This is a genomic window from Salisediminibacterium halotolerans, from assembly GCF_003814815.1.
Classification (GTDB): Bacteria; Bacillota; Bacilli; order Bacillales; family Salisediminibacteriaceae; genus Salisediminibacterium; species Salisediminibacterium halotolerans.
The window spans coordinates 1-57671 of record NZ_RKQQ01000006.1 but is presented as its reverse complement, the minus strand read 5'-3'; the positions used below and the strand labels follow the sequence as shown (position 1 = coordinate 57671).

Sequence of the window (57671 nt, the reverse complement as noted above, 5' to 3'; positions counted from 1 at the left end):
AAAGGACAGATGCTTGCTGATGATCCGTCCGATACGTTCATCAGTAAAGGTGTAACGTTAACCGGAGATGCTGATACAGTCGATGCTTTTATTTCCGAGCGAGATGTGCTGCAGACCAAAACACTCGGCAACACGAAACAAGCTTTAGTCGCTGGTCCGCTCAAGGATGGCGACGAAGAGGCAGCTAAAAAATCCGGCCTAGAAATTGGAACAGTGACGATGCAAGACTTATTTATTCACTTAACATCGAAAGAAGGTGAAGATAATGCGTAAAAATGTCTCGCGGCGCCGATTACTGATCGAAGACGCCACGCGAATTCAACTGCGCTGGTCCTTTTGGTTTGTCTTAATCATTGTTCCGATCATAGCGTTGTTAACATCAGAAGTCTTATTTCCGGCAGATTTACCGGACGAGATGTCCTTTCGTTCATTCCTTGTCGAACCCGGGAAAGTTTACATGCTGATTATCGGCATCATTTTTCCGTTGGCGTATTTTCGCTTTTTCATTGCCCAAGGGGTGACGAGGCGGATCTTTTACCAAGCAAACTTGACGGCAGCTTTATTAGTCAGCGCCGGTTTAATAGTCACGCTGTTTATGCTTACTTGGCTGATCCAGTTCTTATTTGGCTGGACAGACGCGGAATTTACCGCCGGTGCCGCGCCATTTGCTGCGCTTCCCGATCTGATCCCGTTACAAATTGGCGCTGCCGTTGTGCTGTTTCTGCAATTTTATCTCATCGGCTGGCTGATTCAGACCAGCTTTATCCAAGGAGGCGGCTGGGGCGGCGCCGCGTCGATTGTCGCCAGTTTGCTTATCTTAAGTATATCAGACAGCCTCTGGCAAGAAGCAACGATCGAACCTGCTGTCATTCTCTTGCCGACGTTTGATATCACACTGTTTCCCGCATTGGAGTTTTCGCCTTCTGCGCTGACTGTGGTGATCCTTCAGCTGTTTCTGACGGGACTCATCGGTTTTGTCATCTGGCTTTTGCTCCGGCAGATCAAACTGAAAACCGATTAACGACCACGCCGAAAATTCAAGCCGGACGATCCAGATAAAAGAGACGAGCATAGGACTAAACGTTTTTTATAGAAAAAAAGCTTCCGATGATTAATTATGATCGTCGGAAGCTCATAGACGTTTTTCGATATCGATCTATTGTTGGCACTCGTCATGGAAAGCCATAATAAAGCGTTTAATGTTTAACCGAGGAGAATGTGTTTTTGCTTCGCGGTCCTCGTTGGCATCAAGTTCGCGGATTCTTTGTTGAACCCCGTCCATCTCAAAAAAACGCATCGCATAGTACTCAAATTTCGGATGCGTTATATCCATAGCACCTAAAGAAGAAATGTGGTTAAACGCTTGCAAAACCGCTCTTCGCACCCTCTGTTCCGTTGCTTTAATATTTTTTTGAGATATTTCATAATCATTAACTTGAAGGCTAACTTCCCAAAGGTCTTTCAAAGAGCAATAGGGAGACAATTGATCAGATTCAAAAGCTTGAAGAATGCCGAAGAGATCTTCTGCCCCTTTTTCATACCGGATCCCTAAATCTGATAATACACTCTCGGCCCGTTCAACAGCAGTTGTTACTTTAACTGATTCGCCGTTTGAACCATCTTTGCCCACTTCATCTGCTAATTGCAAGGAATGCTTAATTTGATCCATCGACCTTTCAAGCCTTAGATTTTTCGAGACTTTCTCCAGTACAGATAACACTTCTAAACGGTTTATCGGTTTTGTGATATAGGCTTCAACATTATTTTGATAAGCTTCTGCAATCATTTCTTTCATCTCTACTTGAGATATCATGACTATCTTTCCATTAAACCCTTGATTTATCCTTCTAACCGTATCAATTCCGTCTTCTTCAGGCATCAAAAGATCAATAATCACAATATCTGTATCTGTTTGCAGAAGGGTTTCAACAAAGACTTGACTTCCATCTGCCTCCTCCCCGACAACGCAGTCATTGTCACTTTCAATCAAGTTTTTCAGTATTCCCCTGACCGCCGAATCGTCATCAACAATGAAGTAATTCACAGAAAAACCTCCTTCTAATTAAGCTGAATATCTCTTGGAATTTCGACAGAAAAACAGGTGCGAATATTTGGTGTGGATTCTATAAGTGAAATTCCCCCGTTGAATTTCTCTAATGAATACTTGATATACGATAAACCAATCCCGTTGGAAGGAATGCCCTCATCATTAAATTTAGTCGTAAAACCGGCTGAAAAAATTAAGGACTTGTTATTGTCTTTAACACCTGGTCCATTGTCGGTAACTTTTATATTAATAAAATCTGTGTTTTCTGGATTGTCGATCTTAATGTTGATGTGACCTTCATGTTCGATTGCTTCTATCGAGTTGCTGATTAAGTTATTCAGGACAGATATTGTTAAAAATGAATGAATAACATCTTCTTTGTTATGAATCGACACAGAGATGACAATATTCTTTTCTAAATAAGCTGCATACGACTCGTTCGATTTAATTAATATCTCCAATAATTGACATACATTTAATTTTTCCGTCTTTTTTTGATCTTTAATAATTTGTGACAAGGCAGCGTGAGTTCTTTGATATTCTTTCTTTAAATCATGGACCTCCCCCGCCGCTTCAAGACTTTTTTTAGCTAACACCGGAGAGGCGTCCTGCTTTAATTCTTTAGACAAGTAGTACAAGTTCGAAGTGATTTTTTCTGATCTGGCCATTGAATATCTCAATTGTGCGCTTTCTGCGAATAAATCCGATATCAATAAAAACATGTGATCACTTTGTTTTTTTTGCTCTTCATATTTGGTTTGCTCTTTGTTGTAGAGTATCAGCATGAAAAAACCCATAACAAAAAAATTCCTCAATACGGCCAAGAGTATAACCGTTGTCATAAGGGAAAGCGAGGGGTCGGTTAGAGCCAATTCATTTCTTATCGCCAATTCTGCAAACGCTGATGCAGTATCCAGAATAATTGCATATACACCGATAAAACCGGGATTACTATAAAACCTTTGCAAATAAAACAGCCAAAATAATATGCCGTAGATCACAAAAAAAACCACAACAGGAGCATGGAGTAATAACGCTTCTGATAGTGGCACTTCCTCAATAACTGACAAAGTCGTCCGGAAGCCAAAAACAGACAGACCGACGATCAGTCCTGAGCGAACCGGAGAAAGAAAATGAAAATAGAGCAGAAATAATAAAAACACGGGCACACTTAATGTTATGAAAAACGATGTTTCCATCTCAATAAGATGAAATAAATCCGAAACAAGAATTAATCCAATCATAGCGATGTATACACAAACAACATTGAAGTTTTTCCTATTCAACATCATCACCACAATCTGACTAAAGATAATTACACTATTATTTTATCAGTGAAATACTGAGCAAGATTTCGTGATTATGTCGAAATAATGACAGTTAAAAACTTCTATGTCGAACTTTGTAGTTTATTGAAGGTCATCGCGTATATTCATGATGTCAGAAAAAAGAAAGGAGGAAGTTTATGAAAAAGATTGCTTTAATTACGACAGGCGGCACGATCGCAAGTAAAAAAAATGAGCAAGGAAGATTAGTCTCAGGCGCTTTAGATTCCGAAGATTATTGCGATCTAGACGAAATTTCAGCAGAAACCGAGGTCTCTATTTTTCCGCTAATAAATAAGCCGAGTATGCACGTGTCATTGAATGACTTAAATCAAATCGCCGAAAAAATTCAAATGTTATTTAATCAAGGTTTTGATGGAGCCGTGGTGACTCATGGAACAGATTCATTAGAGGAGTCAGCTTATTATTTAGACTTAACGGTTGACCATCAGAATCCTGTTATCGTTACGGGTTCCCAACGGTCTTCATCTGCTTCAGGGAGTGATACCGATACGAATTTGGTCCAATCAATAGCTGCGGCATCATCTGATAAACTAAAAGGTATTGGAACGATGGTTGTATTTAACGAACGAATTTTTTCCGCAAAATATGTCAAAAAAGAACACTCATATAATTTACAAGGATTCGAGTCTTTTGGTTATGGTCATTTAGGAACAATTGACGGCCAAAGAGTTATACTTTATCAAAAACCGGCAGAAAGACAAGTTTATCCTTCGGCAGATAGCCATATGCCTAAAGTAGAAATAATTAAATGCTATCTTGATGCTGACAGAACTCTCATCGACGCATGCATAGACAATCAAGCTGACGGTATAATACTAGAAGGGAACGGGAGAGGTCAAATAGCCCCCGCTCAAATGGAAGCTGTTTTAAGAGGGTTGAAGGAAGGTGTTACTTTCGTCCTCACAACGTCTAGTGAGCAAGGACGCGTCGACATCTCTTATGACTATTATGCCAGCGCGCATCATTTATTTGAGAACGGTGTTATCATGGGAAGTGATTTAAACTCAAAGAAAGCAAGGTTAAAATTGATCGCGTTGCTGCGTTCAGAAACAAGTGTTCAAGAAGGTTTTAGGGAATAATTTTTTATACTTTCATGTGAAATAATTCACTAAAGGAGATGTAGCTTATGATGCTGATAGCTCAGTTAATAATGTTAGCAACACTGATACTAATGATTACCGGAAAAACCCCCCTTTATATGACGGCGATCATCGGATCAACTTTGGCAGCCATTACAGCGGGTTTCCCATTGAGCGGCGAAGAAGACGTAACAGTATTAAATTTAGTAAATGAAAGTCTTCACCCTGTCATTGCCGATATGGCCGGTGTGCTCTTATTCATCGGTGTTATGGAGAAAACAGGGTTTCTCGATGCAATCATCAGAAAAATTATCTTGATAGGAAGCAAGATCGGCGGAGGTCCCGGCATTGCTAGTGCAGGGAGTACGGCTGCTGGTGTAATCGGCGGACTCACTGGTTTTACACAACCGGCAATTACAGCCGTCATCACCGGTCCAGCTGCTATCAAATTAGGTGTTAATCCAAATAAAGTGGCTGGTATCCAAGCCCATGCTGGACATTTAGGCAACTTTGGCGGTTTTACACACCCTACTTTGTTAGCAGTCATTGCCACTGCGGGGATTACTTTTGGCTGGATTAATTTGATTGGTGCTTTTGTGGCTATGTCGATTATCGGAATCAGCTATCTTCGACTTAAGCGCGATGAGAAAAGTAATGATATCAAACTGACAGACCAAGAAGTAAATGATATTTTGAATGATCTTCAAGACGCCGATAACGAACGAAGTTTCATTTTAGCCATTATCCCGTTCATTGTCTTAGTGGCAGGATTCTCAGTTGGCTATCCCGTATTCATTGTCGGTGTCGCTGCCTCGATTCTTGTTGCTATTTTTGCAAAAGTTTCTTTGAAAAAAGCTGAAGAAATGATGCTTGAGGGAGTAAAAAGGGTGGCCGTTCCATTGATCGCAACATTAGGATTTTTATTTATGTCCTCTGTCATTCAAAATATCGGCATTGTAGACATTATGGCAAGTTGGTTTGATCCGCTTCTCGCGTTTTCACCTGTATTAGTTATGCTCGCTGTATCAGCGTTGGCCGGATTGGTCACACAATCAAACGCTGCATCTGCTGCGATTGTTATTCCGTTTCTAACCATTGTTCTTGAATACGATGTTACACCGTTAGCCGCAGCCGCTGCTGGAGCCGGAGGTTGTGCGATTATGCAGTACTACTTGACCGGCGGTCCGGTAGCTGCCTTGGCAACAACCATTCCAGTCGTTCCGAATTCAGAACTTAAATTAGCGAATAAATTTCAACGGCCGTCGATTCTCGGCGGGCTCGCGGTACTCTTCTTTGTCGTCTTATTCATAAGCTGATTATAAGCCTAAAAAACGTTGACTGAGCACACATACGGCCAAAAGGTTCATTGTGTGCTCTTCAATATGAGAATATCCGGAACGGAGTGAATGACAGATGAATAACGAAAAAACGCATCGAGTGGAAGAAGATTTTCTCGGCACGATGAATATTAACAACGAAAACTATTACGGTATTCAAACGCTTAGAGCTGTGGAAAATTTCCCGATAACCGGTCAGCAGATTGATGAAGAACTTATTCGCGGTTTGGGCATGGTGAAATTTGCAGCTGCACGCGCGAATCATCGTACAGGGCAGCTCACATCGCATTTGGCCGATGCGATCGAACAAGCTTCCCGTGAAGTGATCGATCGGAAGTGGCATGACCAATTTATTGTAGACCCGATTCAAGGCGGAGCCGGGACGTCGATAAATATGAACGCTAATGAGGTCATTGCTAACCGTGCTTTAGAGCTTTTAGGAGAAGAAAAAGGCAACAACATGGTCCTGAGCGTCAATTCTCATGTCAATATGTCGCAATCGACAAACGATGCTTTTCCGACAGCGTTCAAGATCGCGCTCCTTAATCGGCTTAATCAATTGTTGGACGTTATGGAATCAATGCACCTTTCTTTACTTGAGAAAACGTATGAATTTGAAAACTGTTTAAAAATGGGCCGGACACATCTTCAAGATGCTGTTCCAATCCGCTTAGGTCAAGAATTCAGTTCGTACGCCGCCGTAATTAAGCGCGACATTAACAGAATCAAAACCGTTAAAGAAACGCTTTATGAGACGAATATGGGAGCTACTGCCGTGGGAACAGGATTGAATGCCGATCCGGATTACATTACATATGTAATTGAAGAACTCGCTTTGATCAGCGGATATCCCATGACCACTTCACCGAATCTTGTGGATGGAACACAAAACACTGACGTTTACGTTACCGTTTCTGGTGCATTGAAAACCTGCATGTCCAGTTTGTCAAAAATTTCAAATGATTTACGGTTAATGGCATCAGGACCGCGCACAGGGTTAAATGAAATCCTGTTACCGCCGCGCCAGCCCGGTTCGTCCATTATGCCCGGAAAAGTAAATCCGGTTATGGCCGAAGCAGTAAACCAAGTTGCATTCAAAGTTATTGGTAACGATGTAACAGTGACGCTTGCGTCTGAAGCCGGTCAATTCGAATTAAATGTTATGGAACCAGTTCTAGTCTCAAGCTTACTCGATTCAATCAAGATGATGACAAACGTTATCGATGTTTTTAATAATTATTGCATTCAAGATATAAAAGCAAACACGGATCGAATGGAACAATACGTGAATCAAAGTGTCGGGATCATTACAGCAATTAATCCGCATATCGGTTATGAACCAGCGTCATCGATAGCAAAAGAAGCTATTTCATCAGGCAGACCTGTTCGTGAGATTTGTATAGAACGCGGTGTTCTGTCTGAGGAGGAGCTAGATCTGATTCTTGATCCTTACAAGATGACAACACCGGGAATATCCGAAAGATCCATTGAACAAATAAAGGGGTGACACTCGTGAACAACGACCGTACATTTTTTTGGAGGAAGCTTCATTCAATATCAGGACTGATACCGATAGGTGTCTTTTTGTTCGTCCATTTTGGAATTAACTATACAGCTTTTTACGGTGAAGAAGCCTTTAACAATGCAGCTGCATTTATGGGGAATTTACCCTTTCGCTACGCAATGGAATTGTTCATCATCTTCATTCCGCTGCTTTTTCACGGTATATACGGCATTGTTATCGCTCGAGATGCCAAGAATAACTTAACAACCTATCGCTATGAAAAGAATTTATATTTTTATTTTCAACGCCTATCAGGGATCGTCGTCTTTTTGTTCTTGATTTGGCATGTAGGGACCACGAGAGTTCCGGCGGCCTTTGGGGCTGAAGTGAACTTCGACATGGTCGCAAACCTTGTTGAAAATCCTCTATACCTTATTTTTTACATCGTCGGAATACTGATGACAACTTTTCATTTCAGCAACGGATTTAGAACAATGCTAATAACTTGGGGCATTACCGCTAATCAAAAAAGTCAGCAATTCGGTAAAATGCTTGGAATACTATTATTTTTGGTACTTTCAGGTATCGGATTGACTGCCATTTTTGCATTTGTGTGACGCTTAACTCAGGAGGAAGATATCGATGAAAAGACAAAAGATTGCTGTAGTCGGCGGTGGGCTTGCCGGTCTTATGGCAACACAAAAAATTGTTGAGATGGGTATGGACGTTGACCTTATCTCCATTGTAAAAGTGAAACGCTCGCACTCCGTTTGTGCTCAAGGAGGGATCAATGGCGCTTGCAATACGAAAGGTGAAGACGATTCTCCTTGGGAACACTTTGATGACACGCTTTACGGCGGTGATTTTCTGGCTAACCAAAAGCAAGTTTGGGGCATGTGTGAAAAAGCACCTGAAATTCTCCATCTGTTCGACCGAATGGGAGTCATGTTTAACCGCACACCGGAAGGACATCTTGATTTCCGCCGCTTTGGCGGAACTAAACATCGTCGGACAGCATTCGCAGGTGCAACAACCGGACAGCAGTTACTATATGCACTGGATGAACAAGTGAGAAAGTTCGAAGCTGAAGGGCGTGTACGAAAATTTGAGGGATGGGATTTCGTCTCAGCAATAATCGATGACGAGGGAATATGCCGCGGCATCACCGCTCAAGAGATGATCTCGATGAAGATTCATTCCTTTAAAGCAGATGCTGTCATCATGGCCAGCGGAGGCCCCGGAATGATTTTCGGCAGGTCGACGAATTCGTTAATAAATACCGGTGCGGCAGCAGGGAAACTATATCAACAAGGGGCTATTTACGCGAACGGGGAATTTATTCAAATCCATCCAACAGCAATCCCCGGCGATGATAAACTGAGACTGATGAGTGAATCGGCTCGCGGTGAAGGGGCTCGGGTCTGGACTTACAAAGACGGGAAGCCTTGGTACTTTCTCGAAGAAAAGTATCCATCCTACGGCAACCTTGTCCCGAGGGATATTGCCACACGCGAAATTTTCGATGTGTGTGTGAATCAAAAGCTTGGTATAGACGGTGAAAATAAAGTGTTTCTCGATGTATCACATATTGACTCGGAAAAGTTAAATGTCCGCCTCGGGGGGATTTTGGAGATTTATGAAAAGTTTATGGGAGATGATCCGCGTAAACTTCCTATGAAGATCTTCCCTGGCGTGCACTATTCCATGGGCGGTTTGTGGGTTGATGACCGTCAACAGACTAATATTCCAGGGCTATTCGCTGCAGGTGAATGTGATTATTCTCAGCACGGCGCAAACCGTCTCGGCGCTAATTCTCTCTTGTCAGCTGTTTACGGCGGAATGGTTGCAGGCCCGAAAGCTGTCGAGTATGTGCAAAATAATCTTAAGTCAACAGATAGTATCGATGAACGTGTCTTTTCCTCACAATTAGCAGCTGATGAAGCGGAATTGACATCTATTCTCTCAATGAATAAAGGTGAAAATGTTTACAATCTTCATCAGGAAATGGGAGAACTTATGACAGAAAATGTAACGGTTGTCCGTGAAAATAAACATTTAGCCGAAACTGATAAAAAACTGACGGAATTGATGGAGCGTTATAAAAACTTAAATGTTCAAGATACTGTAAAGTATCATAATCATGCTGTTTCATTTATTCGAGGGTTAAGCGGGATGATGGATCTTGCCAAAGTCATTACGCAAGGAGCAGAGCGCAGAAATGAAAGCCGCGGTGCTCACTACAAACCTGATTACCCGGAACGTAACGACGAGGAATGGTTAAAAACGACAATGGCCTCTTATAATACCAAAACCCGCGAGCCTGATTTCAGCTATGCCGATGTTGACACCTCTTTGATTAAGCCGCGTAAACGGGATTACACCCAAAGTAAAAAGGCAGGTGTTAAATCATGAGCGAAAAAACTGTCCACATGAAAATAACTCGTCAGGATGGACCGTTCTCGGATCCTTATGTAGAAGAATTCCGTGTCCCTTGGCGGCCGAGTATGAACATTATTTCCGCGTTAATGGAAATCAGACGTAACCCGATAAACATAAACGGTGAAGAAACATCGCCTGTTCAGTGGGAGTCCATTTGCCTTGAAGAAGTTTGCGGTGCATGTTCGATGCTGATCAACGGTAAGCCACGTCAAGCATGCTCGACACTGATTGATTCTTTAGCGCAGCCTATCACAGTTGAACCATTAACCTCTTTCCCCTGTGAAAGAGATCTGATAGTTAATCGGGAAAGAATGTTTGATGCACTGAAAAAAGTCAAAGGTTGGATCGAAATTGACGGAACTCAAGACATGGGCCCTGGCCCGAAAATAGCGGAAAACGAACGGCAAAAGGCTTATGAATTGAGCAAATGCATGACTTGCGGCCTTTGCTTCGAAGCGTGCCCAAATATCAATCAACGATCATCATTTGTCGGTCCCGCTCCATTGGCACAAGTACGATTATTCAATACTCATCCAACCGGACAGATGCAAGCTGAAGAACGACTCGAGCAGATTATGGGCGAAGGAGGATTAACCTCTTGCGGAAATGCAGCAAACTGCGTTGAAGTTTGTCCAAAAGAAATTCCTTTAACCCAATCAATAGCTTTATTAAACAAGGAAACAACGATTTATTCATTTAAACGCTTTTTTCACAAATAAACTGCTGATTGAGCGATCAGCTTAAACTAAAAGCCGTATCTAAAAAAGATACGGCTTAGAGTGTAGACAAAGTCATGACATCGATCGATGTCATATTAAAAGGAACGGATGACGACGCATCGTCCGGCTTCTTTCCGCGGGCGAGCGCCGAGCCGCTTCGGGCTTATGCCCTGCAGGGTCTCGCCTGTCTCGCTATCCCGCAGGAGAAAGCCGGGATGCTGGGTCATCCTCTTTTTTGAAGCGAGTGTATTCATAAAAAAAAGCCACGCATCCACTCCTCCGACGCCTCCGGGAAAGCAAGCGACGAAGATCCGGATTCGGCGGTATCAGGCCGCCGAATACTAGCTGAGTCCTTGCCCGGGGCAAGCGGAGGTTAGTGGCTGCGTGGCTTACGTCAAAATAATAATTTGTCTACAATCTGAGCCGTATCTAAAAAAGATGCGGCTTTTTTCAAATAATTAAATTTCCGGTATGTCTGGCATTCAACCTGAAACCTGTTCGTTTTTTTGCAAGTATACCGCTCTATTTACTGCACGACAAACCGCGTGCGGCTGAAGCCTTCCGGCGTTTTGTTTACTTCCAAAATCGCCGGAAAGACATTTTTCATTTCCTGCACGTGCGAGATCACACCGATCGTCCGGCCGGAGCGCTGCAGATCGATCAACGTATCGATGACTTTTTGCAGCGATTCATCATCTAACGAGCCGAAACCTTCATCAATAAACATCGTATCGATCGTCACCCCGCCTTGATGACTCTGAATCACATCGGACATCCCGAGCGCCAAGCTGAGGGATGCGTTGAATTTTTCTCCACCTGACAGGGTTTTGACATCGCGGTTTTGCCCGGTATAGGCGTCGTACACATCGAGGCTCAGCCCGCTTTGTTTGCCGCGGCTTTCCTGACGGGCGCTGCGGACGAGATGAAACTGGCCGTTGGAAATCCGCTGCAGACGTTCATTCGCGGCAACGATAATATGTTCGAGAAATTCGATTTGCACGTAGCGTTCAAACGATATTTTGCTGCTGTTTTGTCCGCGGACCATATCGTGCAGATCCGCAATTGTTTGAACATTCGTCTCCTTTGTTTTCAACTCCGCTATCGTCTCTTTGATCGCCGCCGCGGCTTCAGTGATCTGCTTGAGATAGTTTTCCGCTTGCGTTTGCCGTTGATAAGCTTGATCGCGTTTCTGTTGAAGCGTTGCTAACTCGTTTGTCAGCGCGTCAAGATCGGCGCGCGTATGATGAGCGAGCGTATTGTTCAAAGCGATAATCTGCTTTTGTAAACTGTCGACTGTCGACGAATAATCCTCGATCTCCCGTTTCAGCTCCGTGCGCATCTCTTCCGGCATGACGGCTGCGCGATACGATTCTTCCGAGTTAAATCCGGCCTCTTTTAACACCGCTGCAAACCGCTCCTCCGTTTCTTTTCGGTTCGACCGGCTTTCTTTTACTTGTTGTTGCGCCGCTTGCTCTTCAGCTTGCACACTCGCTTCGTATTGTTTCGCATTCGTTAATTCCGTTTGCGCTTCTTCCCAAGCTTTCTCGAGCTGTTTCTTTTTCGCCCGCCGCTCTTCAACAGCCGGTTGCAGCTCCGCCAACGTCCGGAGCTGTTCAGGAACGCGGCTGATTTTTTCGTCATACGTTGACTGAGCCGAAGCATAAGTCAGCTCATGCTGCTGCAGTTCGTTCGCCAGTTTCTCAAGTTCTGCCGTCCAATTGGTCAGTTCTTGCTCCTTCGTATCTTTGTCTTTGCGTTTTTTCTTAACCTCCTCAACGGATTGATCCAACCCTTTAACCTCAGATTCCAAGGCCTTCGCTTCCTCGACATAGCGATTAAATATCGTCTGCGCCTCCGCGTACGAGGAGAAATCAAACGACGTCAGCTGCTCGGCCAGCGCCTTGACTTCACGCTGTTTTGCCTTCATATCCGCCTCCGCCTGGAGATAACGCTGCTGGACACGCTCGAACTTCTCACGCGCCTGCTCGAATTCCTCCTGCGTCGGCACCTCCCCTTCATGAAGAGCCTTCGCCGGATGTTCTCGGCTGCCGCACACCGGACACGCCTCGCCGTCCTCTAAGCGGCGCGCAAGCACTGTCGCCTGCCCTTTCACCCAAGACCGCTCCAGCATCTGAAACTGCTGCTTTTCCTTTTCAAACGCCGCCTTATCTTCCTGCAGCTGTCTTTGTAATTCTTCTTCTTTTTGACCATGATTGATATAGTCGCGAAAAATCTTGCCGGTCTCTTTCATCTCGTTTAACCGTTCGCGTTTTTCAGGCAAAACCTCGACGGCTTGTTCCAACTGTTGAATCGCTTCGCGCAGCCCGGCAATTTCCTGTTTGACGCTTTCGATCTGCTGTTGCAGTTTTTCCCGCTTTTGTTTCATCTCAGCAATATCTTTTTTCATATTGGCCAATGACTGCTGTTCTTTCTCAGCTTCTTGCACGATCGGTACAAGTTCTTCGTAGCGGGACAGCTCCTGCGCGGTTTGCTCACGTTCCGTTTGTTTCGCTTGTTCTGCCCGGTACGTTTGATCGGCGGCTTCGCGGCGACGCGCCGCCTCTTGCACCTTTCGTGCTGCGTCGTTTTGCTGCTGTTCTTTCAATTGTTCATCAGCCCGGGCTTTTTGGCGATAATCTTCATACACAGCAATTCCGGCCGCGTTTTCCGCCTCGGCAAGTTCCGTTTTCTTCTTTGTCATCACGTCTTTTTTCTTTTCCAGTTCGGCCAGTTCCGCTTCTTTTTCCGCCAGCTGCTCAAACTGCTGATTGATTTGCTTGGCTTCATGGTATTCGCCAAGTTTTTTCTCGTAATCGTTCTTCGCTTGTTCCGCTTTTGTTTTGCTGTCCTTGAGTTCGTGCTGATAATACGTTTCTTCTTCTGCCAATGCGGCGAGAACTTGATCGGCGAGCCAGTGTTCCTGCTCGAATACGTTCGCAAGCTGCGAATCGTCCCGGGCGGGAACCGCTTCGCGCACGTGACTGATCTGCTGGTCGAGCTGATTTTTCACGACTTCATGATCTTTCTCTGCTTGCTGGCGTTTTGTCTTCAGGCGCTCAGCAAACCATTGATAAGGCTCGGTTTTGAATATCTTTCGCAAGATCGATTCTTTGTTGTCTGTTTCAGAGGTGAGCAGTTTGCGGAATTCGCCTTGCGGGAGCATCACGATCTGCTTGAACTGATCTTCTGTCAGCCCGACGAGATCCTTAACTTTTTGGTTGATTTCGCTGACCATTTGCCGGTCGACGCACGGGATTTCTTTATCGTCTTTTTGCTCAAAAAACTCGTATTTTTCCCCGGTCGCGCTTTTATTGCCCGTTTTCACGTGCGGCATTTGCCGAAGAATCCGGTAGCGGCGGTTTTGCAGTTCAAAGATAAATTCGACTGATGTATGGACGTCATCAGCAGCGAAATGACTCCGCATCATCCGCGGTTCGCCGCGGTCCTCGCCGCTCGCTGTGCCGTAAAGGGCAAAACAAATCCCGTCAAACAGCGTCGTCTTGCCCGCCCCGGTTTTGCCGGAGACGACAAATAATTTATGTTCATTCAAGTCCGAAAATTGAATGACTTCTTGATCTTTGTACGGACCGAACGCCGTCATCGTCAGTTGGATCGGTTTCATTCGCCTCGCTCCTCTGCCGTAAAATCTTCAAGCACCTCTTTGAACATCGCTTCCGCTTCGCCGGTTAATTCCGATCCTTTCACTTCTTTGTAAAACGCTTTAAACAGCGAAAAGTGATCCATCTTGTGCCGCTCTGTCGCAGCTTTCGGGCTCATCTGCGCCGAGCCGGCAAACGAGACATCCCGCTGGACATGCATTGCATTCGGAAAAACAGCGCGGATTTTTTCCATCGGCGAAAGCACCGGGGTCTCATCTTCTAAAAAGACAAACACGTAGTCATCGCTTTTCGGCTCAGCAAGCAGGTCGTCGATTTTGCCGCGGATCACCCGCATGTCGCGTTTCGGTGTTAACAGTTTCTTCTCGACTTTAACGTCACCTTTTTGATCGAGTTCAACGGTATAATAGCCTTTGTTATGGTTTTCTTCTGAAGAGGAATATTTAAGCGGCGAGCCGGCATAGCGGATCGTTTGATTTTTCACGTAATGCGCCTGATGCAAATGCCCTAATGCCGTGTAATGGAATGGATGGAAATGCTCGGCCGATACATGATCGGCGCCGCCGATCGACAGCGGCCGCTCCGAATCGCTTGTGTTCTCTTCCGCTTCGCCGTGCGGCGTGACAAATAAATGGCCGACAAAGACATGGCGCGCGCCAGGATCCATATTTGCTTTAATCCGCTCTGTCAGCTTTCGGATTGCATCATCATGCGTCCGGATATCGTCATCATCTAAGAGCACACGCACTTGGCTCGGATCGGCGTACGGAATTGCATGAAAATGAACCTCGCCGTGTTCGTCTTCAAGTTTCACCGGTTCGAGCTCTGCTGTCAGTTCTCCCGTCACGTGATAACCGTTTGCCTGCATAATCCCGCTGGCAAAGTGAAGCCGGCTCGGGCTGTCATGGTTTCCGGCAATCGCAACTACCGGCGTATGTAAATCGAGAACCAGGCGTTCGAGCACCCGGTCTAAAAGCGTCACCGCTTCGGTCGGCGGCACGGCCCGGTCGTAAAGGTCACCGGCGATCACGACCGCATCCGGTTTTTCCGTTTCCACCGCAGCGATCAGCTCTTCCAAGATATAGGCTTGGTCTTCGGTCATATGAACTCCCTGGACGAGCTTGCCTAGGTGCCAATCTGCCGTATGCAGTATTTTCATCTTATCCCACTCCTTCAGACTTTAGCGACCTTCCGTTTTTACATACGGCTGATTTACTGCCAAAAGGTCGTCTGCCCTTGTTTTTTCTCAATCGCCTCATCAACAATCTTTTTCAGCAGATCGTAATCTACGTCTTCACCACAGCGGATTCGAAACATACGCTCGGTTTGGCTGTAGCCGGCTTGTTCGATCGCCTCCTCAAACTGAGCGATCACATCTTTTTCCAGCGCGATACTGATGTGGCCTTTCGCGGTTGAAATACCGATAATAAACGAACCGCTGTCAGTGAACATCGGCGTGTTCCATTTCATCTGCGCGTCGAGCTGCGGATACTCGGCTTTTAGCCATTGCAAAATATCCGCGACTTTTTCCCGGTGATGTTCGTTATCAATATGCTGTAAATACTCGTAAAATTCGATCATGCTTCATTCTCCTTTTTTGACATCTTTAATTCCGTATTCTAAAGCCTCAATACAGTGATACATTGCCTCGCGAACGTTTTTCTCGCGCGGATCGTTCACCCCGTAATAGCCCATTTTTCTCGTTAAATACGCATAGCCAACCTCTCTTACCGGATCGGCAAACGCAAAGGAACCGGTCACGCCGAGAAAACCCGCGGCGGTCGGCTCGGGAGAATAACTGAACGTCGGATCGGGTTTCATAAAACCGAGACCGTAACGCGTATCAATATTCATCACCTGATCCAAATAGCCAAAGACCGGACGTTCCGGATAACTGAATATCGCACGTACCGTTTCTTCCGTCAAATTCAGCATTTCCCCGCCGCAGGCAAGATCGCTGTAGAGACAGGCTAACGACCTCGCCGTGCCGATCCCGTTTCCGGAGGGATGTTCGGCCCGCCACGTGACTGGGTCGTTCGGATCGAAGTCTTTTACAACCGTTATCGACTTGACAAAAAGCGATGTCGGGTTAAGAGCAACTTTGCGGATTCCTTCGGGCATCTTCTGGATGTTTAGCAGCCCGCGTACCGAATCCAAAAGCTTGATTTCGCTAATCTCATCCGCGGAGATGGTTTCCGGCAGCCCGATGTGGAAATCAAGCGCTAGCGGCTCAGCAATTTCTTCACGGAAATATTGCCCTAACCTGCGTCCCTTCGGATCAGTCCGCCGGACAAGTTCAGACATAAACAGCCCGATCGTCGACGCGTGATAGCCTTGATATCTGCCCGGCTTCCACAGCGGTTTTGCCCGCTCCAGTTCTTTGGCGACTGTTTCGGGATGATACAGATCTTCAACGGACAACTTGTCCTCAAGCAAGACGAGCCCGGCTTGATGGGTGATCAATTCGCGAACGGTGATCGTTTCTTTACCATTTTGCGAAAATGCCGGCCAATACGAAGCCACCTTTTCAGCTAAATCGATTCGCCCTTCGGAATAAAGTTTCAACAGCGCAATCGCGGCAGCGCCTTTCGTCGCTGAAAATGCCGGCACCTTCGTGTTCTCAAGCCACGGCTCGTGATCTTTTCGGTACCCGCCCCAGAGATCGACAACTTTTTCACCGCGATAGTAAATTGTACACGCTGCGCCAAGCTCCGCTCTCTCTGTGAAGTTGCGGGCAAACTCTGCTTCGACCTCGGCAAACCCGTCGGCTGTTGCGCCTTTCACTATGTATGGCTCTGCCATTGCGCGCCTCCTTTGTTGTCTTTCGCCAAGTTAACTCTCGTTCCATTATACTACATTTGAAACATGTACCAAGAGGACGGATACTCTTTTGTATTATTTCTCTGATACGTGTTTAAGCGTTTAAAACATCTAAAAAGCGGAGAAAGAGTGGATAAAGGCAAAAGCTTGAAACGATTGATAAATGAGAGGGCTGATTCGATGGCAAACGAGCATGAGGTTTTCATGAAAAGAGCGATTGATCTTGCAATAGAAGCGCGGCGGGAAGGGAACAGTCCGTTCGGTTCGGTGTTAGTAAAAAACGGCGAAATTGTTGCAGAGGGGAAAAATGAAATCCATACACGCTGCGACCCGACACATCATGCGGAAATTGGCTTGATCCGCGATTACTGTTCGGCACATCACGTCTCCGATTTAAGCAGCTATACCTTGTACACGAGCTGCGAACCTTGTGTAATGTGCGCCGGGGCGATGGTTTGGGCTCGGCTCGGGACAATGGTTTACAGCATTTCAAATCAGCAGCTGAGCGAGATCGAAGGGGGCAAAATCATGATCCCTAGCGCTGATGTATTCGAAAAAAGCCATTGGCAGCCGGAAGTGACGGCAAAGATCTTAAACGTAGACGGTTTGCGTGTATTTGAGGGCTTTTCCAAGTAAACATGTAAACGATCAGCTCAAGCAGTGCTGTATTTTTTATTCTGTTCAAGGAGAGTGGTCTTGTGCAAGGTATTGAATGGGGATTTGCGATGTTGCTCGTGATCGCAATAGTCAGCGGGTTCGTCAGGCTGCTGCGGATCATTGTCCGTTAAGATTTTTCCGTCAAGCGTCTGAAACAAACTAGATAATAAACGTTATTCAGCGTTTTCTTTATTATAAAAATAGTATGTAATTATTAACTTCGTAACATAGTATGCTCCCGCTATGACACCTGTTGCAAAAGCTAAAAAACTGAAGGTATACATCCAAGCTCCAACTGAAGTTTCTAAAACATCATGAAAAATAAAAGTTAACGTGCCATAAACGATCGCTAAAATTAAAATATGTATTTTTTTCATCTTCATCTCCTAATAAATGCTGTGGTAAGTGCGTAATACCTCTGAATTCTCTCTTTAATTTAGAGCGCCTATTTAACTTACAATGCGTCACCGATTTTTTAAACAAAAGAAAGTTTACGATAACAGCCTTAAGATAAAAAAAAGGCATCGATCCCCAGCTGCGTAAGAATTCCAATCAGCACCCCATAAACAGCGATACTTATTGCTGAAGATAAATAAAGTTTATCTCTTCGCATGCCAATAATTCTTCCTGCAGCTGCAACAGCCCATGAACCGAATATCGGCGTTCCAACAAGTACCATTATAAATCCACCTTTGCGTAATTTTTTACTGGTCGTGGAGTACTCCAATTTGGTAAAGTATGTTTGGATTTTGTTGAATTTCGTGAGCCATTTATAAAAGTAAACAATAAATGGAATGACAATAAAATTTCCTAACCAAGACCAAAACACGGCAGAAACGATATCCAATCCCAACCCCATAGCAGTCGGGATTGCCAGATAGATCTCAAACAAAGGAAAAAAGCCCATAAACCAAGCAATAGCTGCTAACCAAATATAATCAAACATCATGTAATCCCCTTCACTATACGCTAGACTTACTATCAAGACTCTGCAAAACATGATAATAAATTGCCTGGTTGTCTTCTAGTCAAGACTAAGAGATCGAGGAATAGAATGCAATGAAGCATCTTTATGCTGCTCGAGAAGGTGCTATTCCTTCGAATATTTATTAACCGTTACAGAATAATGATAAATCTCAATGTCTTGATCAATAAACCCTCTGCGTTGAGCTCCTTTTAACGTTTGGAACATGTTTTCTCGACCAACTCCATTGTCGGTATGAAGATAAATTTGTTCAGCTCGATAGCCTTTTTCACAAAAAATCTTAACCAAGTCGTAACCGGTTGGTAAAAGATTCCCCTCATCATCTTCACCTAAGTCGTGATCCAATGATAGTATGCCGACCTTGTAATTTTCTAAATAATAAATCGCCTCTTGCGTATTTCTTGCAATGACAAATCCTTTTGGACAATCTCTTAAATCATCTACATATAAATTTATTTTCGATTCGATTATAAACACTCCCATTTTCTTAAAATTGGACAATCAAGACATTTGGTTCACCTGCAGGGTTAAAGATTCGTTTTCTTATACAGTTTCAGTTATAAGAGCCGTACCGAAAAATGCTATAGCCCCTCCATGAACAAGTGGAAAAGCTCTTTTTAGCTTATCATGGGTTACCGAAAAACATGCCGAATAGATTGTCATTATAATACGCGTTTTAGTTGCTTTTGGAACAGGAATGATGCGACTGTCTGTCAGTTTATGTTTTCCAGCCATTCGGCGATGAGAGCTTGTGAATTCGGATCAGTCAAAGTCGAAAAGTGTGTCATCCCTTCTTTATTGATCACATCAGCTTGTGAGTGCTCTTCGAAAAGCGGTTTATATTCCTCGGCTTGAAAGGACTCATCGGAACTGCCGACCAGAAGAAGGGTGTTTTCAGGCAAGGATTGCAACTCCTGTTCATAGTTGTCTCTCGGGTGCATGGATATTTGTAAATTGTAATCGTACGTCAATGTTTCCGTGCCATCACGCATACTGAAGGTGACGCACCTTACGGATAGACAGCCGTGGGAATATTTATTTGTTTTCTGTTTTATTCAAATTAACTGATAGGAATATATTTAGCAACAATTGTATCTGCTAGACTAATGTAGATATTTTCTGAATGTGTAAAGTTTGTGTAAAGTCGTATCGTTTTCTATCGTTTTCTATCGCATTCTCAAAAAAGAGCAAAAAAAAGAAACACTGTCATGACAGTGTTTCAAAGGTATAACACGTTTTTTATCTTAACGTATCTTAAGGTAATGGTACCGGTGGTCGGGGTCAAAATAAGCATTCAAAGCCTGTTATGACAGGCTTTTTTTCTTGCTTGTGTAATTTTTGTGTAAAGGTGAATGATCACTGAAATAAGCGGTGTCGCCGCTGAACTAAAGCGAATATTTTTCGATTAAATAGAATAATAAAACTTATGTATATAAAAACGCCTCTGATCAGTGTGAGTGCTAAACTAAAGTGAACAGTTTTTGATAAATAAAATGGAACACTTATTTATCCAAAAGCCTACAAATACGCATTGGGTTGTATTTAGCAAGAGAAAAATGTGTTAAAATCCCTGTCCGACCAATTACCTTTTTGTTTATAATTATTTTTTCTTCAATTTTTCAAATATATTTCGTAATTTAAATATTAATATTTTAGTACGAAAGAACATACTAGAATAAATACTATTCATAATTCCTTTGAACACATCTCTGAAAACCCATGAAATAACAATTAAAAAAAACAAGTTAAATACAACATATGCAAAAAAAACGTTTCCATCAAGATCAAGCAACTTAAAAATTTCATTGAGGGTCTCTAACGAAAATATCAGTGAAAAAGTTATCGTAAACAAAATACCTAGGATAGAAAATGCAGTCAGATGCTTATCTTTTTTATCTTCTATCAAATTCTCAATGCGTTGCCTTCTTTCTTGAACTAATTTAGATTGAATGTGATTTTCACATGCGTTGTTTAGAAAATCTATCAATTCAATAACAGACTTGTATCGGTAAAAAAATTTTGAAAACTCAAATGTATAATCCTTGTTTTCTTCTGTTTTAATCTCCAACAATTCTTTTAAAGAACTATGAGGCTTTACTTTAAATAAAGACAATTTATTTGAGGATAATTTTTTTAGCATTAATATTTCTATTGCATTTACATTCCCGCCTAAAATACTCTTATGAATAATTCCCCCAATAATATTATCTATTTTTTCTTTACTGACTTCTGAGGAATATAATGATTTTTTCATAGTTTCTTTATACTTATCATCCACAACATTTAGGATTCTATTTGAGTTCGCATAAAGCCGACTCCCCTTTGAAAAGATAAATACATTTCGATTTAGCATTTCTTCAATTTGTACTTGTGGTCTAATTGTAAACTTTGTCACTGGAGAATTTAATAATATAAAAATTAGATAATTAAAATTATCAGTTTGTATTTTTTTATCTTCAAAAAATTCTTTTGGTTTGTATGAATAATTAATCATTGTTAAAGAATTAAATTCTGTACTCCAGTTATCTTCACCATTTTGAAAAAAAGATCTGATCAAATCCTTATATTGGACAAGTATTTTATTGGCTGAAGATATTCTAGCTTTTTTCTTATACCTCCATTCGGGAACTTCTTGTGTATTAACCAAATTATTAACCAAGAATATTTTTTCGAATTCAATATTCCACATATTCATGTTAATTTTATTCAAATCATACTTTTCTAAATCAATAGACATATGTAATATGGCATATCCATGTTTAAATACCGTTAAAAAAACGCCAGGGAACATATAATTTTCTCCATCGAATGAAACTTTAGGTGGTATTAATAGAAATCTGTTCTTAGTATCTCTCACATCTATCCCTGCGTGTTCCTCATCTAAACTATTAATCGCTATTAGTTTTTCAAGATATTTTGTTTGACTAACTTTCATCTCATCCGTTAACTCTTTATTATATTTAATAGAGGAAGAATACAAATCTATATCAACATGATAATACCCCGAATCTAAATTTTGCGATTCAAAATCCCCACGTATATCAATTGGAGGAATATTTCCATTACCTATATTATTAAAATTCTTCTCCCTTTGACTTAGATATTCTTCAAATGAGTTGTTGAATAAAATCTCTTTATCCCCTGTTTCTGCTGATATTATAAGATTGCTATCAACTAATCTCCTTAATAACTTTTCATAATTTTTGTGGTCTTTTACATCACTCTTTTTTTGAAAAACTTCAAATGCAAGAAAGACATCCATGTAACCATCGTGCAAAACTATATTAGTCATTGGCTCTTCCCATAAAATAAAAATCACTCCTTACTATCCAAATCTAGATTTCAGAGCTTTCTTACGATCAATTATACAATGAAATTTTATTCATTAACCTTTAAAAAAGTAAACTTAACAAAACAGGTATCCCTTGTTTATTATCAGAGGATAACTGTTTTATATTTTTTAAAAATATTTAGAATAACTTCTCCTTAAAATCTTCCCGTAATTCTTCTTTTTTGTGGTGAATCAGAATAAAATTTAACTGCTAATAAATGAACACTTCCATTATATTACAATATTTCTATACTATGATGCTCAGATAAAGATATTAAGAAATCTTCTTTCCATGTATCAAAGGTATGAGCACACGTGAAATCGGGAACTTTCTTGATCGGATGCTCAGTCATGCCTATGTAACCGGCACCATCAGCCACCTCACCAATGTAGTCATCGATGATATACGGTGCTTTGTCTCGACGGTACGTATCTAAAGCTGAGCCGGGATGATGTCGCCAACGATGTCGTTTATGTCGTCATCGGTGTCACAAAAGACGGATATTGAGAAATCCTCGGCTTCTATGTCGGCGGTCAGGAAAGTTCCCTAGGCTGGAAGAAGTCCTTTCTGATATTTCCCGGCGCAGTTGTGAAAAGTGTTACTCGGTATTTTTGATGGCCTTCCTGGTCTGGAAAAAGCCATGAAAAAGATCTTCCCAAAAGCCGATGTGCAGCGTTGCCTCATTCATAAAGTGCAAAACACAGTCCGGAAAAAAACAGTCTGCAACCAGTGAGAATATGAGAGAGATCTATCAGTCCAACAGTCAAGCATAAGATCAGCTCGTATTCTTCTGTGAAACATGGCAGACGAAGTATCTGACTATCATTAAGTACTGATGATAGCCATCCATGTACTGACGACGTTTCTAAACTATCCTTTCTCCTTCCGATAATCTAAACGACCACTGTGATTGAGAAGACGATGAAAGAGTTCAAAAAGCGTTTGAAAAAGATGAACAGTCTTCCCTCTGAAAAAGCCGTAGAAAAGGTGATCTATCTGGTTTCAAACGAATCCAATAACAAGTGAACTACACACAAACTTCGTGGCTTCTAGGAAGCGATCTCTGAATCCCATACCAAGTTCGAGGAACGTTACGGATTTTAAAAATCAAACTGTGTAGGAAAAAGAATCCTTATCCAAGGGTAACGCTGTCGGTTTACACAACTTATTAACGGCACCTAAGCATGAGTTGGTATATTTCTGTAAAGCATTGATGTATATAATTTTTATCTATGCTATAAATCTTATATTTTTAATTATAAAAAACGATAAGTAGACTTGTTAACTACTTTACTCAAGATCTATGTTTATTTCATCTACTTTTAATTGAAAAGCACTCACACTTTGAAAATCTTCCGTGTATTCAGTGTTTAGAATATAATCATAATCTTCCTCAGCATAAGTAAAAGACCCTTCGGATATAGTTCGGCGGTTAGTAACTGTTACTTCCGCTTGCTCTTCATCAATACTTAGCCGGTCCTCATCTTTAACATTTTCACTGAAAAATTCTTTGCTAGTATTTTTAACCTCTGTATCTTCGATTGATACATCATTTGCTGAGTCTCCCGAATCGTATGCAATGACTTCTTCATAATTTTCTTCTATAAATTCTTCTAATTCATCGGCGGATTTATCATAATCACTTTCTAACTCTGCATACAGTTCTTGCTCAGATTGTTCAGGGTTTGCATAAAGATAATCCATTATCTCATTATGTTTTTCGTATTCTTCTTTACTAATTTCTGCTTCTGGTTCCTCCATATCAGTATCAAAATCTAATGTAATATCGGATTTAAAAATATCATCTACATGTTCGATTTCTTCCTCTTCCTCTTCATTATTTTCCTCTTCGTTCTCTTCTTCATTCTCTTCATTTTCTTCCTCGTTCACGGCATTATTTGCATTATTTTCTTCGGCCGATGCTTCTTCCTCGTTATTATCACCTTCTGAACAGCCTAAAAGAAAAATAAAAGATGACGAGATAATAAATGCCTTTGAATACTTTTTCATTCTTTAACTTCCCCCTTTTGTTTAGATACGATGTTCACCTTATCATTAATTCATTAAAATTTCCATATAAATACATATAAAGGTAGACAAAATTATTATTAGGATTTTCAAGCCAGTATAGTTAGCAAGATTGGGGAGTACAAAATATTATCTCCTATTCAGTTGCATTTATTGGTATCTATTCATTAAAAATAGTTAAAAAACAATGATAGAGTCTATCCTTCGTCCAATTGTTTAACGTTCGCGAGAATAGTAAAATGAACGAAGAGATAAGGACGTGAGAGATATGCCAATACTTCAATATGGGACTACCGAAATTCAATACTGCTGCTTCGTACAACGTGAACGTAAAGATATTAAGATTGCTGTGGACTTAGTAAATGGGGTTGTCGTTTATACGCCTGATCAGGTCGGGGAGGATCGACTAAACCAAGTACTTCATCAAAAAGCTCCCTGGATTACGCGAAAATTAGAAGAATTAAATGAAGTGAAAACGGCGGTGGCGCCGAAAGAGTTTGTCAGCGGAGAAAAACTCCCTTACCTTGGCCGTCAGTATCGGCTCAAAGTATTGAAAGAACCTGTAAAACGGGCATCGATTCAGTTAAAACAAGGACGATTTATTGCCGAGGTGCCGCAGACATGGACACAGAATCAAATTGAAGAAACACTTAAATCAAAATTAATCGCCTGGTACCGAGACCACGGCCATAAAAAAGTCCAGCAACGCGCTAATTATTATCAATCTCTCTTAGGGGTAACAGCGCAGTCGTTACAGTTAAAAACTCAGGATAAGCGGTGGGGAACGTGTACATCGAACGGAGATATTTATATCAACTGGCGAATCGTCATGGCACCAATGCATGTGGTCGATTATGTAATTGTGCACGAGCTGGCTCACTTACTTGTGCCTGAACATAGCGAAAAGTTTTGGCAGCTTGTGAAATCAATTCTGCCTGAATATGAAACCTCGAAGGAGTGGCTCAGAGTACACGGCATGGAACTTCACAACATCGGATAAACCATCAAAAAGCGGCATACCCTCATGACATTGAGGATATGCCGCTTTTTTCGCTAGTAGTGGTTTTGGCCAAGCTCCATTAACTGTCTTGCGACGCTTTCGACTTGATCGTTTGGCAAAGAGCTGGCTCGTAGTTGTTTTTTGAGTTTCTTACGTATTTCTCGTTTCACATCATCTTTTTCCGTCCAGTCAATGACCGCATGTTCTTGGATAATGTCTGTAATAATCTCGGTCAAATCTTTGAGACTTTCCTGTTCATAATCTGCAGGGAGGTGCTGCTCAATAAGCTGATAAAACGGCAGCTGTCTAGCCTCACTTAATCCGTAAGACTGGCTCTCTTCTTTGATATTCATCATTTCTTCACGAATGGCTTGATATTCTTCCAACAACTCTTCAATCGTGAGCTGACGATTTTTCCGCTGTTCAATCAGTTCTTCCAACCGCTCTTTGATAGACGTGTATTTCACCGGGTTGTCATCAATCTTTACCCGAATTTCGTTTTTTATAGCGTGCTCCATTTCAGCGGCTTTCGCTTCAGGAGATTTTAACTCAGCAAGCTTCTCATCAAATTTATTCGTTAAAATGTTTACTGGTTCAAACAACACTTCAGGAGTGGAAGCATATACATATTCTTCGATCAACTCACGAACTTTACCGCCGCAATCGGAAATATCCATCGTTCCCTCATCAAGATGATAACGCGACTTGGCCAGCTTGCGAATCTTCCCTAACCATTTTAAGTCATCAACGTAAGCATTCGCTCTTGGGCTTGGCATAACCATATCCATACTTTCGGAAAACTTCTTAAATGCGGTATCGAATTTGTTCCGTATATCTTCAGGCTCAAGCACTTGTAAGCATGCTTCAATATCATCTTTGCGTGTGTAATCGAAAAAACGCATCGCTTGGCGGTGGCGTGATTCTAAGCGAGGGATTTCCTCGTCCACATGATGCATCGCCCCTTTAATATCTTCTTCATGGAAAATACCTAAAGCTTCTTCGAGAAATTGTGATACCCCGTAATAATCGACGATCAAGCCGTGCGTCTTCTTGTTATGGGTACGGTTCGTCCGCGCGATCGCCTGTAGTAAATTATGCTCCTTCAGCGGCTTGTCCAAATACATGACTTGTTCGATCGGCGCATCAAAGCCTGTTAACAGCTTATCGCACACTATTAAAAAAGCGAGCGGATCTTCCTCAAGCGGCTTTTTAAATCGTTGAATATACGCCTTTTCCTCCGCATCAGACAACGCGTATTGTTTCATCTCTTCCGAATCATTATGGCCGCTGGAAATAATAACGGCTGACTCGTAGCCGCTTAGTTCGTCTAATAACTTTTTATAAGCAACCGCAGCTTCGCGTGATATCGAAACAATTTGCGCTTTAAAACCGTTCGGCTGAATGTGTGCTTCAAAGTGAGCTATAATGTCAAGGACTACGGTTTTTAGACGCTTCGGGGAAGCGGTGATGGCTTCTTCTGTAACAAACTTCCGTTTAATCCGCTCTTGATCTTCGTCAGAATAATCGCGGAAAAAGCGGTCAAATAACGAATCAATGGTTTCCCCCTGCACATGCAGATCCACCAAACGGGCCTCATAAAAGATCGGCACCGTCGCACCATCTTCCACAGCTTTTTCGATCGGATATTTATCAATATAAGAGCCGAATGTACGGAGGGTACTCTTATCCTCTTTATCGATCGGTGTGCCTGTAAAGCCGATGTAAGTCGCATTAGGCAGCCCGCTTCGCATATTCATCGCTAGTGAGCTGTATTGGGAGCGGTGCGATTCATCCACGAGTACGATGACATTTTCTGAGTCTGTTAATAATGGATAGTCTTCGTCTTCCTCGGCTTGAAACTTCTGCACTAATGTCATCACCGTAGCCCCAGGTCCTTGTTGAAGCAACGTTTTCAATTCCTCAACCGACGCGGCCTGCTGGGGGTTGGGAAAGCCGCAACGCTTAAAGGTGTTTGTAATTTGCTGGTCGAGGTCCTGACGGTCTGTAACAACAACAATGATAGGGTTCTCCATCGCTTGCATGCGGCGGAGTTTCATCGATAAAAAGACCATCGAGAGTGATTTACCTGAACCTTGCGTCGCCCAGACGATACCGCCGCGTGCCTGCGGATGTTCCCCTTGCAAAATACGCTCAACAGCTTTATTTACGGCACGGTACTGCTGGTAGCGCGTCATTTTTTTAATTACTTTACCGTCTTCAGGTTCATACACAATAAAGTTTAATATGATATCAAACAACCGCGCTTTGTCCAAAATCCCTGTCGTTAAAATATCTTGCGGGGTCGGATGTTCACCGATGTCTTCCACGCGAAGCGGATATGGTTCCTTCCATGCGCTGAAATGCTGGGCTTTAGCTCCGATGGTTCCGACATTTGCCCGATCGTTGCTCGTTGCGATCATAAATTGGTTGTAGTGGAACAAGGCTTCGTTTTCACGCTGATATCGCCGCAGCTGCTTGACCCCCTGACCGATTTGTTCTTCAGGCTGCAGCACAGGGCTCTTGCATTCAATGACGACCAGCGGCAATCCATTCACGTAGAGAACAATATCAGGGCGGATGGTGTCATTTGCGTGTGTATAGCTGAACTGACTCGTGATTATGAAGTCATTGTTGTCGATATTGTGAAAGTCAATCAACTTCACCGTCTGGCTTTTACGCCCGCTGCCTACATCCTGCTGAACGGATAAATAGTTGATTAAAAGCTCATGGAAGTGTTGATTTGCCTCCATCAAGCTGGTTTCTTCCATGTGAGTAACCTTGCGCACAACTTTGTTTAGGTTGTTTTCCTCAAGCCAAGGGTTTAAGTGCTTTACCGCATCCCGCAGCCGCTCTTTTAAAACAACTTCCGTCTGAGAGGTCCGCTCATGATCCAGCGCTGCCCCATGCACATACGTGTAGCCAAGCTTTTCAAGCTGAGCAATCATCCGATTTTCCACTAAAGTTTCTTCATTTAACGATGGCATATCACTCACGGCAGCACCTCCTCAACTTCATCGATCGACACACGGACTTTTCCTGTGAGAAGTTGTTGCATCAAGCCTTGTTTGAGTTTAATTAATTGATTGTGTTTTTCATCTTCATTCTTTAGTTTGTGCTCTATAGGTTTGATTGTCTCGACAATTTTTATCTGTTCGCTTAAATTAGGTAGTTTTATTTGTATATTTGAAATATTTGCAGCACTTAAGCTAGGAACACCAGTAGCTTCATTATATTTTTTCCAATTAATCATATTAAAGATGTAGTATAAAAACTTTGGAACTGCAAAATCTTTTTTTATCTTGGTATAAAACAAAGTATCGATTGTCCAAAAAGGTTCTTCCATATACTGAGGCTTATCTATCGTCCCCTTCCTCCCGATCAATACAGATGGTTCAGAATACAATGCTTTCTCTGCATAACCAATGATCCCGCCTGTCCCTAAAATAGGTATATTACCTTCTTCACTTTCTACCTTTTTTTGATCTTTTCCGTACGATACTTCAAGTATTTCACCTAACTTAACTATAGACCATTTCTCTGGTATCTCACCAATCGGCGAATCTTTAAACTCCGTATGCCCGATTCCTTTCGTCAACAACTGCTGCATTAACCCTTTTTTTACTGTCTCGGTTTGCTCGATGATTTGCTCCGTTTTTTCAATCGCTTCATCGACCGAGGAGAGGATTGCGGCGATTTTTTGTTGGTCTTTAAGAGGTGGAAGGTTGACATGAATTGATTCTATTTGTTTAGAACTTATATTGGGTTGAGCTCCTCCAATGGCATCAACCTTTATAACATTTTGAAAATAAGTGGATTGCACAACAAATTTCAAGTAATCTTGATACATTAGATTATCTTTCTCTATATTAAATACTCCAACTCGCTGATTTAATAATAAAGGAAGGTTTTCCTTTTTCACAGTACCTGTTTTACCAGTAGTTGCGCCTGACATAGCAATTACAATGTTTCCTTCACTTAATAAATATGAACTGTTTGTTGTTGCGATTTCATCAGAAATGTAAACACAATGTTCTAAGTCAATTCCACTATTCCTTATATTTGCTATCTTCAACAACGGAACACCGTTCTCTTCAAAATCTATACTTTTAAATGCATTTCCGCCTCGTAGGTTAACGTAATCACCTAATTTAACCCTTTTCCATTCGTTGTGTTCTTTCTCACTCACCATACCCCAACTCCTTCAAATACCCGTACATCTTTGTTTCAATCTCGTCACGTTCTTGTTCCAGCTTTTTTAGCTCAGCGACTGCTGCTTGTACGTCAATTTCTTCTTCTTCTTCGGTCGTATCAATGTAGCGGGCAATGTTTAAGTTATACTCATTCTCTGCGATTTCTTCAAGGTCGACTACACGGCAGAATTTCTCCTGGTCTCCCCACGCATCATACGCTTCTACGATATTTCTGATGTCTTCGTCGCGAAGATGGTTTTGGTTTTTGCCTTCTTGGTAATCGTTTGAGCCATCTAAGATAAAGACTTCACCTTTTTGTTCCTCCGTTTTATTACGATTCAAAATCATGATGCACGCTGGGATTCCTGTACCGTAGAAAAGGTTGGCTGGCAGTCCGATAATCGCTTCAATTAAATCGTCTTTCAATAAGCCTTCACGAATCTTACCTTCTGCACCGCCACGGAATAAAACGCCGTGCGGCATGACGACGCCTGCTTTACCTTGGTGGTTCAGGGTTGAAGCCATGTGCTGTACAAAGCCGTAGTCGCCTGCGTTTTTGGGTGGCAGGCCGTAACGGAAGCGGCCGTACTCATCACCTTCAGCTTCTTCACGTCCCCAGTTCTTTAAAGAGAATGGCGGGTTGGCAATCACACGGTCATATAATAGAAGCTCTTTATCTTCACCTAAGAGCTCAGGTTCGCGAATGGTGTCGCCACGCTCAATCCGGTGGTCGCTCAAACCGTGCAATAGTAAGTTCATTTTACAGATCGCCCAGGTGCTCAAGTTCCGCTCCTGCCCGTGCAGTGATAAGTTCCGCGGGTCACCGCCCTGAGCTTTTATGTAGTCAACGGATTGAACGAGCATACCGCCTGAACCAACGGTCGGATCACACACGCGCATGCCTTCTTCAGGTTTAATTAAGTTAACAATAAGTTCAACGACTTTTGATGGCGTATAGAACTCGCCGCCTTTTTTCCCTGCATCATCAGCAAACTGCTTAATTAAATACTCATAAGCACGGCCTAGCATATCCGGTTCAGATAAGTTATCGTTGCTTAGGTCAATGGCCGAGAAGTGCTGAATAAGCTGCATCAACAATTTATCAGGCAGTTTTTCCTTGTCGTTGAAGTCAATCGTTGCCAGCACCCCTTGAAGGGAGGCATTTTGTTCTTCCAATGCTTCAAACGCTTTATTAATCTCATTACCGATGTCATTCGTCTGGATTTGAATATGTCCCCAACGCGCCCGTTCTGGAACGAAGAATTGGTGTTCGTCAGGGTCATGCCAGCCATAATCATCATTTTCTTCTTGTTCGATCTCGATTGCTTTTTCAACAAACACATCGCTCAACCGTTTTAAAAAGAGGAGGCCGAAGATGTAGTTTTTATAATCTGAGGAGTCTATACTCCCACGCAGAATATTAGCTGATTCCCATAAATGCGCTTCCAGTTCTTGTTGTGTTAATTTCGCCATAATTGTAACCTCCATAAATATCCTATCTACCTTCAAATATACCAGAGATACGGGCTTGTAGATAGAAACAGAAATGATTTGTTTAAGGTGAACTATTCCGTATAGAGGGGGAGTTTGCCAGGAGATTGATTTGTTATTTAGCAAACATTATCAAAGAGACATTCCTTGTATTCGATATTATCCCCCGTTGTTTCGTTAGCTTGAAACTCATCCACTTAACCGTATACATAGGTGACACCGGCCCGTGGGTCATCTACAGGAATAAATTCTGTAAATACGTCCTTATTGAAAAAAACAGGACATCAAGAGCCATCCTCTTGAAATCCTGTTTTTTCTTATTATTCACGCTAATCATAGAATGTTCGTATTCGTCTTTTAATTGTTCTAATAATTAATCAACCATCATTTCTTCCGCGCTGTATTCAAGGTTATCTTCCACTTCCGACATTTCCTCAATTCATAAGTATAATTTATTTCCGCATATATCAATCTATATATTTTCACTCGGTCTATCTTTATAATATAAATGTAATCGTAAAATAGTGGAAATAATTTTCGGAAGGGCGATTAACTTTGAACCAATTTCTCTTAAATGATTCTTCTCTGGAAAGTCAATTTAGATCAGTTTTCTTGTTTGGTAGAAACGTAGCCACATATAAATTTGCATTATCGAAAACATTATTACAGCTTAGCCAGAAAGAAGTAGGATTTTTAACATTAGAAGATCTTTCTCCTTATTATGTTGAACATATGTTACAACATGTAAGAAGTGGCAAAAGACAGATTACAAGCACTAGTTCAAAGTTTATTCAGGCATGTCACCTTTATGATGCAGAGCAAATATCTTGGGGAGATTTTATTGATGTTACTCAAAAAGTCGGCTTTAATAACGTCTTAGATGCATTTCATAACATACCAAATCAAACACTTGATAATGCTTTTTTTGAAAAAGATGTTAAAGGTAATAAACCTGGAATTGTCTTAACTGATGACTTATTTAGATTGAGTGAAAGCCCAGAGTTTGAAAATATGTATGAAGAAGTTGAAGGTAGATGGAATTTAGTTGAAACTGCTTGGCAAGAACAAAACCCTAATTTACATGTGAACTTTGATGTGGATAAAGAGGAGCTTTTTTGTTTACGACCGGTCACAGCCCAAAACTACATGAACTCTCACAATCGTGTATCATTGACTCCAGTGAGAAAGCCGTTAAATGGTTATCAAAAAGGAAAATGTTTTTACTGTTTTGATTCAATCTCAATTGAAAGCAGTAAAGAAAATACTTGTGATGTTGATCATTTCATTCCGTTAAGTATTCAATTTAGTTCTACTCGAGACTTGGACTTAAATGGAGTCTGGAATTTAGTATTATCGTGTCATGATTGTAACAGAGGTGACTCAAACGGAAAGTTTACTAGACTTCCAATTAAACAACTCTTATTACGATTAAACAAAAGAAATGAATATCTTATTGACAGTAATCACCCATTAAAAGAATCAATCATAAGGAAAACAGGCAATACAAAAGCTGCTAGATCGAAATTTTTGGAAACTATCTTTGATTATGCTAAATCCATAAGGCCAGCTGAGTGGAAACCTAAAACTATTCATGATAGAGGTTTTTAATCTTCTTGCAATTATTCAATTATATATAATAATTTCCAGCTCGGACGAACCTAAAAACATACCGTTGCAATGAAACACTCGGAATGAACCAACAAAAAAAGAAAGGAAAATCCCCGTCTTTTTCTATTTTACTTACTAATCATACCTTGAACCTTGGCTAATCCCCGTGATATAAAATCCATGCTCTTTTTCGACCACCCGCATCACATCCGTATAAGGGTTAGACGGCATACGGTGATTATCCATTTCTCATCTCCATCATTGTTGGTATGAAGATAAATTTGTTCAGATCGATATCCTTTTCACAAAAAATCTTCACTAGGTCGTAACCGGTTGTTATAAGTTTTCCCCTGATCATCGGCACCTAAGCCGTGATTGCATACAGCCATCTAATTGAGCCACTTAAGACAAAAAGAATACCGGTCACAAGATTACTTTTATTATAACAGTGCGGTTCTTATAACATACAAAACCCCAGTTAGAGACTTTTTTAATTAGTCCACTAACTGGGGTATAGTTCAATTTTTTTAATCTGTCAGAGTGCTGTTTATTTATTCCCTGTCGAAAATAAGTTTCTCAATACACTATTTCCATATATAGCCATCATAAATTTAGAAAATCATAATAATAGTTTGCTTTTTATTCATCGATTAATTCATTAACAACTTTTAAAAATTGGTTTTTATTATATCTGTTTAAATCATGGCTATGCATATAAGAGGATTCTTTGGGGATTTTATACTTTTTAATAAACGAATAAATGTTATTGTGCTCTATCTCCTTTTGTAATAAAATTGCTGCCATTTCATATGAATTTAAATTTTGTTTATGTTCTACGTTTAAATATACTAAAGCTCTAAATATTTTATCCATTTTGACAAACTCAACAATTTGATGGTGTGCGTAGTTAACAGGTTCCATTATCATTGCATAAGTGATTAGCGGTGAAAAATCTTTTGATAAAAATTTATTCAGTTCATCACGCGGCAGGTTGAACCATTCAACTTCATTGTTTCCTTTATCATTTTTTATCATTACTTGATATTGTTTATAATGCTCATGCAATAATTTTTCTACAACTTGGTGGTTAAGCGTTCTATAATATTGAAACAACTTATAATCAAGCAAATAATTTATCCGATTTTCGAGTTTAACCGTAGTACCGATTTTATAAAGTTTACGTTTTTCATCGAAAATTAGATATATATAACCCGGATTCATTTATCCACCTACTAAACAATATTTTTTTACTGTTCATATAATCAAGGCTTATTTTGTATATCATATTGGGCGTTGTTAATATTTCCTAGATAGTATTTTATCTTTTTCTTTATCAAACTCTGCCTGTGAAATCACTCCTTCTTTTGTTAAATCATTTAATTTTCTAAGTTCATCAGCAACTGAACCTTGGCTGCTGCTATCATTTTTTTCATCACCGTTATTAAATTCTTTTTTGTTTTGATCTTGTTCTTCTCGATCAGCCTTATCGATTAATACTTCGATTACATTATACCAATAGTTTGCATCATTATAATAGTTTTGATACATAGGGCTGGATTTACTTATGTAATCATCCAAAACAAGAAAATCAATACTTTTAACAGGAGATTTCTCATCATTTACCGTTATTTGTAATTGAATATTCTTTACTTGATCGTCATTCGTCTTTTGCGAAGAAAGTCCACCAATAACTGCACCAACACCACCAGCGAAGACTCCTCCTAATAGTGCACCGCCAACTTGACCTCTTCTTGAGGTCGTTGTAATTGAAATACCATCTTCAATAATTTCTGCTTTTAATAATTCTTTAAAGTTGATTTCAAAAAATGATAGTTCTTGCAATAAAGCTATATTGTCCCCGCTCTCACTGATCGTTATTCCTTGATTGCTTAAATTATTATAACTAATATTTGATAAGCTATAACCTTCCCTCTCTAACTCGTCTTGTTGCTCGCGCAGTTGAAATTCTCTTTCCTGTTGAAGTTTCTTATTGTCTTCGTTTCCTTGATATATTATATAAATAGCCCCCATTACCAACACTGTAAATATGGGACCGCCAACAACAGGCTTTGAAATCAATAAAAGTAAAAGTAATATGAAGACAAAAAACAGTATAAATGGACCAAGTACATCAAAAAATCCTTTAAGCAATCAATCCCCTCCTTTTTTATTTCTTAATCTTATTCTTCATAGACTTCTTCTAAATGGTCAAGCAATTCCTCGACGGTAATATTCGATGCTGTTTTTGATATACTCAATTTTTCGTTTGAACCCAAAAACTAAAATTATCGTCGGCCTTGTATAACTATTCGGTAACTTTTTCGCTAATGTCATCAACGTTAAACGGGTCTTCCACAATCTCTCCGTCGACCAATATCGTTGGAACGGATTCAATCGCATATTCCATGCCGTATGCATTTGTAACGTCATTTGTATCAGGAATGTCAGCTTCCATCACTTCGTCATAATCCAATCCATGCTCTTCTAAAACTTCGCGTTGGTAAGATTCTTCACCCCAAGACGGGTTGTCCGGGTGGTGAGCATCCGCATACACTTGTTCTGCAATGTCAAAGTAGTGTTCAGGAGCTTCTTTTTTAACACTCAAATCCAACTCAGCAAAACGGGTAGAGTTTTCATCAAGGTACGTCACGGGGACTGTACGGAAGTTTGCTTCGCCTTGGTCAATGATGTCAGAAACAACATTCGGGTAGGTTTCTTCGTACCAATCTTGACAATGCGGACACGAATAATCCGTCACCAGAACAATTTCTGAATCGGCGTCAAGATCGCCTTTGACAGCCACCGGTTCGTCTTCTTCCGTAAGTGTCGAAGGTTCCGGAGAAGATTCTTCCTCTGCTTCATTTTCTTCGTTTGAAAGATCGGCTTCTTCGCCAGCTTCTTCCGCCAATTCTTCCGTCGATCCATTCGCATTCGCTTCCGCTTCCGCTTCACTGTTAGCTGTGTCTTCTTCTGAATCGTTCCCGCACCCTGCCAACAATCCTGTCATAATCATTCCGGACATTAAAATCGATAAAGCTTTTTCCATCAAAACACATCTCCTGTCTGCAAAATATTTTGTCTTGTCAGCCTTAAAATGATTCTTTCTCTATGTCTTACATTCGAATCAAATTCACACTTAAGTAATTAAGTCTATGTACATGAATAATAAGACTCACAATAAACCAAAATATAACATAAACACTCAGATCAAACCAACAAAAAAAGAGGGGAAAATCCCCCTCTTTTTCTATCTTGCTTATTACTCATACCCTGAACCTTGGCTAATCCCCGTGACATCAAATTCATGCGTTTTTTCGACCTCTCGCATCACATCGGTGTAAGGGTTAGACGGCATACGGTAATTATCTGTTTGTTCGCCATCTACCGGAAGGTCACAATTCGGCGCCGGAGAGGTAATCCCCGAACAACTGCCATCCTCATCTTCAATCCGAATCGTCATTTCTTGGTGCAAATAATCCCAATATTCGTATTGACCGCCATACGGTGATTCTGTTCGTTCATCATCGCCCCACTCTGCAGCTAACGTCCGGTGCGTATTATCACCGTCAAAATCATCAAAACGCAACTGGAGCGGATTCGTATGTCCCTGCCAATCCGAAGGCACTAAGTCGTCATGGGAATACGCCCACGTTGTGTTGGTTTGGTTCGTAATACGATACGGTTCTTCGTCGCCTTGCCCCCAAGGATTTCTCATATCCGGTGAAATGACACTGCCATCGTCTTGATTAAACGTATCCCCGTCACTCCACTGCAAATACGCATCATAATCATACGTCGCATCGATGTCTGTAATGACAGACTGACCGCCGATAAGAAGTTCTGTCGGACTGTGCGAGAAGAGAAACGCTTCTTCATACGTTTCGCCTTTACGGTAATTTTCTTGCCCGCTCGGGGTGCGCATATCGCTCGTAGAGAACAAGTCAAACTTCACGCCGTTCCAATAATCTTGGTTGAGGCGGTGGTCGATGCTGTTATCTGGAAACCCGGTATTCGTTCCTGCCACCGGATAATCCGTATCTGTTGTAAACGTCTCGCCCGATAACGACTGCCAGGAAATCTCCGGTCGTTCAGCAACGTTTGTATACACTTCCGTTCCTCCGTCATCATACGTCACCTCAGCGGCAAAATCATACCAGTGTCCCGTTTGATAGGTCGTGTTATTAAACGCCATCGTCTCGCTCATCGGATAATCCGAAGGCGGTGCGCTTTCACTGCTTCCTTCATACGGCGTTGCATCCACTTGCCCCATGCCGTGTGTATCGACATCATGAAGACTGTTATGCGGCGCAGCGGTTAACGTAATATCCTGATGACCGATAAGGTTAAACGGCACATCATCCACGCCCGGAGCATAGTCATCACTCAGATACGTCCACCCCGGTCTCAAATCATTATTATACGAATCGTGCGGGTACTGACAATCAACTTGATATTCTTTCGATACGGGGTCGGTAATATAGAATTGGTTAATGCTGTCTGGACTGTGGCTCTGTCCTTTTGCGTCTGTAAACCCGTTCCACGTTTCACCGATGTAATTGACCTTTTCCCCGGACGAAGCCACTTGCGACGTCCATACTTCTTCTTCGTAGCTCACATCTTCACTGCTCGTATCTTGCCAATTCACATCACAGTAGTAATCCCCGCGATAACCTGTTCTGCCTTCAGTCGCAGGTTCATCTATCGTCGTATCTACCGCATACACTCGCTCCAAAAACGCATCCGCGGAGTGGTCGTTATGGACATACTCAAAATCAACTTCCCGTTCCTGGTTCATGATTTGATTTTGCCCGGTATCATTTTCTATATACATCGTATCCGTACAGTCGTTTTCGAACGAACCACGCGCATTATCTTGAATCACAACATGGTCGCCTTCATACCCCGGATAATCTCGCGTACACGTCATATCCGAATACGGTTCATCTTGGTATTCGCGCTGTTCATTCGTGCCAGAGTCCGAAAATTCGATATCTAGGTCTGTGGCGTAGTAGTAATATTCATACTGGTCTGCTTGAAGGTTATTTTCACGATAAGTCCATCGCGCTTCACGGAATCCATCGCCGTAATCGTAATCCCAACCCCATTCTCCTTCAAAGAACCTGGAGCCGTCTGTTTCAAAGAAATACATCATATCATCTGAACAATCCCGCTCATGAACATAATCTTCCCCTGTGACAGAAGGGTGGTAGGTGACTTGGCACGATGGTTGTTCAGGTTCATTTTCGTATTCTTCTTGATTTGCCGACCACGAAAACCCTTCGTGTGTGCTGGTTGTCGATGGTGTCGCTTCGCCGCGCTCATGCGTTTCCAATACCGTGACTTGATGCGGCGAATTATCATTTTCATGTCGAATTGTCCCTACATCACTTGCCGGGTCATCATGATAGGTACGATAATCATTTACTTCAATTTCTTCCGCCAAAACTATCGTTCGGTAATCATCCGCACTAATATTGTTTGCCCCATCTGAATAACCGATTTTATATTCTACGTCTGAATAGGAACGTGTCAGCGTGCTGCTTCCACCCGTAAAAACTTTTTTCATACTATCCACGGGATATTGCGGGTGTTGGTCAAACCACGACGAATGAAATTCTGAGTCTGTTTCGATTTCGACTTCATCCATACAATCCTCCGACCCAAACGGACCGTAATAATACCTGGTACACGTCACATTTTCATCCACCGGAACCTCAGACAGTTCTTGATTATCCCCGTGGTCACTCCATTCCCGGTTATGACCGTATACTTCTTTTTTCGTCGGTTCGCGCGTTTCATCCTCGACATCTATATGCGATACATACCAACGCATTTTCGAATCAACATCACCAGCTCCGGTGTATTCATCAACGTAACTGTACGCCCAACCATCACCAGGACCTCCTCTTCCAGTCATTGAGTCTGAGGTAGCTACGCGAGATATGAGCATACCTTCCTCAACTTGCGGGGGGCCTCCTGACATTTCACCAACTCTATTATAGCGGTTTCTCATTTGTTCATACTCTTCTTCATCTATGCGCCCTTCATATTCATCTGTCGCATTCCGCTGCGTCTCCGCATTGTGCATATCTTGAAATTCTAGCCATTCATCGCCTGCGACCTCGGCTGCCATTTCATCTGCGATTTCATCACTCGTGCTGTCATTATCTCTTACCGACTCAGTCCAATCCATTTCTCCCTCACTACAATCTCTTGTTACACCGTTCCCATACGTCAATGTACAACTTTCCGGGTTAAGGGGCGTAGAACCATCATCTTCAAACAATATATGCTCGTCCCCTGCATCAATATCTACATCCGTTACCCAATGAACATCTTGGCTGTAAGTTCCTGTTTCGCCGTTCGCCGTTGCTTCAACATTCACCGTCGTTGTTCCGTCTGGACGCGAACCACTTTCAGTCGCGTCAATCGCACTTCCCGGCAAAGTATCTTCACCTTCAATGTTAAATTGTGTTGTTTCGTACCCTTGAAATTCATCGGCTTCATAACACACATAGACGACATCATCTGGCGGGTCATCTTCGGGAACACGTTCTGTATATAAAGGGGCTTCCATATCATATGTATAACTTTGCGTGGCGGAAAAATCCGTGCTGGCCAATTCTTCGTCATACAAAACACTCCCGCTGTACCGCGGTTCAACAACCAGTTCATCATAGGAACGCGACCCCGCTTCTTCTCGCTGGGCATTCCAATCATGATATTCCCCGCCATCCGTACACGCTTCAACGGTTTCTGTTTCCGCTTGCACATCCCCGGGAGTTACAAAGGATACTACACTTACCCAAACAGCTCCTGCTATATACCAAAATGGTCGCTTCACACGCCACCTCCTTTTTTCACCATAATCTCCCTCTTCTTATAGCAAAAAAAAACAGGAAATCAAGAGTTATCCTCTTGAAATCCCGTTTTATTTGTTAATTTTTACGTTCTTCTTCCAATCTGTTGTAAACACCGTCTAAATGTTCTAATAATTCATCAATTGCCATTTCCTCTACACCACTTTCTACATATTCAGTCCCTCGCCCTTCTGGAACCTTATACGATTGCACAATTTTTTCATAAAATTCATCTAATTCCTTAAATTTCGGGGGAGGAGAATCTTCATTATCAGATTGCGAATCTGAAGAAATCCGAGTTTCTATTTCTTTAACTGAATTCGCCTCCGATAAAGAGGCATGTCCCAACCAATAGTAATATGCTTTTTCCCCACTTTCTTTTTCATAACGGTAGTCAGCATTAAATTCACCCATTTCTATCTCTTTCTTTCTTTCACCACCATAGACTATATCCGCTAAAAATCCAGCATTGAACGATAGTTGATAACCTGCGTATTCCTCGTGACTAACTATTCCATAATTGTCGTTGTAAACAAAACCTTGTCCCTCTTTTGGAAGCATAACAATTCCTTCTCCACCACCTTCTTCATCTAAGTCCACTTCTTCCATCTCGATATATTCACCATCGAACTCGAAATACTCCCCATCATCGTCAACGTCTTCTTCACTCAACCCGCTATCGTAGTTCTCTTCGATGAGCCGGAAATCTTCGTTCGTCCGAAACGTATCGACTAACCGTTCAGCAAACACATCACCGTCTTCAAATACCGGGTCTTCTTCATCTTCATCATTGAATTCCGGTTCGAATTCAAATACTAAACGCTCGTCAGCATTGTCATCATCGGTTTCCATGACATAAAAATCGCTGTATTCTTGTTGGGAAGCACCCGTACGAAACGCCTCTTTAACGCGGTGAGCATCGGTTTCTAAGGTTTCGGCGTGTTCTTTCTGTTCTTCTATCCAATCATCACTCGCATAATATTTATAAAACCACGTCAGATTGTTATTACTCGCATAATGGCGTGTTTTCTCAACACCGTCTTCTTCGACCGTATCGCTATTGGTGTAACTTATCTTCATCGTACCTTCGTCGAAAATATCCGTCTCACTTTGGTCAATACCGCGCGATTCATCAACAGTTCGGTCTAACAAGGCGTCATGTTCCTCGCTCGAAATTTCCCCTTCATCCTCGTCATTCTCTTCGTTGTTATTCTCTGGTTCCGCGTTTTCTTCATTCGCTTCATTATTCGCATCTTCATTCTCGTTCTCTGCATCCGCTTCTTCGGTATTATCACTGCACGCGCTCAATACCAGAGCCGCGCTCACAGCAGCTAACCATCCTTTTTTCATACCTGCAACGCCCCTAACATGTTAAAAATTAAATTTGTTACCATTCCAATATTGCTGTGTCTTCATCTGTCCGAAAGGATGTCGCGACATTTTCGCCAATCATCGCTTCGTCTTCTTTCTCTTCTATATCATCGTCCGCAGAGATGGCCGGACGGTAGGTGACGAGAATATCTTCATCCTCGACGTGCAAATGGTGATAGTCGATGAAGCCGTCCCCGCTTTCTTCGCGGTAACTCCTCGCCCCATAATGAACATCCGTATCCAACTCCTCAGAACGGGACGCAATCTCTTGCACCTGACTGTCTGACGTTTTTTCCACCCATATATCAATCACGCCGGAATACGCAAGCGAGTGCGCGTATCGGGTGTAGCCTTGGTCGTTTTCTTCTTCCGTCAACTGACGTACCGTTGGCATTTCCAATTCACCTACATCCGAAAACGCAACATCTTCCGTATTGGAAATATCACCAAAACTGACATCCTCACGTTCCGCAAACGCTCTTTTTTCTTCGTATTCCTCGACGGACATATCATTCTTCTCAATTTCTTCTTTGGTCTCCTCGTCTATCGACGCTTCGCCGCAACCGACCAAGAACACCGTGATTATGAACGTGCTTAATGCTGATAGCTTATGTATAATCCGATCCTTCGTTAGAACTTTTTTCAATATGTAAAAGTACGAATACACATGACTTTAGCATTATAATCATTTATTGTAAACTTCTCCATTCATAATGATTATTCCTTAACAATCTCCTCTTTGAATAGTTAAGAACCTTGTAAAAATCATGTACAGCACGATCATTGTTTTTTTGAATTGATTTCATAAATCATGGTAAAATGCAATCAAATGAAAATTCGCACATTTTATAATACTGGCTTTAAAAGACTATTAGTCTAGAAACTACGGGTGAAAACGTTAGTTAAAAAAGGAGTATTTAGAATGAAAACGAAAGTCAAGGTAAATCAAGCGGAAATGAAAAGGATCGAAGAACTTAATAACTTAGTCAAATTATCAGATCGTCCTCGAGAGATACAATTCTATGAAAAAGAACTGCGCTCAATTGCAGCTAAGGCTTTGAAAAGAGAAAGAAAGCAGGCAGAAGGAAAAACGAAAGTGAAAGTAAATCAAGTTGAAATGCAGCGCATCGAAGAACTTAATAACTTAGTAAAGTTATCAAATCATCCGCAAGAAATTAAATTATATGAAAAAGAACTGCGCTCAATAGCTGCGAAGGCCCTAAAAAGAGAAAGAAAGCAGGTAGCAACAACATCGGCGCAAGAGAAGTAAGAGGAAAGCAAGAACTCTTGAATGGATATTTCTTACTATATGACATGTGATTAAAGTACGCTGATCTGTTTCACAGTCTGAAAAAAATTTTAGCAAATAACTATTGTTAGGAGTGAGAAGTATGGGGAGAGTTGTTACGGTTGTAAAAGGTAAAGATCCTAATAAACGAGCCTTTGGTCGCTACGGCGGTGTCAGACACCTGACGGGAAAAGAAGACTGGTTGTTAGAAATGATGGAAAGACGACAGAAGATTATTGATGAAGAAGAGGCCATGGAGCGAGAAAAAGAAGCAGAAGCGAAGCATAGGCAAAACAACAAAGACCAGTAAAATCTAATAGACCATAAAAAAGCGCCGCTTTCTTGGCGCTTTTTTTTATATGAATGATAGTGTTCGCTATTAACCGAAAACTTTAAAAGTGATTTAAATGGAGCAACAGTAACAATGAATAATATTTATGATTACTCCGACGCTAAACGCTCTCGCTTATCTATAGATCCACATTCAAAACTTTGGATTAGAGGAAGCGTATCGCTCTGAGCTATCTTTTTCATTTTTTCCGCTTCTTGAGGATTATCAAGCATATCTTTATAAATGTGTACCCAATCTCCAAGTATAGCTTGGAGAAGTTCGAAATACTCCGATGGAACACGGATTTTCAAAACGAACTTATTCATTTGTTTCGTCTCTTCAGCAAATCCGAAAATCATTGCCTTTTTTAACGCTTGAGCTTTCGGTGAAATAGCATTATCTCTATATCCTTGAAGAGCATTGTTCAACAACTTATCTAAGGAATCTGCATCTTCTTTATTCATCACATAAAAATTATATTCAAAGAAAATGTCGTAACCTGCCTCTGAGTATCCATCCATCCTTGTCGTTGCGAGCGCTAAATATCTTTTAGCCCCGTCAACTCCCCCCCTTTTTTCAATATTACTTTCTATATAAAAAGTTTATCTTGATGCAAAATTTTCGTCAAAAAATATATGGTTCGATGCACAATAGTTTTTGTTGATTCTCTTGAAGATAAAACAATAAGTAGAGTACTCTTGTATATAACAATTTAATTGTCACTATATATTCCAACCCAGGGCACCAAGAACTGGGTCAAAGAATCTTGAAAATTAATTAGACGATATAGATTGTTTTTAAGTCTACATAACTCTAAGCGATCATGAAAAAATAAACCAGTTCTTTGAAAAGCACCGCAGCATTAAAACCGAAAGATATAGTAAAGATTCTCATCACTTCCACTCTTACACCCTCCCTATTTCCATAGGCGCATACAATGTATAAAATGTACTTCCGTCTGGATTTTTTTCAATACCAACTAGACATCATCATAAATTTCACTGTCTTTAAAAGAAAAACGCTCAGACATGCTGAACGTTTCTACTTGCGAGATTCCATTAATTCAGACTGAAATTCTTTTACAAGCTTATAATATTCTTCTATCACCTTTTCTCCATGATGGTTATAATATAATGTAGATTCTTGTAGTTTCTTGGAGTGCTTCGCGGGATTTTTCAAAGAAGCTATGTCTCTTTTCGTCAGCTGAAACAAACTGGATTTCACGCCGTGGTCTTTTCGGCCTCGTTTTCCTTGTGCATCCAGCCGATCGATAATGATGCGTTCGGTTTCTTTCGGATTGGCGCTTTCTATTTCTAAAACAATAGTAAAATCTGATTGATAATAATACTTATGTTCATCTAATCTTTGCGCGACACTTCTAGCCGTTGAACCGATATAATACCGATAGTCGACGTGCTTAGGGTTTGTTAATTCCAGCACATAGACAATTCCTCGATGCTTCTCTTTATAGTCATTTACAATCCGATGAAAGGTTATCGAATCAGAGACAAATTGGTGACCGGCAACGCCAAAATATTTGGCACATAATTCATAAAACTGTTCGTCAGCTTGGTCTTCGATGTCTGGGGTAAATAGCGGGATCGTCATATCTTTGTCACTCATCATGTATCACCTCAAATGGAAGTATAGTTTCGACATGTATCTCAATGTATCGAGGTCAGCTACTTGAAACAAGTTTGCCACTTCATCATCTTCAATGATTTCGGCAAAGTCTTTCGTACGACTGATTTTTTCTGCACTGTCTACCAGCATGTCTGACGGATCTACCTCGTAGTAGTTGCACATTTTAATAAACGTTGTTAGGCGAAACCCGCGCTCGCCAGTTATGAAAGCGGGTCACGCGAGCCATCCGTTGAGTCTTTAATCAAAATCGCGGACTATTTTCAAGTATCATTAGACTTTTTAGTCGGTCATGAAAGTCAAACGATGAAAAAAACGATTGAATTAACAGACTTGCCATCGTATGACGTTTATTTTAATGGCAATAAATTAAACTCTGCCGAAAAAGATAAGCTCAATCGCATGATTCACTTATTTCATGAATAGCTTTTTCTTAAGAGCTTTTCCCAGCTTATTTGCTTCCGATCAAGTACATCACCCCCATTTCTCACTTGAAGAGAAATGGGGGTGTTTTTGTGACATTATTTACAGCTATCCTTTTTACAATATGTATCTATTAATTCTTATCCGTCATTAATTTTATCTTTTTATAGATAATCTCTCTCCCGTCGTTTAAACCAATCGTACAGCCCCGATTCATAGATCCTAAGTTTTGTTTTTTGCGGATACGCATTTATATACGTTTTTAAGTCTGCTTCCGTGATCAGAAAGTTTTTCAGATATTTTTTTATATTGCCGGCTATTTCTGAGAGCGGCTTTTCACTTAAGAGGCCGTCATCGGTCAGTAAATCCAATGATTGCAGAAGCTGATAATTTTCATTCGCAATCTTCACACGAGGTTTTTTAATAATCACTCTCGTCTCGTAAAACATCACTTCTCTCTGCACAGAGGAAGTATTATTTGTCACTACCGTCACCTTTTCAGATGATTGCGAGAGGTCATTAATTTCATTCTTCAATTTCTCGCCCTTAATGTAACCAATAACATTATTATCTCGCTTGATAAACTTTCGCTCAATAATCCGGTTCACACTAATCGTCGGTGAACCAATGAGCGGTTTTTGCTGTGGAATAAAGTAAAGTCCGTTTTTGACTTTTTCAATTACCCCCTTATCTTTCAAACGCTTAAATTGCTGGCGCAGAGCATTCGGATTCATCTCCAGTTCTTCTTGTACATCTTCAGTAAATATCGGTTCATCATAGCCGTACTTATCTACTAAATAATGATAAAACGTCATTCTATTCACATCCAATCTATGTAAAATCATAACATTTTTTAATTTGAATTTTCCTCAAACGTTACAATTTATTTCGTTAATATTTTGTTATTACCTCTGTTTATTTTCTATAAATACCTTTATAGAGAGTTTTTTATAAAAATAGCCCAACAGATTTGTTTTATCTGTTGGGCTATTTTTGTTGACGATGATTTTTTCGCTCACCTCCTTCCTTTAAGAAGGTGGTGATATAGTGACAACAAATGCAAATCGCGAAACTATTGAACGTTGGCAAGACCTGTTTATTTCTGAACAAAAAAAAGCCGGCGTTGTTTTTGCCAGTCGCGATTTTATAACATTAAAGCCTTTTGGGTTGAACGACGTTAACGAAATTGCGCAAAATTACAAAGGCTTAGAAGATTGCTACATAACATTAAATGCTTTTCACGTTGCTAAACAGAGCAAAAATTATCAAAGAACATATGATAAGCTGCGGCAGCTACGGGTTATTGGTATAGATATCGATCAATACGATCAAAATATGAGTCCCTACGAAGCGATCTATGAGTTGCAAAATTTGATTGAATTAGGCGAAATACCAATGCCAAATCTGATTTGCTGGTCACGAGGGGTCCAAGTTTTTTATGGACTAAGCGGTGGCGCAGCTCCGAAAAAATTTTTAAAAAACAAACACGAAGAAATAACCTCAGGCTTAATTAAAAAACTTAAGCACCTTGGCGCTGATGCGAACGCGAAAGATTTGGCGCGATTTTTCCGAATGCCATATACGATTAATAGCAGAAACAATACGGAAGTAAAATGCGAGATTTTCGAACATGAGCTTTATACACTTGCCGAACTAGCAGCATACCTCCCCGTCAAGAAAGGTGAAAACGCGGAGAAAACCAATGATCAAAATAAACTAAATCAAAATAGCCATAAAGACAAAAATACGCTAACCAGAAAATTGATTGCAAAACAGGTTAATGAAGCGCGTGTACAGGATTTAGAAAGTCTATTAAAAATGAGAAACGGTAATATGACGAGGATGCGACACTATTTTTTATATTATTATGGCTACCATCTTGCCATAAATAACTATACTGAAAATAAAATATATGAAAAGATGCAAAACATAAATAATCAAATGTACACGAACGACCCTAAAGCTGATCGTAAAACGGATAAGAAACTTAAAAATTTGGCTTCAAGTATCTTCAAACAAGCCGAATATTTTATAAAACATTTCTCTGCTGCAAACTTTGACTTACACAAAATCGATGATGACAAAGCCATTCGCCCCACAAACTCAGATAACATTATTGAACGGCTCCAGATCACCGATGAGGAACAAAAACAGCTGTTAACGTTGCAAAACACTCCGGAAAATAAAAAAGCCTCGAATGCAAACAAAAAAAGACGCTATCGTCATAAGAAAGGTGAGAGTCAGAAAACTGCTGCAGAATATAACCACGAACGTAAATTACAAACTGAAGATAAACGGAAACAAATTTTAGATTTAAAAAAACACGGCTTTACCAATATAGAGATCGGCAAAAAATTTGATCTGTCGCCAGTGAGGGTCAGTCAAATTATCAACAACCGATCGAAGTAATCTCAGAAATCCCGTTTGTAAAGATACCCATAACAAAAGCCAGTACAAACCGCGATTAATACCGCAACTGTACTGGCTTTTTAATTATTTAATTGAATAATTATGCGATGAACTTTTCGATAACGATACAAATATTTAAACCAATAACCATCAATTAAGTGAAGCCATCCAGCGAAGGGTATCTTCCAATTCATTATATTGAAAAAGTGAAGAGGTTAGTTTCTCTCGCTCTTTAGATTTGCACCTTGCCAGTAACTTAAAATCAGATGTCCGAGTAGAAACGAAGTGAAGTATATATGTTCTACGTAATTATGGGGAACTACTTACTAATGATTTAGAAACACAAAACGTAAAGGAAAATGCGTAGAACATCTTTATACTAAGAAAAGCACACTTATCAATATCACGATACATTGCTAACTAATTCGACATTAACAAATTCTATTCTGGGACACAAGCAGTATCGTTAATCATAAAACCCTAGTATTGAATTGTCCGCCATTATGTGCCCCGCCTCAGACCTGAGAGGCAGAGTTCTATTTCAGTTCGAACAACCGCTCATCTCTTTTTCAGCCTTTGTAACACTTCTTCGTGCTCATCCAAAACCTGATTCAACACTTGTAAAAATTCTTCATCTAAGCCCCCGCTCTGTGAAGTAGGAGCTTTTTTGATAACCATGACTTCCCTCTCTTCATTTACGTCAAGATACCACTTATCCCCTGCCTTAATACCTAACCTGTTCTCGATCTCTTGAGGAAGTTCTAAGGCTAAGCCACGATCGAGCTTATGGACTTCACATGTGTAACCCTTGTTATTTTCTGTCATAATGCTCCCTCCCAATAATGTTGACACGCCCCCCGCGCCGCCCTTCTGTGTAGAAGCACCAGGAGAGTGCAGGGCACCCTTATTTTCCTAAGTACGTCCGTTGTTAGCACGCCTAAGAGTTAGATCCTACTGAGCAATAACTAATAAACACAGCAGTGTATCAAGAGACACCCCGCCGCAGCGAGAGTCATTCAAGGCTTTTCAAACCTGAATATCGCAGACAAATAGAGTACGAAAACCCACACCTGCATAAAACGCCCAAATTTTCCTCACATTGAATTTTTATCTTTTCATGAATATAACCCCTTAAAAGAAGACAAAATTCCACACAAAGATCACAAGACCGAATAAAAGCTAAATATACTTACTTATCAGGTTCGCACAAATACGTTGACTACTTATTATTGTATAATGCCACCCGACAAAACGCTCAAATTTACCTCATATTCATTTCTGTTTCTTCATGGACAAATACCCCTCAAAAGCAACGAAAACTTCACAGAGTAGTCGTGAATACCAAATAAAGCTAAGCACACTCATTACCTGGTTGGCGCAAACACGTTAGCTACTCATTGTTTCAACGTTTGTGTTTTTAAAATAATAATAATAATAGCAATCAAACCCTTTATATTATATCAATATATTTTTATAGGCGCTTTTTAAAGAACTGTGAAGAATTTGTATCTTATTTGTCTACTATTTGAAATAAATCACATAATAGATTCATATTTATGTATTTGTATGTTATAGAAAAATTTCACTGCTAAACAAAACGTAAATTAAGTAGCGAGTGGCAGGGAACTCCTATGGAAAGCTCCCTGCTCTTATTTTGGTTCAACATTAAAGAATTTCGTCTCCCACAGGTTTACTGTCTTCAAATGCAGGTTGCTGCTGCTTTTTAGCTATTTCAGCCAAATCTTTAATATCATACGGCTTATGTTCCTGATTCAAAGGTTCGACAATTAAGCGCCGATTTTCTTCATCAACTGTCACCTCTAATTTGGTATCAGCATCGATATTCAATCCTTCTTTCCATGAGTCCGGAAAGACTAGCACCTCACTGTCACCGTGTTTTATTAGCCTCGTTCTCATAGAATCGCCTCCCTGATAGAGTTTATTGCATATTGTGAATGTATTATACCACTATCGACATTTGCAAAGAATAAATGATTTCCTCTAACGTACTAAACACACAATTATAAGGAAAATAATTTCCAAAAACTAAAATTATGATACACTTAGAAAAAAGAGAGGGGGAATTTATGTCTAATTTTGCAGAACAATATTTCTTGGACAATATCATTTCCGTTTTTACAAGGATACTCATAATAATCATCGATTATTTTAGGGGCATAACTATCGAGATAACTTCATATGAACCAAATTTCATAGAACTTTCAGTAGAAGAAACAATACATTAGGAACTGCTTACACACTACGATCGTTGGCGATGCCCGTGTTCAATTTTATTTGACGGTCACATCTGTTCGTAAAATGATTTTTTAAACCTAACATAATACTGAAGGAGTAAAAGTATATGGACTTTATCAAACACTTAGCAGGCAAATATATGGCTAAACGTGCCATATTAAATCGACTTGTGATCGTCCCGGCGATTACTATTGCAATCATTATGCTTTTTTATGACAGCTTAAGATCCAACATGATTTTTGAAGCTATGTTTGAAGGCTCTCATGACGCATGGGCAGGAATGTTTTCATTTGGCGGGATGGATTCGAGTTGGGTCAGCGAAAAAATCGGTGTTGCATTTATGGCCTACGTTTTTTCATATTTATATACTGCGATTTCCGTCTTCATCAAAATACGAAGTATTGCCCGTGGGTTTATCATGATGTATATCGTTTGGGCTGTAAAGATGATGATTTTAATGAACTTGATTTTGTTTACCCCGTTCTTAATGATGATGGACGTAATTGTGTACATAGTGAGATTTACTGGAATATTCTCAAAGAAAGAAACCAAGCCAATAGTTGAACCGAAAAAAGGTGTAGAATCATCAAACTTATAACTATGTTTACGTCATTACAACTGGCGCTATATCCATTGATCAAGATTTAACAGCTGTCATTCACTAGGAGGATTTCATGTCACACAGCGCTTTACAACGAATCTCATGGTCGCTTTTATTCACTGCCATTTTCTTCGGGGTATTTACAATAGTGGATTTAGTTATCGGAGGAGCTATGAATTGGTCAAGCAATATGAGAGTCTCTTTACTAATCGGTGTATCAACCTTTATCTTGTGGTTCATGAATGACTACCTTATGCGAAAAAACACTAATGACATGTCTTAGCGTATCCATGAACAAGTTTAGGGCTCTCTTAAAGTTATAGTCTTACTATGAATGTTCTAAAAATTTTCTATCAGAGCACTCGGCCAACCTCCATCATATGTTTGGCCGTTTCCAATACTACGAAAATCCTTTAGTTAAAGACGAATAACTATCTGTTCAATCCACTAATAATCACAGTCTATTGATAATAATCTATGCACGTATAAGATCTTCCCTCCTTGATTCATTTATTCGAACACCAGCAAAAAATACTGTAACCGTTACTCTTTCACATCTGATAGCTTTCATGCTATCATAGAAATATAAAATATCGGATTGGATGAACCAACAATGGCATACACCATACACACATTAGGAAACGTCCCCTCTTTCGAAGACTGGCTTTTGAATACTGCCGCACAAGAATGGCAGCAACGAGGCCGCCAAGGTCCTTGGGGCAAAACAGCCGATCAATATATTCGACAAAAAACCATTCTTGAGTATAATCCATATCCACCAGAAAAGGACTTATCAAGTAGAGATGTCGTGCCACCTTCGATTAAACGTGTATATCGACATACAGAGCTCGAAGAACTATATCGCTGGGGAATTAATGGAGCAAAAAAAGACAATCACCGGTTGTTATTTGTGATTCATGAGGATCAAACGGTGTTATTACTGCACCATTTTAATAAAACCTACAACGGGGCGATCCGGCGGCGAGACATTATACCAGCGGAAGAAAGTTATCAAGATTACTGCGATCGATAAGCAAGGAGGAGATTTTAATGAGTAATGGATTCAATAATTACGAACAGGCTGCAGGAAAAGCTCATATTGATCGGTTAAAGCAAGAAGCAGCGCTGGCAGCAACCATCAAAACCAAGCGTCAGCAACATGGGTTATCACAGCAAGCACTCGCGGATGCTATCGGAAAACCAAAATCGACGATCGGTCGGATTGAATCTGGCATCACTGTTCCTCAAGTATCGACGTTATTAGCGATTGCTAACGTACTGCACACCACCTTTTCAATTGGAGATCATCTAACTGATACAAATGATAAAGTATCGTTATAATAACAACACAGAGTATAACCTCTTGTGATTCTTGAATGACCATCTTATGCGGAAAAACACTAATGACACACCTTAGCCCGTCCATGAACTAGTGGACGGGCTCTTTTAACTTTGGCTCTGTTAAAATTCAAGGTTGATATTTATATAAAAAACGGCACTCCCATAAAACTGGAAGTGCCGTTTGGTATAATTGTCTTCTTCAACTAACGCTCCCGTTTGTTGAAGAAGGAACGTTTAGATTTGAAGTTTAACTTAATTAGAATATGAAACTTTTAAGAGACAAAAATCCATATACTAAAGCACCACAAATTACAATAAATAACCCCACCATTACAAATCCATAGAAAAAACCTTTACCCATAGAGAACAAGTCTAAGAACATATTCTTAAACGTACCAAGTACCTTATCCATAATCATCCTCCTCATTAACAAATCATCGTTAGCATAGAACATAATCATCTTATTGAACTAAACTCCCCGTTAGTTGAATAAAGAAACAGCCTTTATACAGTAAATTTAGATAATCTAAGTGTATCATATGTTTCTATATTTGGAATTAAATTCCCTTTAATTATCATATCTTTCATTGTAACTTCGTTTCGCTGATGGTGGGAGCTCTCTAATACTTGAAACCACGCAAGATAATTGTTCAGATACTTGGTAGCGACACCGTTAAAGCGTTGTATCCATCCTTTCAGTCGTCGGTGGTAGTTGTTGACGTTTGGGATGTGATAAAGCCCCTTTGTACGAATTTTACCATCAGACTTGAACTGATAAATGGATATGTTCTTTTCAGTGGCATAGGTTTTAAAGGCACCCCAAGCATCGGTACATAACACATTCTCGTTGGAAAGTTTATGCCCTATGGCTTTATCTAATTGCTCTTTTGTTAATCGTCCCATTCCTAAAGTTTGGGAGAAAGTCACCTTATCACGGTCTCTCGCAACCAGGACACATACCTGTTCATTGCTTATGCCGCGTTTCTTTGCGGAACCGCCCCGTTTGCGAGACTTTCTATTTTTAATCTTTCTTTGTCCTTTTTCAGAGTACAGAAAATAGGTCTCGTCCATTTCAACGATACCTTGGAATTTTGAGATTTCCATTTGTTTTAATGCCGCGAGGAGCTTATGACGCCAATAAAATAATGTGACGTGAGTAACGCCTCCAATCAACTCCGCCGATTTACGAAGCGAATAACCTTCTATCATACATTCAATAAACTTCATCCAACGATTAAGATGACGGGTTCGATATAATGCCGTATTGGTGAGGTCGGTGAACGTCCTTCGACAAGCCTTACAACGGTATCGTTGCTTCTTCACTTCTTCACCATCCGCGATAATAGGGTATTTTCCAAACCGCACAATATGTTCTGACTCGCAATCAGGACAACGATAACCATCCTTATGCTTTCTTTCCGAGATTTCTTCCAGTACCGTTCCTGTTGACGATGACGCAGTAAGAGCATCGATTAAATATTCTCGTAACCGATGTTTTTCCGCTGGATTAAGTTTTTGAATAGCTTTAAGGATATCGGTTGTTCTCACAGTCGTCACCTGCTTTTGTTTGAGGACTCCATTACAGAACATTTGTTCGTTTTAAGCAAATATCAACAACAACCTTTAACAGAGCCTTAACTTTAAATGATTTGATCATTTGCTAAAAAAGGCTGGGTCAAACCCACCCTACGTTTTGCCATCTCAAATCCTACGAAATCCTTATCACGACAACGTTTTTCAATCATATGATTAACCTAGGATTTATGCTTTTAAGATAACTATATATTGATGATTTTTCTAGCATATGATCGAATGACTAAATAAAAAAAAGAGTCGAAACTCTGCTTTTAGTTTTGTTCTATTTTGTTCAACTAACGCACCTATTGTGGCATAAACATACCACAAACTTAACTAACTCCTGGACTTTTTGTACTCTTCGATGTCTTTATAAATGGAATCAAAAACCCAGTTTGGTATGTCCCTCGGATTTGTAGTATCCAGTCGAGCACCATCTCCATATCCCCATGATAATGCAGTTTCTCCGTCATCCCCTACAACAATTCCCTCGGCGTGTGTTGAACTTTCAAAGTCATGGTCACCATATTCATAATTTTCTTCTGTGAAAATAAATGTCGGTTCATCTAAATTTAGAAAGAAAACAGGAACGTCTAATTCTTCGATGAATGGAGCCCATTCCTCAGTTGAAAATTCTTCGAAATATTGGTCTGTTACAAAAAAGGCCTCATAGTCTTGTTGAAACAGATTTTCCAAATCGTCTGTCGAATGAAAAGTTACTTTTTCGTTTGATACGTCTCCAGGAGTATCTCCGAATAATCCAATGTCCAGGTGCTCACCATCATAGGACGCATTGGACTCGTTGTTATCATTGGAACATCCGGCAACAAAAATAAAAATAAGCATTGATGAAATAAATAATTGTTTCATAAACTCCCCCAAAGAACATAAGTTTAGTTACAGCTATAACGCGACATTCTTACGAGCCATCAAATAATCTAAGAATATCATACGTTTCAATAACTGGAAATCCCTTTCCTAATCGATTAATTTTTTTGTGCATTGGATGCTTCTTCGCCCTCACCAAGACCTTACTATCAACATACTATGAAACAACTTTAAAGATACTTTGCATTCACTCTCTGAAAGTTGGCTTTTTCCTTGGCAAATAAACCAAGTCCTGAATTTTTCTACGCTAGACTCTTCTCTACAAAATATTTCTTTATTCATTTACACTTCTATTTCTCCGTAATTTCGGTGGAGCTTCTCTCCCCAAAACCTTTTTCTCCAATGCAGCAACAACCTGATCATCAGTAAGAAAAGTCATCGTCGGTAAAGCGATATGTTGTGAAGCCATATTATTTAACAGTTTGCGATACTTATCAAGCTGTTGCACACGCCCCCAGACTACCCCAAGGTTTTTCGCGCGTACCGATGACGTCGTTACCCAGACAAACGGTTTGTTCAACTCTTTAATATACCCACGTTTTTCCCCGTTTTTATAAAACAGCGTATCCAAGATAAGCAGCATCTTCGCTTCGATCTTTTGCATATTTTCCGTTCCCGTGTCGTATTCAAGAAAGAATTCCTGTCCACCTATTTTCATCAAGGCATCCGGTTTGAAGTGTTTGATGAACTCATATGGTTTACGGTCCTTTTTCGTATCGTACAGATTGACAATATGCTGTATTTGTCTTGCTGTCATATACTCACTCGAAAATTCCACAGCTGCTTCATTTAATCGCGAATCTTTGATGGTTGCGATGATTTCTGCGATCCCCAAGTAATGTTTCCACTGTCCCTCTTTCGCCGGTTTCAACTTCTCATTTTGAATGCCTCGATACTGACAAATATATTGTATCCCCTGTTTCGTTAAAGTATAGGCAACCGGAGAACGGTGCTTCGCTTTTGCAGGCAGCTGAAAAGTTTGAATGTATCGTTTATTCACGTTTTTCTCCAGCTTGCGTAATTTCTTCAACTCATTCCCCAACTTATAAGGAGATTCCTGCCACTCCAGGATCGCATTCAGCTGATCTTTTGTCGCAAACCCCAAGTCAAACAACACATTCATGAAACGCTCGTAATCATGCATCTCTTGATTTAACAAGTGAAATAACATGTCCCTCACCCTTCCTTAAAATACGTTCTATCCAGAAAACAAACGAGAGAATAAAACTGCGCCAATTTGTCGCATTTCAATTGTTATTTTTTTAAAGCTCATTTTCTTCTCTCGATTGCTCCCTAGGTAACAAATCTATTTCGAAACGAGGGAGCTATCATGAGACAACATTTTTCAGTGAACATGACGATTCCTATTCCAGAAGATTCCGTTATGATCACCAAAGCGGAGTACGACGATTTGAAGTCACAAGACTTATTAGGTGTCTACTGGTCAATGAAAGACTTAGAAACGCAGATCAACAAGAAGAATGAATGGATTAAGCAACATATCCTTTATAAAGAGAAGTTCCGTAGCATCTTGGATGTTGAACATGGCGGTTTTGTCTACTATCCGACAAAGAGCGGGCAAACTTGGTCATTCCATGCGAAAAAAATGGCAGCTTTTCTAGACGAACATTTCGAGGAGATCTTCACAAAGTAAAGCACCCGATCCAACCCATCCACTATACAAATAAAAAATAACTCGATATGATGAAGGTGACCCTAGGCCACCTTCCATTGTCATGAAAGGTGGTTCAACAATGGCAAGTATTCAAAAACGAGGTGGAAAATATGAATATACGGTGAGCCGTTATGTCAACGGGTTACCAAAACCAATTAGAAAAGGAGGCTTTCGCACAAAACAAGAAGCACGCATCGCCGCAGCGGAAATTGAATCACAGCGTAACAGGGGCACGTTGCCTCATTTAGATCCAATCCCGTTTGATGAGTATTTTGATCAATGGGTCGAGCTTTACAAAGCAAACATCCTGCCGGCGACCAAACGTCATTACCATTACACATCTAAGGCGATTAAAGAGTATTTTGAAGGTCAGCCGATTCAAAAAATCTCCCGCCAGGATTATCAACAGTTTTTGAATCAATTTGGTGCTACACGCGCAAAAGAAACTGTTGAGAAAGTGAATGGTCATATTCGTTCGTGCTTAAAAGATGCGATCGAGGATAAAATCATCTCGTTCGATTTCACTCGTAAAGCAACGTTAACGTGGACCGTTGAAGCAAAGACCTCGCAGGAAAAACACTTAAGCCTGCAAGACAGTCAGAAGCTAACGCAATACCTTTGGGAACACATTGATGAGAGCTTGAGCCATGCGCTTATTTTAATGGCACTCAATTCCGGTATGCGGTTTGCTGAAATCGTCGGATTAACGTGGGATGATCTCGACTTTGATCATAATACGATCACGGTGAACAAGACATGGGGCTATATGAAACGTAATCCTACGGCTTTTGGAAAGACCAAGAATGTACAGTCAATCCGATCAATCAAAATGGACAACAAGATCATGTCTTATTTTCAAGTCATCAAGCCAGCGATGCCTTGGAACGAACACAATCTCGTCTTTTACAGTCCAACGTCGCAATACAAAGTGTTAAGTAACACAGGCGTAAACAAACTGCTGCGCAAGATACTCATCGAGATTGATATTCAGCCCATTGCTTTTCACGGGTTACGTCACACACATGCCAGCATCGCTCTTTATAACAAAGCATCAATTAATTTTGTCAGTGAACGTTTAGGACATGCCGATATTGAAACAACATTGAAAGAGTACACGCACGTGATCAAGGAATTGAGAAAAGAAGATGAAGATCGAACCGTTGCTTTTTTTGAAAGCATGCTTGAGTAATCTTTTGTGTAATGTGATGTGTAAAGTCTTGCGTTATATGCCATGCTCATTTTTTAAAGCTTAGAAAGCGAGCTTTGGATTAAACAGTAGAAAAAACTTCTTGAAAAGCGATTTAACACAGTTTTTCTAAATCAATTTCTTTCTATCTATCATCACCATTCAATTGTAAATTGATTAATTATTTAGCGCTTCTATGTGTAATTTTTGTGTAATAACGTATCGTTTTCTATCGTTTTCTATCGCATTCTCAAAAAAGAGCAAAAAAAAGAAACACTGTCATGACAGTGTTTCAAAGGTATAACACGTTTTTTATCTTAACGTATCTTAAGGTAATGGTACCGGTGGTCGGGCTCGAACCGACACGGGATAAACCCACACGATTTTGAGTCGTGCGCGTCTGCCAATTCCGCCACACCGGCATATGGTCTTGCTGAAGTTAAGTTGGTACCGAGGGCCGGACTCGAACCGGCACGGTCATACAATGACCGCAGGATTTTAAGTCCTGTGTGTCTACCAATTCCACCACCCCGGCATGGGTTGAGTTAAATGTGGAGGCGGCAACCGGATTCGAACCGGTGGATCGAGGTTTTGCAGACCTCTGCCTTACCACTTGGCTATGCCGCCATATATGGAGCGGAAAACGGGATTCGAACCCGCGACCCCCACCTTGGCAAGGTGGTGCTCTACCGCTGAGCTATTTCCGCATATAAATGGCAGGGCTAGCAGGATTCGAACCTGCGAATCACGGAATCAAAATCCGATGCCTTACCGCTTGGCTATAGCCCTAAATATACTTATGGGGCGACTGATGGGGTTTGAACCCATGCATGCCGGAATCACAATCCGGTGCGTTAACCACTTCGCCACAGCCGCCATATGCTTTTTATTGGCAGGGGCAGTAGGAATCGAACCCACATCGGAGGTTTTGGAGACCTCTGTTTTGCCATTAAACTATGCCCCTATGCCGATAGCTTAATGAAACATGGTGGAGGGGGAGGGATTCGAACCCCCGAACTCTGAGAGAGCGGATTTACAGTCCGCCGCGTTTGGCCAGCTTCGCTACCCCTCCATCTAACAACAACTTTAATATTACAAAAACTTTTCTCTTCAGTCAAGACAAGAAATGGTGCTGGCCAGAGGACTTGAACCCCCAACCTACTGATTACAAGTCAGTTGCTCTACCAATTGAGCTAGGCCAGCAAAGTGGTGGCTCAGGACGGAATCGAACCGCCGACACACGGATTTTCAGTCCGTTGCTCTACCGACTGAGCTACTGAGCCGTTATGTAAAATGGCGGTCCCGACGGGAATCGAACCCGCGATCTCCTGCGTGACAGGCAGGCATGTTAACCGCTACACCACGGGACCTATGTAGAAAAAATAAATGGTTGCGGGGGGCGGATTTGAACCACCGACCTTTGGGTTATGAGCCCAACGAGCTACCAGACTGCTCCACCCCGCGGCAATAATAATGATTTTGTGCTGTGCTCCCAGCCTTGTTTTCAAGACTGTCTCTTCCGTTAAGAAAATGGTGGAGGATGACGGGCTCGAACCGCCGACCCCCTGCTTGTAAGGCAGATGCTCTCCCAACTGAGCTAATCCTCCATATATGGTGACCCCTA

50 protein-coding genes, 13 tRNA genes and 2 pseudogenes (1 of these 65 running past the window's edge) are annotated in these 57671 nt (G+C 40.9%); 22 read left to right on the top strand and 43 right to left on the bottom strand.

All coding sequences use genetic code 11. The annotated features are described in order from the left end of the window. On the top strand, positions 1–273 hold the end of the coding sequence (locus EDD67_RS11225; RefSeq protein WP_307723709.1) for an ATP-binding cassette domain-containing protein. 615 nt of this gene lie to the left of the window's left edge; only the last 273 of its 888 coding nucleotides appear in the window; its start codon lies off the left edge, out of view; it ends in the stop codon at positions 271–273. Continuing rightward, positions 266–1021 (top strand): hypothetical protein, encoded by a 756-nt coding sequence (locus EDD67_RS11220; RefSeq protein ID WP_121440097.1) that lies wholly within the window; start codon positions 266–268, stop codon positions 1019–1021. The genes EDD67_RS11225 and EDD67_RS11220 overlap by 8 nt, the downstream gene beginning before the upstream one ends. 135 nt (positions 1022–1156) lie before the next feature. Here the strand turns inward: EDD67_RS11220 and EDD67_RS11215 are convergent, their stop codons facing one another. Both EDD67_RS11215 and EDD67_RS11210 read right to left on the bottom strand, forming a co-directional pair. Further along, positions 1157–2044 carry a DNA-binding domain-containing protein gene (locus EDD67_RS11215; protein WP_121440096.1) on the bottom strand — a complete coding sequence of 296 codons (888 nt, stop codon included), beginning with the start codon at positions 2042–2044 and terminating at the stop codon, positions 1157–1159. Between the two features lie 14 nt (positions 2045–2058). After that, on the bottom strand, positions 2059–3291 hold the full coding sequence (locus EDD67_RS11210; protein ID WP_158638223.1) for an ATP-binding protein: 1233 nt from the start codon (positions 3289–3291) through the stop codon (positions 2059–2061). Between the two features lie 221 nt (positions 3292–3512). Here EDD67_RS11210 and EDD67_RS11205 point away from each other — a divergent pair, with 221 nt between their 5' ends. The 7 genes from EDD67_RS11205 (at position 3513) to EDD67_RS13985 (ending at position 10713) form a co-directional block, all read left to right on the top strand. Beyond that, positions 3513–4475 (top strand): asparaginase, encoded by a 963-nt coding sequence (locus EDD67_RS11205; protein WP_121440094.1) that lies wholly within the window; start codon positions 3513–3515, stop codon positions 4473–4475. Between the two features lie 47 nt (positions 4476–4522). Then, positions 4523–5791, top strand: coding sequence for an SLC13 family permease (locus EDD67_RS11200; protein ID WP_121440093.1), 1269 nt, complete (start codon positions 4523–4525; stop codon positions 5789–5791). 97 nt (positions 5792–5888) lie between these two features. Further along, positions 5889–7319 carry an aspartate ammonia-lyase gene (gene aspA, locus EDD67_RS11195; protein ID WP_121440092.1) on the top strand — a complete coding sequence of 477 codons (1431 nt, stop codon included), beginning with the start codon at positions 5889–5891 and terminating at the stop codon, positions 7317–7319. Positions 7320–7324: 5 nt separating this feature from the next. Beyond that, positions 7325–7933: a succinate dehydrogenase/fumarate reductase transmembrane subunit gene (locus EDD67_RS11190; protein ID WP_121440091.1), complete on the top strand. Its 609-nt coding sequence runs from the start codon at positions 7325–7327 to the stop codon at positions 7931–7933. A gap of 25 nt (positions 7934–7958) precedes the next feature. Continuing rightward, entirely contained in the window at positions 7959–9728 is a 1770-nt protein-coding gene (sdhA, locus tag EDD67_RS11185) for a succinate dehydrogenase flavoprotein subunit (RefSeq protein WP_093072547.1), read from the top strand. Further along, positions 9725–10474 (top strand): succinate dehydrogenase iron-sulfur subunit, encoded by a 750-nt coding sequence (gene sdhB, locus EDD67_RS11180; protein ID WP_121440090.1) that lies wholly within the window; start codon positions 9725–9727, stop codon positions 10472–10474. Before sdhA ends, sdhB begins: the two co-directional genes overlap by 4 nt. Positions 10475–10548: 74 nt before the next feature. Then, positions 10549–10713, top strand: a complete 165-nt coding sequence (locus tag EDD67_RS13985; RefSeq protein ID WP_154718762.1) for a hypothetical protein — start codon at positions 10549–10551, stop codon at positions 10711–10713. A 287-nt stretch (positions 10714–11000) separates the two neighbouring features. On the opposite strand, the gene EDD67_RS11175 is transcribed toward EDD67_RS13985, so the two are convergent. The 4 genes from EDD67_RS11175 to EDD67_RS11160 are packed head-to-tail and all read right to left on the bottom strand — an operon-like array spanning position 11001 to position 16893. Next, on the bottom strand, positions 11001–14096 hold the full coding sequence (locus EDD67_RS11175) for an AAA family ATPase (protein WP_121440089.1): 3096 nt from the start codon (positions 14094–14096) through the stop codon (positions 11001–11003). Continuing rightward, entirely contained in the window at positions 14093–15250 is a 1158-nt protein-coding gene (locus EDD67_RS11170) for an exonuclease SbcCD subunit D (RefSeq protein ID WP_121440088.1), read from the bottom strand. Before EDD67_RS11170 ends, EDD67_RS11175 begins: the two co-directional genes overlap by 4 nt. A gap of 53 nt (positions 15251–15303) precedes the next feature. After that, on the bottom strand, positions 15304–15672 hold the full coding sequence (locus EDD67_RS11165) for an iron chaperone (protein ID WP_121440087.1): 369 nt from the start codon (positions 15670–15672) through the stop codon (positions 15304–15306). Between the two features lie 3 nt (positions 15673–15675). Then, the gene (locus EDD67_RS11160) at positions 15676–16893 is read right to left on the bottom strand and encodes a serine hydrolase domain-containing protein (protein ID WP_121440086.1); all 1218 of its coding nucleotides are present in this window, start codon (positions 16891–16893) and stop codon (positions 15676–15678) included. A gap of 198 nt (positions 16894–17091) precedes the next feature. Between EDD67_RS11160 and EDD67_RS11155 the strand changes: the two genes are divergently transcribed. Next, positions 17092–17547, top strand: coding sequence for a nucleoside deaminase (locus EDD67_RS11155; RefSeq protein ID WP_121440230.1), 456 nt, complete (start codon positions 17092–17094; stop codon positions 17545–17547). Positions 17548–17741: 194 nt separating this feature from the next. Here EDD67_RS11155 and EDD67_RS11150 read toward each other — a convergent pair whose 3' ends face one another. The 5 genes from EDD67_RS11150 to EDD67_RS11130 form a co-directional block, all read right to left on the bottom strand. Beyond that, positions 17742–17945 carry a hypothetical protein gene (locus EDD67_RS11150; RefSeq protein WP_121440085.1) on the bottom strand — a complete coding sequence of 68 codons (204 nt, stop codon included), beginning with the start codon at positions 17943–17945 and terminating at the stop codon, positions 17742–17744. Between the two features lie 128 nt (positions 17946–18073). Continuing rightward, on the bottom strand, positions 18074–18514 hold the full coding sequence (locus EDD67_RS11145) for a small multi-drug export protein (RefSeq protein ID WP_121440084.1): 441 nt from the start codon (positions 18512–18514) through the stop codon (positions 18074–18076). Positions 18515–18658: 144 nt separating this feature from the next. Further along, positions 18659–19024: a cyclic-phosphate processing receiver domain-containing protein gene (locus EDD67_RS11140; RefSeq protein ID WP_338420265.1), complete on the bottom strand. Its 366-nt coding sequence runs from the start codon at positions 19022–19024 to the stop codon at positions 18659–18661. 242 nt (positions 19025–19266) lie between these two features. Further along, entirely contained in the window at positions 19267–19545 is a 279-nt protein-coding gene (locus EDD67_RS11135; protein ID WP_123875839.1) for a hypothetical protein, read from the bottom strand. Positions 19546–20153: 608 nt separating this feature from the next. Further along, positions 20154–21845: a hypothetical protein gene (locus tag EDD67_RS11130; RefSeq protein ID WP_121440082.1), complete on the bottom strand. Its 1692-nt coding sequence runs from the start codon at positions 21843–21845 to the stop codon at positions 20154–20156. Between the two features lie 338 nt (positions 21846–22183). On the opposite strand from EDD67_RS11130, the pseudogene EDD67_RS14230 reads away from it, so the two are divergent. Further along, positions 22184–22935: pseudogene (locus EDD67_RS14230) on the top strand (IS256 family transposase); the annotation flags it as partial. Between the two features lie 240 nt (positions 22936–23175). Here the strand turns inward: EDD67_RS14230 and EDD67_RS13980 are convergent. Continuing rightward, positions 23176–23895: a hypothetical protein gene (locus EDD67_RS13980; RefSeq protein WP_154718761.1), complete on the bottom strand. Its 720-nt coding sequence runs from the start codon at positions 23893–23895 to the stop codon at positions 23176–23178. Between the two features lie 286 nt (positions 23896–24181). Here EDD67_RS13980 and EDD67_RS11115 point away from each other — a divergent pair, with 286 nt between their 5' ends. Beyond that, the gene (locus tag EDD67_RS11115; RefSeq protein ID WP_121440080.1) at positions 24182–24913 is read left to right on the top strand and encodes a M48 family metallopeptidase; all 732 of its coding nucleotides are present in this window, start codon (positions 24182–24184) and stop codon (positions 24911–24913) included. 53 nt (positions 24914–24966) lie between these two features. Here the strand turns inward: EDD67_RS11115 and EDD67_RS11110 are convergent, their stop codons facing one another. From EDD67_RS11110 to EDD67_RS11100, 3 genes are read right to left on the bottom strand one after another with little or no spacing between them, the layout of a single operon-like run. Beyond that, complete coding sequence (locus tag EDD67_RS11110) at positions 24967–27897, bottom strand: type I restriction endonuclease subunit R (protein WP_121440228.1); 2931 nt, start codon at positions 27895–27897, stop codon at positions 24967–24969. A gap of 5 nt (positions 27898–27902) precedes the next feature. Further along, entirely contained in the window at positions 27903–29099 is a 1197-nt protein-coding gene (locus EDD67_RS11105) for a restriction endonuclease subunit S (protein WP_158638222.1), read from the bottom strand. After that, positions 29092–30576, bottom strand: coding sequence for a type I restriction-modification system subunit M (locus EDD67_RS11100; RefSeq protein ID WP_121440078.1), 1485 nt, complete (start codon positions 30574–30576; stop codon positions 29092–29094). Before EDD67_RS11100 ends, EDD67_RS11105 begins: the two co-directional genes overlap by 8 nt. 573 nt (positions 30577–31149) lie before the next feature. Here EDD67_RS11100 and EDD67_RS11095 point away from each other — a divergent pair. Next, positions 31150–32202, top strand: a complete 1053-nt coding sequence (locus tag EDD67_RS11095) for an HNH endonuclease domain-containing protein (protein ID WP_121440077.1) — start codon at positions 31150–31152, stop codon at positions 32200–32202. A 639-nt stretch (positions 32203–32841) separates the two neighbouring features. On the opposite strand, the gene EDD67_RS11090 is transcribed toward EDD67_RS11095, so the two are convergent. The 6 genes from EDD67_RS11090 to EDD67_RS11065 all read right to left on the bottom strand — a co-directional run bounded on the left by EDD67_RS11090 (position 32842) and on the right by EDD67_RS11065 (position 41010). Then, positions 32842–33423, bottom strand: coding sequence for a GIY-YIG nuclease family protein (locus EDD67_RS11090; RefSeq protein WP_121440076.1), 582 nt, complete (start codon positions 33421–33423; stop codon positions 32842–32844). Between the two features lie 75 nt (positions 33424–33498). Further along, complete coding sequence (locus tag EDD67_RS11085; RefSeq protein ID WP_121440075.1) at positions 33499–34353, bottom strand: SHOCT domain-containing protein; 855 nt, start codon at positions 34351–34353, stop codon at positions 33499–33501. A 154-nt stretch (positions 34354–34507) separates the two neighbouring features. After that, positions 34508–35248: a DsbA family protein gene (locus EDD67_RS11080; RefSeq protein ID WP_121440074.1), complete on the bottom strand. Its 741-nt coding sequence runs from the start codon at positions 35246–35248 to the stop codon at positions 34508–34510. 213 nt (positions 35249–35461) lie between these two features. Then, positions 35462–39046 (bottom strand): hypothetical protein, encoded by a 3585-nt coding sequence (locus tag EDD67_RS11075; RefSeq protein ID WP_121440073.1) that lies wholly within the window; start codon positions 39044–39046, stop codon positions 35462–35464. A 94-nt stretch (positions 39047–39140) separates the two neighbouring features. Then, positions 39141–40412 carry a hypothetical protein gene (locus EDD67_RS11070; protein WP_121440072.1) on the bottom strand — a complete coding sequence of 424 codons (1272 nt, stop codon included), beginning with the start codon at positions 40410–40412 and terminating at the stop codon, positions 39141–39143. A gap of 37 nt (positions 40413–40449) precedes the next feature. Continuing rightward, positions 40450–41010, bottom strand: coding sequence for a hypothetical protein (locus tag EDD67_RS11065; protein WP_123875837.1), 561 nt, complete (start codon positions 41008–41010; stop codon positions 40450–40452). Positions 41011–41355: 345 nt separating this feature from the next. Here EDD67_RS11065 and EDD67_RS11060 point away from each other — a divergent pair, with 345 nt between their 5' ends. Together EDD67_RS11060 and EDD67_RS11055 are read left to right on the top strand one after the other, a co-directional pair. Continuing rightward, positions 41356–41703, top strand: a complete 348-nt coding sequence (locus EDD67_RS11060; RefSeq protein WP_121440070.1) for a hypothetical protein — start codon at positions 41356–41358, stop codon at positions 41701–41703. A 121-nt stretch (positions 41704–41824) separates the two neighbouring features. Then, positions 41825–42031, top strand: coding sequence for a hypothetical protein (locus EDD67_RS11055; protein WP_121440069.1), 207 nt, complete (start codon positions 41825–41827; stop codon positions 42029–42031). A 131-nt stretch (positions 42032–42162) separates the two neighbouring features. On the opposite strand, the gene EDD67_RS11050 is transcribed toward EDD67_RS11055, so the two are convergent. Both EDD67_RS11050 and EDD67_RS11045 read right to left on the bottom strand, forming a co-directional pair. Beyond that, on the bottom strand, positions 42163–42573 hold the full coding sequence (locus EDD67_RS11050) for a hypothetical protein (protein WP_121440068.1): 411 nt from the start codon (positions 42571–42573) through the stop codon (positions 42163–42165). A gap of 520 nt (positions 42574–43093) precedes the next feature. Beyond that, on the bottom strand, positions 43094–43675 hold the full coding sequence (locus EDD67_RS11045) for a GIY-YIG nuclease family protein (protein WP_158638219.1): 582 nt from the start codon (positions 43673–43675) through the stop codon (positions 43094–43096). A gap of 216 nt (positions 43676–43891) precedes the next feature. Here EDD67_RS11045 and EDD67_RS14045 point away from each other — a divergent pair. Further along, positions 43892–44119, top strand: a pseudogene (locus EDD67_RS14045) (helix-turn-helix domain-containing protein); the annotation flags it as partial. Positions 44120–44280: 161 nt separating this feature from the next. Here EDD67_RS14045 and EDD67_RS11035 read toward each other — a convergent pair. Further along, on the bottom strand, positions 44281–44931 hold the full coding sequence (locus EDD67_RS11035) for a hypothetical protein (RefSeq protein ID WP_121440066.1): 651 nt from the start codon (positions 44929–44931) through the stop codon (positions 44281–44283). Positions 44932–45163: 232 nt separating this feature from the next. Here EDD67_RS11035 and EDD67_RS11030 point away from each other — a divergent pair, with 232 nt between their 5' ends. Next, positions 45164–46525 (top strand): hypothetical protein, encoded by a 1362-nt coding sequence (locus EDD67_RS11030; protein WP_121440065.1) that lies wholly within the window; start codon positions 45164–45166, stop codon positions 46523–46525. A gap of 558 nt (positions 46526–47083) precedes the next feature. Here the strand turns inward: EDD67_RS11030 and EDD67_RS11025 are convergent. After that, entirely contained in the window at positions 47084–47350 is a 267-nt protein-coding gene (locus EDD67_RS11025; protein WP_121440064.1) for an AbrB/MazE/SpoVT family DNA-binding domain-containing protein, read from the bottom strand. Positions 47351–48190: 840 nt separating this feature from the next. Next, positions 48191–48442 carry an AbrB/MazE/SpoVT family DNA-binding domain-containing protein gene (locus tag EDD67_RS11020; protein WP_121440063.1) on the bottom strand — a complete coding sequence of 84 codons (252 nt, stop codon included), beginning with the start codon at positions 48440–48442 and terminating at the stop codon, positions 48191–48193. A 445-nt stretch (positions 48443–48887) separates the two neighbouring features. Here EDD67_RS11020 and EDD67_RS11015 point away from each other — a divergent pair, with 445 nt between their 5' ends. The 3 genes from EDD67_RS11015 (at position 48888) to EDD67_RS11005 (ending at position 50723) form a co-directional block, all read left to right on the top strand. After that, the gene (locus tag EDD67_RS11015; protein WP_121440062.1) at positions 48888–49379 is read left to right on the top strand and encodes a hypothetical protein; all 492 of its coding nucleotides are present in this window, start codon (positions 48888–48890) and stop codon (positions 49377–49379) included. Between the two features lie 616 nt (positions 49380–49995). After that, complete coding sequence (locus tag EDD67_RS11010; protein ID WP_121440060.1) at positions 49996–50415, top strand: hypothetical protein; 420 nt, start codon at positions 49996–49998, stop codon at positions 50413–50415. 17 nt (positions 50416–50432) lie between these two features. Beyond that, positions 50433–50723, top strand: coding sequence for a helix-turn-helix domain-containing protein (locus EDD67_RS11005; RefSeq protein WP_121440059.1), 291 nt, complete (start codon positions 50433–50435; stop codon positions 50721–50723). A 256-nt stretch (positions 50724–50979) separates the two neighbouring features. On the opposite strand, the gene EDD67_RS13975 is transcribed toward EDD67_RS11005, so the two are convergent. The 4 genes from EDD67_RS13975 to EDD67_RS10990 form a co-directional block, all read right to left on the bottom strand. Then, on the bottom strand, positions 50980–51135 hold the full coding sequence (locus EDD67_RS13975) for a hypothetical protein (protein WP_162843807.1): 156 nt from the start codon (positions 51133–51135) through the stop codon (positions 50980–50982). Between the two features lie 92 nt (positions 51136–51227). Further along, the gene (locus EDD67_RS11000; protein ID WP_121440058.1) at positions 51228–52271 is read right to left on the bottom strand and encodes an IS1595 family transposase; all 1044 of its coding nucleotides are present in this window, start codon (positions 52269–52271) and stop codon (positions 51228–51230) included. A 363-nt stretch (positions 52272–52634) separates the two neighbouring features. Next, positions 52635–53168, bottom strand: coding sequence for a hypothetical protein (locus EDD67_RS10995; RefSeq protein WP_121440057.1), 534 nt, complete (start codon positions 53166–53168; stop codon positions 52635–52637). Between the two features lie 292 nt (positions 53169–53460). Then, positions 53461–54357, bottom strand: a complete 897-nt coding sequence (locus EDD67_RS10990) for a replication-relaxation family protein (RefSeq protein ID WP_121440056.1) — start codon at positions 54355–54357, stop codon at positions 53461–53463. Between the two features lie 159 nt (positions 54358–54516). Here EDD67_RS10990 and EDD67_RS10985 point away from each other — a divergent pair, with 159 nt between their 5' ends. Further along, complete coding sequence (locus EDD67_RS10985; protein ID WP_121440055.1) at positions 54517–54840, top strand: DUF771 domain-containing protein; 324 nt, start codon at positions 54517–54519, stop codon at positions 54838–54840. 100 nt (positions 54841–54940) lie between these two features. Then, positions 54941–56050 carry a tyrosine-type recombinase/integrase gene (locus tag EDD67_RS10980; RefSeq protein WP_121440054.1) on the top strand — a complete coding sequence of 370 codons (1110 nt, stop codon included), beginning with the start codon at positions 54941–54943 and terminating at the stop codon, positions 56048–56050. Positions 56051–56383: 333 nt separating this feature from the next. On the opposite strand, the gene EDD67_RS10975 is transcribed toward EDD67_RS10980, so the two are convergent. The 13 genes from EDD67_RS10975 to EDD67_RS10915 form a co-directional block, all read right to left on the bottom strand. Continuing rightward, positions 56384–56469, bottom strand: a tRNA-Leu gene (locus EDD67_RS10975). Positions 56470–56492: 23 nt separating this feature from the next. Beyond that, positions 56493–56582, bottom strand: a tRNA-Leu gene (locus EDD67_RS10970). Between the two features lie 17 nt (positions 56583–56599). Continuing rightward, positions 56600–56674, bottom strand: a tRNA-Cys gene (locus EDD67_RS10965). A 5-nt stretch (positions 56675–56679) separates the two neighbouring features. Continuing rightward, a tRNA-Gly gene (locus EDD67_RS10960) sits at positions 56680–56754 on the bottom strand. 7 nt (positions 56755–56761) lie between these two features. After that, a tRNA-Gln gene (locus tag EDD67_RS10955) sits at positions 56762–56836 on the bottom strand. Between the two features lie 11 nt (positions 56837–56847). Further along, positions 56848–56923 (bottom strand) — tRNA-His (locus EDD67_RS10950). A gap of 14 nt (positions 56924–56937) precedes the next feature. Next, positions 56938–57011, bottom strand: a tRNA-Trp gene (locus EDD67_RS10945). A 22-nt stretch (positions 57012–57033) separates the two neighbouring features. Next, a tRNA-Tyr gene (locus EDD67_RS10940) sits at positions 57034–57119 on the bottom strand. 55 nt (positions 57120–57174) lie between these two features. After that, positions 57175–57250 (bottom strand) — tRNA-Thr (locus EDD67_RS10935). A 4-nt stretch (positions 57251–57254) separates the two neighbouring features. After that, positions 57255–57330: transfer RNA gene (locus tag EDD67_RS10930), tRNA-Phe, on the bottom strand. Positions 57331–57341: 11 nt separating this feature from the next. After that, positions 57342–57417: transfer RNA gene (locus EDD67_RS10925), tRNA-Asp, on the bottom strand. Between the two features lie 17 nt (positions 57418–57434). Beyond that, positions 57435–57511, bottom strand: a tRNA-Met gene (locus EDD67_RS10920). Positions 57512–57578: 67 nt separating this feature from the next. Next, a tRNA-Val gene (locus EDD67_RS10915) sits at positions 57579–57654 on the bottom strand. Positions 57655–57671 lie beyond the last annotated feature (17 nt).

Bases quoted from the DNA above. Each gene is read 5' to 3' on its own strand.
- EDD67_RS11220 (WP_121440097.1), top strand. From the start codon at position 266: ATGCGTAAAAATGTCTCGCGGCGCCGATTACTGATCGAAGACGCCACG.
- EDD67_RS11210 (WP_158638223.1), bottom strand. From the start codon at position 3,291: ATGATTGGATTAATTCTTGTTTCGGATTTATTTCATCTTATTGAGATG.
- EDD67_RS11205 (WP_121440094.1), top strand. From the start codon at position 3,513: ATGAAAAAGATTGCTTTAATTACGACAGGCGGCACGATCGCAAGTAAA.
- EDD67_RS11200 (WP_121440093.1), top strand. From the start codon at position 4,523: ATGATGCTGATAGCTCAGTTAATAATGTTAGCAACACTGATACTAATG.
- aspA (WP_121440092.1), top strand. From the start codon at position 5,889: ATGAATAACGAAAAAACGCATCGAGTGGAAGAAGATTTTCTCGGCACG.
- sdhA (WP_093072547.1), top strand. From the start codon at position 7,959: ATGAAAAGACAAAAGATTGCTGTAGTCGGCGGTGGGCTTGCCGGTCTT.
- sdhB (WP_121440090.1), top strand. From the start codon at position 9,725: ATGAGCGAAAAAACTGTCCACATGAAAATAACTCGTCAGGATGGACCG.
- EDD67_RS13985 (WP_154718762.1), top strand. From the start codon at position 10,549: ATGACATCGATCGATGTCATATTAAAAGGAACGGATGACGACGCATCG.
- EDD67_RS11175 (WP_121440089.1), bottom strand. From the start codon at position 14,096: ATGAAACCGATCCAACTGACGATGACGGCGTTCGGTCCGTACAAAGAT.
- EDD67_RS11170 (WP_121440088.1), bottom strand. From the start codon at position 15,250: ATGAAAATACTGCATACGGCAGATTGGCACCTAGGCAAGCTCGTCCAG.
- EDD67_RS11165 (WP_121440087.1), bottom strand. From the start codon at position 15,672: ATGATCGAATTTTACGAGTATTTACAGCATATTGATAACGAACATCAC.
- EDD67_RS11160 (WP_121440086.1), bottom strand. From the start codon at position 16,893: ATGGCAGAGCCATACATAGTGAAAGGCGCAACAGCCGACGGGTTTGCC.
- EDD67_RS11155 (WP_121440230.1), top strand. From the start codon at position 17,092: ATGGCAAACGAGCATGAGGTTTTCATGAAAAGAGCGATTGATCTTGCA.
- EDD67_RS11150 (WP_121440085.1), bottom strand. From the start codon at position 17,945: ATGAAAAAAATACATATTTTAATTTTAGCGATCGTTTATGGCACGTTA.
- EDD67_RS11145 (WP_121440084.1), bottom strand. From the start codon at position 18,514: ATGTTTGATTATATTTGGTTAGCAGCTATTGCTTGGTTTATGGGCTTT.
- EDD67_RS11135 (WP_123875839.1), bottom strand. From the start codon at position 19,545: ATGCGTGATGGCACGGAAACATTGACGTACGATTACAATTTACAAATA.
- EDD67_RS11130 (WP_121440082.1), bottom strand. From the start codon at position 21,845: ATGACTAATATAGTTTTGCACGATGGTTACATGGATGTCTTTCTTGCA.
- EDD67_RS13980 (WP_154718761.1), bottom strand. From the start codon at position 23,895: ATGAAAAAGTATTCAAAGGCATTTATTATCTCGTCATCTTTTATTTTT.
- EDD67_RS11115 (WP_121440080.1), top strand. From the start codon at position 24,182: ATGCCAATACTTCAATATGGGACTACCGAAATTCAATACTGCTGCTTC.
- EDD67_RS11110 (WP_121440228.1), bottom strand. From the start codon at position 27,897: ATGCCATCGTTAAATGAAGAAACTTTAGTGGAAAATCGGATGATTGCT.
- EDD67_RS11100 (WP_121440078.1), bottom strand. From the start codon at position 30,576: ATGGCGAAATTAACACAACAAGAACTGGAAGCGCATTTATGGGAATCA.
- EDD67_RS11090 (WP_121440076.1), bottom strand. From the start codon at position 33,423: ATGAATCCGGGTTATATATATCTAATTTTCGATGAAAAACGTAAACTT.
- EDD67_RS11080 (WP_121440074.1), bottom strand. From the start codon at position 35,248: ATGGAAAAAGCTTTATCGATTTTAATGTCCGGAATGATTATGACAGGA.
- EDD67_RS11070 (WP_121440072.1), bottom strand. From the start codon at position 40,412: ATGAAAAAAGGATGGTTAGCTGCTGTGAGCGCGGCTCTGGTATTGAGC.
- EDD67_RS11060 (WP_121440070.1), top strand. From the start codon at position 41,356: ATGAAAACGAAAGTCAAGGTAAATCAAGCGGAAATGAAAAGGATCGAA.
- EDD67_RS11055 (WP_121440069.1), top strand. From the start codon at position 41,825: ATGGGGAGAGTTGTTACGGTTGTAAAAGGTAAAGATCCTAATAAACGA.
- EDD67_RS11050 (WP_121440068.1), bottom strand. From the start codon at position 42,573: ATGGATGGATACTCAGAGGCAGGTTACGACATTTTCTTTGAATATAAT.
- EDD67_RS11045 (WP_158638219.1), bottom strand. From the start codon at position 43,675: ATGAGTGACAAAGATATGACGATCCCGCTATTTACCCCAGACATCGAA.
- EDD67_RS11035 (WP_121440066.1), bottom strand. From the start codon at position 44,931: ATGACGTTTTATCATTATTTAGTAGATAAGTACGGCTATGATGAACCG.
- EDD67_RS11025 (WP_121440064.1), bottom strand. From the start codon at position 47,350: ATGACAGAAAATAACAAGGGTTACACATGTGAAGTCCATAAGCTCGAT.
- EDD67_RS11020 (WP_121440063.1), bottom strand. From the start codon at position 48,442: ATGAGAACGAGGCTAATAAAACACGGTGACAGTGAGGTGCTAGTCTTT.
- EDD67_RS11015 (WP_121440062.1), top strand. From the start codon at position 48,888: ATGGACTTTATCAAACACTTAGCAGGCAAATATATGGCTAAACGTGCC.
- EDD67_RS11010 (WP_121440060.1), top strand. From the start codon at position 49,996: ATGGCATACACCATACACACATTAGGAAACGTCCCCTCTTTCGAAGAC.
- EDD67_RS11005 (WP_121440059.1), top strand. From the start codon at position 50,433: ATGAGTAATGGATTCAATAATTACGAACAGGCTGCAGGAAAAGCTCAT.
- EDD67_RS13975 (WP_162843807.1), bottom strand. From the start codon at position 51,135: ATGGATAAGGTACTTGGTACGTTTAAGAATATGTTCTTAGACTTGTTC.
- EDD67_RS10995 (WP_121440057.1), bottom strand. From the start codon at position 53,168: ATGAAACAATTATTTATTTCATCAATGCTTATTTTTATTTTTGTTGCC.
- EDD67_RS10990 (WP_121440056.1), bottom strand. From the start codon at position 54,357: ATGTTATTTCACTTGTTAAATCAAGAGATGCATGATTACGAGCGTTTC.
- EDD67_RS10985 (WP_121440055.1), top strand. From the start codon at position 54,517: ATGAGACAACATTTTTCAGTGAACATGACGATTCCTATTCCAGAAGAT.
- EDD67_RS10980 (WP_121440054.1), top strand. From the start codon at position 54,941: ATGGCAAGTATTCAAAAACGAGGTGGAAAATATGAATATACGGTGAGC.